This is a genomic window from Streptomyces sp. H27-C3 (genome assembly GCF_030063415.1).
In the GTDB taxonomy this organism is placed as follows: Bacteria; Actinomycetota; Actinomycetes; order Streptomycetales; family Streptomycetaceae; genus Streptomyces.
Genome location: NZ_JASITA010000038.1, coordinates 1 through 56262, shown reverse-complemented (window position 1 = coordinate 56262; position 56262 = coordinate 1). Strand labels below are relative to the sequence as shown.

Here is a 56262-nt window from a genome sequence, read left to right as displayed (position 1 = left end):
CGCGGCGAAGCCGGGCATCGGCCCGATCGGCGCCACCTCACTCGGCGACGGGCAGGCGATCGTGGCGTACGACGCGCTGGCCCTGGCCGTGCACGGCATCAGGCAGGCGACGGGCGAAGGCCAACAGGTGCCGGACGCGGCCGAGGTGGCCGGGCAGTGGACGAGAGTGAAGGGCTCGCTGCGGGTCGAGGGGGCGAGCGGCTGGATCTGCCTGGACAATCACGGCAACCCGTACAACAAGGCGGTGCCGGTGGTGGAGCTGGCCCGCGACGGCACCCAGCGCTTCGTGGAGGTGGCCTGGCCGGAGGGCAGGCCACCGCCGAGGACGTGCCTGCCGCCGGGCGGAGCGGGGTCCTAGCGGACGGCCGGGGGGTGCAGCCGCCGGCCGAGACGTACCTCGCCCAGCTGCGGGCCCTCTTCGACCGCTCAGCACGAGTGGGGCCGTGGGGACGCTCGCCCCCTCACGGCAAAGGCCGGTCCCCCACGACCCAGGTCGCAGGAAACCGGCCTCCGCAGCCGTACGGCAATGGCCGAATATCCGCGTCAGACGCCCGCGTACGAGTGCTTGCCGTTCAGGAAGATGTTCACGCCGTAGTAGTTGAACAGCCAGCAGCCGAAGGCGAAGAGCGCCAGGTAGGCCGCCTTGCGGCCCTTCCAGCCCGCCGTCGCGCGGGCGTGCAGGTAGCAGGCGTACGCGACCCACGTGATGAAGGACCAGACCTCCTTGGGGTCCCAGCCCCAGTAGCGGCCCCACGCGTCGCCCGCCCAGATCGCGCCCGCGATGATCGTGAACGTCCACAGCGGGAAGACGGCCGCGTTCACGCGGTACGAGAACTTGTCGAGCGTCGCCGCCGACGGCAGCCGCTCCAGGACCGACGTGGCGAAGATGCCGGGCTTGCGGCCGGCGGCGAGCTTCGCCTCGTACGAGTCGCGGAAGAGGTAGAGCAGGGTGCCGACCGCGCCGAGGTAGAAGACCGCGCCGCAGAAGATCGCGGTGGAGACGTGGATCCACAGCCAGTACGAGTCGAGCGCCGGGACCAGCTGGTCGCTGTCGGTGTAGAGCCACTTGGTGGCGATACCGAGGTCCAGGAGGACCGTGGTGACCAGCGGCAGGCCAGCCCAGCGGACGTTCTTCTTCGCGGCCAGGAAGACCAGGTAGACCGCCACGAGCACCGTGGAGAAGGTGATCGAGAACTCGTACATGTTGCCCCACGGCGCGCGCTGCACCGACATCGCGCGGGACACGACGCCGGCTGCCTCGATGAGGAACGCCAGGGCGGTCAGCGAGATGGCGACGCGTCCGTAGAGGTCGCCCTTCTCCGTGCCGCCGGCCGCGCCGGGGCCGTCCGGGACGTCACGGGAGCCGGCCGGGGCGCGGGTGACGACCTGGGGCTTGTCGAGTACGGCGACGGAGCCTGCGGCCGGGGCGGCGGCCTGCTCCGATGCCTTGCCCGTCAGCGCGGCGGCGGTGCGGCCCACCTTGCTGCGGCTGCCGAGGACCCACTCGGCGATGTGGGCGAAGAAGGCCAGCAGGTAGATGGCCATCGACGAATAGATCAGCACATTGCTGATGTTGGCGAGGTTCTCGTTGGTCTCGGCCGCGAGATTCACGCGCGGGCTCCTTCGGCGGGTTCAGCAGGATCTGCGGGGTCGGGCGCTGAGGGCGCGGGTGGCGCGGTCGGCGCCTCGGTGTTCAGCTTGGCGGCCAGGTCGGCCAGTTCCTCGGGGAGCTTCGTGGACTCACTGCGGCCGAGCCCCGCCATCTCGACGACGGTGACACCGTCCTCGCCGCGTGCGGCCCGGATCCAGATCCGGCGCCGCTGGATGAACAGCGAGCCCGACAGGCCCGCGATGGCCGCGACGGCTCCGATCAGCGCGAGCTGGGTGCCCGGCTGCTGGGAGATCTGGAACGTCGCCCACTCCTTCACGTCCTTCTCGAACGTGACGGTGCCCGCGCCGCCGGGAAGCTGCATGGTCTCGCCGGGCGCGAGGCGCTGCTTGAGGTCCGCGCCCTTCGCGTCCTTGAACGGCTTCATCTTGCGCTTGTCGAGCTGGTACACGTTCTGCGCCAGGCCCGCGTCGACGCCCAGGCTGCCGTGGAAGGCGTTGAGTGCGAGCCGCGGGTCGTCGAGGCCGGGGTACTGGGAGAGCATCGTGCCCTGGCCCGCGCCCGCGAACGTCGGTACGAAGAAGGCCTGGAAGCCGAGCTGGTCCTTCTTGCCGTTCTTGTCGCGGTAACCGTCCATGACCTTGACCGCGCCGGACGAGGTGACGTTGGAGTCCATCGGCAGCATGGGGACCGCGCCCGAGAAGACCTTCTTGCCCTTGCCGTCCCTGACGGTGACCACCGGCGCGTAGCCGTGCCCGATGAGGTGGACCTTGGAGCCGTCGACCGTCAGCGGTTCGTTCACCTCGATGACGGCCTTCTTCTCCGGGCCGTCCGAGCCCTTCGCGTACCGCACGTGCGCCTCGTAGACGCGGGGCGTGCCGCGCTGGGGGCCACTGCGCTCGTACGTCCCGACGAACTTCTCCAGCCCGAAGCTGAAGGGCGCCAGGTCGTGGTCCTTGTCGAAGAGCGTCCCGGACTTGAAATCGTCGTACTGCGTGAGCGTGTTGGCGAAGCCGCCGCCCTGGACGACCAGCTTGCCGCCCTCGGACTTGAAGAGCTGCCCGGTGGCGAACGACACCAGCATCACGATGAGCGCGATGTGGAAGAGGAGATTGCCGGTCTCGCGCAGATAGCCCTTCTCCGCGGCGACCGCGTCGCCCGCCGAGTGGGCCCGGTAGCGGCGCTTCTTCATCATCGCCAGCGCGGCCTCGCGCACCTGCTCGGGCTCCGCGTCGGTGCGCCACGTCGTGTACGCGGGCAGCCGCGTCAGGCGCTTGGGGGCGCCCGGCGGGCGGCTGCGCAACTGGCCGACGAACTGCCAGGTGCGCGGCACGATGCAGCCGATGAGCGAGATGAAGAGGAGCAGGTAGATCGCGGAGAACCACACCGAGCTGTAGACGTGGAACAGGCCCAGGTCGTCATAGATCGGCGAGAGCGTCTTGTGCAGCTCGCGGAAGTCGGCGACCTTGCCCTCGTCGACGCTGGTCTGCGGGATCAGCGAGCCGGGGATGGAGCCGAGCGACAGCATGAAGAGCAGCAGCAGCGCCACCCGCATCGAGGTCAGCTGCCGCCAGAACCAGCGCGCCCAGCCGACCACGCCGAGCGTGGGCATGCTGAGGCCGGTGTCCTCGCGGGGCGCCGTGGACAGCTGGGCGCCGGCCGCGCCGAGGCCCTGGTCCTTCTGCTCTTCGGTGTCCCCGGAGGTGTCCGCGGGCCCTGTCTTGGTCTTGCTCATGGAACTAGATCCCCACCACGAAGCCGTTGGTCCAGCCTTGCATGTCCTGGACGAGGCCGTTCCAGACGCCGGTGACCAGCAGCAGGCCGGTCGTGATCATCATGAGCCCGCCGATGCGCATCACCCAGACGTAGTGCTTCTTCACCCAGCTGAACGCGCCGAGCGCCTTGCGGAACGCCACCGCGGCCAGCACGAAGGGCACACCGAGGCCGAGGCAGTACGCGACGGTCAGTATCGCCCCGCGCCCCGCGCTCGCCTGCTCGGCGGAGAGGGCGATCACCGAGGCGAGCGTCGGGCCGATGCAGGGCGTCCAGCCGATGCCGAACAGGGCGCCCAGGACGGGCGCGCCCACCAGCCCGGCCACCGGCCGCTTGTGGAAGCGAAATTCGCGCTGGGTGAGCCAGGGCATCATGCCCATGAAGAAGATGCCCATCAGGATCATCAGCCCACCGAGCACCTGGGAGAGGATCTCCTGGTGCTCCTGGAGTGTGGAGCCGAAGTAGCCGAAGAGCGCCCCGCCGGAGACGAACACGGCGGTGAATCCGATGACGAAGAGCGAGGCCCCCGCGACCATCCGGCCGCGCTTGGCCTCCGCGAGGTCGGTGCCGCTGATGCCGGTGACGTACGACAGATAGCCGGGGACGAGCGGCAGCACGCAGGGCGAGAAGAACGAGACGAGGCCGCCTGCGACGGCGATCGGTACCGCGAGAAGCAGCGCGCCGCTCAGAACCGTCGGGTTCGGATCGGAGATCACCGCGGCCAGAACACTCACAGGATCACTTCTCCGCGATCAACGGGTCGATCATCTGGCGCAGCTTCTTCTCATTGAGGGCGGTGAGCGTGCGGGCCGCGATCCGGCCCTCCCGGTCGATGACGATCGTCGACGGAATGGCCTGCGGATTCAGGCTGCCCTTGGGGAAGCGCAGAATGAGCTTGCCGATCGGGTCGTACAGGCTCGGATAAGCGACGCCGTAATCTTCCTCGAACTTGCGCGCCGGGTCCTTGGTGTCGTCGCGGGTGTTGATCCCCACGAACTCGACGCCGTCGGACTTGGTGTCTTTGGCGACCTTCGAGAAATGCGGTGCCTCGGCGCGGCAGGGCGGGCACCAGGAGCCCCAGACATTCATGACGACGACCTTGCCCTTGAAGTCGCCGATGTCGAGCTTCTTGCCTTCGAGCGTCGTGCCGTCGAGCCGGGGCGCGTCCTGCCGGTCGCCCTTGGCGACGGTGGAGATGCCGCTGTCGCCGGTGACGAACTTGGCGCCGCCGGTGCCCGACGACGTACTCCCGTCGCCGCCGCACGCCGACAGGGTCAGCGCGCCGACGACCGCGACGGCAGCTGCGGCGGCCGCGTGGCGGGTGTGGTTCGAGCGGCGGCGGGGGGCGCGTCCAAGGCTCATGTGAAAAGTTTCGCATGAGCGTTCCCGTGATCTTCCGCGCCCCCCATGGTGCCCGTAAAGCCCCTTGTCAAGAGGTGGTAAGGAAGCTCTTCCAGCCGCCGGTCGGCGCCTGGCCGACTTCGAGCGAACGCAGTTTGGCGAGCACCTGCGGGTCCTGGACGTCGAGCCAGTCGCAGAACTGCCGGAAGGAGACCAGGCGTACGTCCTTCTTCCCGGCCATGCCCTTGATCGCCTCTTCCACGGCGTCCATGTAGATGCCGCCGTTCCACTGCTCGAAGTGGTTGCCGATGTAGAAGGGCGCGCGATTGCTCTCGTACGCACGCTTGAAACCGGCGAGATACGCGCCCGCGGCCTCCTGCTTCCATCCCGGGTAACGCGCGGGCGGGCCCTTGGTCGAATTCTTCGACTGGTTCGCGAGCATGTTGTAGTCCATCGAGAGCACCTCGAAGGAATGCCCCGGGAACGGGACGGCCTGGAGCGGCAGGTCCCACAGGTCCTTGCGCTTCACAGGCCACATCTGACGGCCGCCGGGCGAGCTGGCGTCGTAGCGCCAGCCGAGCTTCTTCGCCGTCGGCAGCAGATTGTCCTGGCCGAGCAGACACGGCGTACGGCCGCCGACGAGTTCCTTCTCGTAGTCGAAGGGCAGCGGGTCGAGGTCGGTCCAGCCGCTGTTCGTCTTCCACTCGGTGACGAAGGACTTCGCCTGGGCGGTCTCGCTCTCCCACTGGGCGGGCGTCCAGTTGCCGACGGAGCCGGAGCCCGCGCAGAAGTGCCCGTTGAAGTGGGTGCCTATCTCGTGGCCGTCGAGCCAGGCCTGGCGTACGCCCTTGAGCGTGGCCTTGATGTGGTCGTCGGTGAGATAGCCGATGTCGGAGGCACCGACCGGGTTGTTCGGCGGCTTGTAGAGGTCCTTCTTCGCCTCGGGCAGCAGGTAGAGGCCGGAGAGGAAGAAGGTCATCGCCGCGTCGTGGTCCTTGGCGACCTTCAGGAAGCGCGGGAAGAGGCCGTTGCCGACCTCGCCCGCGCCGTCCCAGGAGAAGATCACGAACTGCGGCGGGGTCTCGCCGGGCTCCAGGGGGACGGGCTTCTTCGGCTGGTGCGGCTGCTTGCCGGTGTCGGCGGTGGAGCCGTCGCCTATGAGACGTATCTCGGGCTTGTCGGCCCCGCCCCCACCGCCGTCACCCTTGCCCTTGTCGGAGCCCGGCCGCCCCGAACCCGAGTCGGAGGCACCGCAGCCGGCGACCCCGACCGCGGCCGCCGCTCCAACTCCCAGTCCCAGCAGGCCCCTTCGACTGATGTCGCGCATACCGTCCCCATCCGAACTCGTCATACTCGTCGTCCATAGAAATGGACATCGAGTGAGATGACGTGACGAACACGTAGGTTCCGGTGCAGGCGCATATTTTTCCCGGTCATGGCCGAAGATTGCCGATCATTTACCAGCCATTTACCGGCGGTTACGCGCCAAAGGCCTTGGCCTGCCCCTTGACGGGCTTCGCCCCGGCCAGCAGATGCGGCGGTACGAGATCGCGGGCCGGCTCGCTGTAACCCACCGACACGATCTTGTCGCCGCGGAAGGTGAAGGTCGTGAGCGAGGCGAGCGTGCACTGCCGCCTGCGCGGATCGTGCCACAGCCGCCGACGCTCGACAAAGCTGCGTACGGTCCAGATCGGCAGCTGATGGCTCACGCACACCGCTTCGTGGCCGCGGGCCGCGTCACGCGCCGCGCTCAGCGCGGCCATCATCCGGGCGGCCTGTTCGACGTACGGCTCGCCCCAGGACGGGCGGAACGGGTTCGTCAGGTGCTTCCAGTTGGCGGGCTTGCGCAGCGCGCCGTCGCCGACGCCGAAGGTCTTGCCCTCGAAGACGTTGCCCGCTTCGAGCAGCCGGTCGTCGGTGACCAGCTCCAGGCTGTGCGACGTGGCGACCGGCGTCGCGGTCTCCTGGGCGCGCTCCAGCGGGGAGGCGACGACATGCGTGATGTCGCGGCCCTCCAGGTGCTCGGCGACCCGGTCGGCCATCTGCCGGCCCAGGTCGGAGAGGTGATAGCCGGAGCGGCGGCCGTACAGGACCCCGTCGGGGTTGTGCACTTCGCCGTGGCGCATCAGGTGGACGACGGTCAGCTCACCGGCGCCGGCTGCCGCTGCTTCGGTGAGGTCGCCGCTCATGCCGTCACCTCGGCGGCGGCGCGGGCGGCGGCCGGCAGCGCGGCGGCGATGCGCTCGATGGCGCGCTCGTCGTGCGCCGTCGAGACGAACCACGATTCGAAGGCCGAGGGCGGCAGATAGACGCCGTCGGCGAGCATCGAGTGGAAGAAGGCCGTGAAGCGGAAGGCCTCCTGCTTCTTCGCGTCGTCGTAGTCGCGGACCTCGTCGGCCGTGAAGAAGACGGAGAACATGTTGCTCGCCGCCTGAAGACGGTGGGCGACGCCCTCCTTGGTGAGGGCCCCGGTGACGAGCGCCCGGATCTCCGCGGACACCGCGTCGACCTTCGTGTACGCCGCGTCGTCGAGCAGCCGCAGCTGGGCGAGCCCGGCGGCGGTGGCGACCGGGTTACCGGACAGGGTGCCCGCCTGGTAGACCGGGCCCTCGGGCGCGAGGTGGGCCATGACGTCCCGGCGACCGCCGAACGCGGCGGCGGGGAAACCGCCGCCCATGACCTTGCCGAAGGTCATCAGGTCGGGTGCGACCCCGTCGACGCCGTACCAGCCGGCCTTGCTCGTACGGAAGCCCGTCATGACCTCGTCGGAGATGTACAACGCGCCATTTTCGGCGCACAGGTCCTTGAGCCCCTGATTGAAGCCCTCCCCCGGCGGCACAACGCCCATGTTGCCGGGCGAGGCCTCGGTGATCACGCACGCGATCTCGCCCGGGTGCGCGGCGAAGGCCGCCCGTACGGCGTCGAGATCGTTGTACGGGAGGACCACCGTGTCGCCGGTCTGGGCGCCCGTGACACCCGGGGTGTCGGGCAGGGCGAAGGTCGCGAGACCCGATCCGGCGGCGGCGAGCAGCGCGTCCACGTGGCCGTGGTAGCAGCCCGCGAACTTCACCACCTTGGCGCGGCCGGTGAAACCACGGGCGAGACGGATGGCCGACATGGTCGCTTCGGTACCGCTCGACACGAGCCGTACCTGCTCGACGGGCGCGATCCGGGCGACGATCTCCTCGGCGAGCGTGACCTCGCCCTCTCCGGGCGTACCGAAGGAGGTGCCGCGCGCGACGGCCTCCCGCACGGCCGCGACGACCTCGGGGTGGGCGTGGCCGAGGATCATCGGCCCCCACGAACACACGAGGTCGACGTACTCACGGCCGTCGGCATCGGTGAGGTACGGACCGGCACCGGACACCATGAACCGGGGCGTACCGCCCACGGCCCCGAATGCACGGACCGGAGAGTTCACGCCGCCGGGCGTCACGAGGGACGCGCGGTCGAAAAGCGTCTGCGAAACTGGGGCGTCATAGGGGAAGCTCACACAAGCCATGGTGTCAGAGGCTCGGACGGACTTGCGGACAGGTGTTTCACCGCACAGCCGTGGGGGAGGTCACTGTCACGATGATCGGGTTGCGCGGCCACGGCCGCGAGTGGTTCGGGTGGAGATATGCATCGCGGTGGCGGAGTGGGCGAGGGGACCGATGATCTGGGTCCCGAGCGGACCCGGCGCGGCCGACACCGTCGGGAGCGCGAGAAAATGACCGACGCGCATACGGGAAGCAGGAGTGGCCGGGTGGGGGTGACCTACAAGTACTTCGGCGCTCCTGACGGAGCCACGGCGGCCCGCGTGCCCATTTCGATGCGCCCCGAGGAGCTGGGCGGCGACGAGCTGGGCATGGGCGGCATGTTCACCAAGATCAAGCCGGAGACGGTGGCGGCGATGGTCCTGACCGGCATCGAGGGGATACCGCTGCACAAGGTCCCCCCGCTGGAGCTGGTCGTCCTGCACCCCGACTACGCGGTGGTCAAGCTCCCCATGACGGTCGTCGACCCGCTGCGCGGCATCGGCGAGGAGTCGGTGGGCGCGGCGGCCTTCATCTGGTCGACGGTGCCGGATCGCGGAGGGCCGCGGGACGCGTACTACGTGTACCAATTGCTGCACGAATGGCAGGACTTCAGCCATCGGCTGCATGAGGCGGGACATCAGCCTTATTGTCTGGTCTGGCCGTGATGGTCGGGTTCGATCGCGCGGCCTGACTACCCGACCTGATCGCCCGGTCCAACCGCCCTGCCTGGTCGCGGCGCGCCCTGAGCGCCGACGGCGCCGCGGGGGCAGGAACAACGCGGCGACGACGCCGGCTCGTACGGGCGCCCCCGCCTCCCCCTCCTGATTCTGATCCGCGGCGGGGCCGCGACCACGAGGCCGGTACGTACGACCTCTCGGACCGGCCGCGCCCCCGCGGAATCAAAGGATCAGCTGCCCCCTGCCGTCCGTCCCCGCAGCCGGACCGGCAGGTTTCGCACGCTGTTGCCGACGAAGCTCGCGTGCCGGGGCAGGGCCGCCTCCGTCTCCGGGACGGCGAGGTCCAGGTCCGGGAAGCGGGTGAACAGCCGTTCCAGCGCGATGGTGGCCTCCATCCGGGCCAGCGGTGCGCCCAGGCAGTAGTGCGGGCCGTGGCCGAGGGAGAGGTTGCGAGCGGCCCTGGTGACGTCGAAGCGGTCCGCGTCGGGGCCGTACGCCGCCTGGTCGCGACCCGCCGCCGAGTAACCGGCCAGCACCGGAGTGCCTTTGGGGATCACCGTGCCGGCCAGGGGCAGGTCGCGGGTGGGGTAGCGGAAAGGGAAGTAGCTGACCGGGGCGTCCCAGCGCAGCGTCTCCTCGACCACGTCCGTCCAGGAGACCGTGCCGGCCAGGGCCAGTTCGAGCTGGTCGCGGTGGGCGCAGAGCGCACGTACCGCGTTGGTGATGAGGTTCAGCGTGGTCTCGTGCCCGGCGATGATCATCAGCAGCAGGGTGCCGATCAGCTCGTGCGGGCTGAGCCGGTCCCCGTCCGCCTCGCGGGCCGCGACCAGCGCGCTGGTGAGGTCCTCGCCCGGCTTCCCGGTGCGGTCGGCGACGATCGCGCCCAGCACCTCGACGAGCTCCCGGTTGGCGGCCATCGCCTCCTTGGGGCCTATGTCGGTGGCGACCACCTGGTTCGAGAGGTGGTGCAGCCGGTCCTGGTGCCCGGCGTCCACACCGAGCAGCTCGCAGATGACGCCCATCGGCAACGGCAGTGCGAAGTGCGCGCGCAGGTCGACGGCCTCGCCGTCCGCCGGGGCCGCCTGCTCCAGGCCGTCGAGCAGCTCGGCGGTCACCTTCTCGATCCGCGGGCGCAGCTCCTCCACCCGGCGGGCGGTGAACGCCCTGCTCACCAGCGCCCGCAGCCGCCGGTGGTCCGCGTCGTCGGCGGTGGTCATGCCCTGCACGGTGGCGAAGGTCTTCAACGGCCAGCCGTCGGGGATCTGCCCCTCCTGGAGCGCGGTGAAGTGCGCCGCGCCCTTGGCGACGTCGGGGTGGGCGAGGAACTCCTTGAGCGCGTCGTGCCCGAGGACCACCATGCCCTCGACGTCACCGGGGAGCACGACCGTCGCCACGGCGCCCCGGGCGAGCAGCCGCGCGTTGTCCGCGTGCGGGCAGCCACCGGCCGGGTCCATGCGGTGGGGTGTGCCGTGTGAGGTGCTCAACTGGACTCTCCTGACGGTGGTACGGACGGCAGATGCGGTTCGGTGAAGCGCACCGGGAGCGCCGCGAGCCCCTTGCTCCACGGTGACTTGATCCAGGCCAGGTCGGCTTCGGGGACGGCCAGTTCCAGGTCGGGCAGCCGGTGCCGGATGGTGTCCACCGCGGTACGGGTGATCAGCCTGGCCGGGTCCTGCGCGGGGCAGGTGTGCGGGCCGCCGCCGAAGGCCAGGTGGGAGCGGTTGCCGACGACGGGGCTACCGTCGGCGGGCAGCACCGCCGGGTCCGCGTTGGCCGCGGCCAGGCCGAGGACCAGCATGTCTCCGGCGCGGATGTCCTGGCCGCCGAAGCTCAGGTCGCGGGTGGCGTAGCGGGCGGGGAAGTTCTGGGTCGGGGGGAAGCGCCAAAGCACCAGGTCGAGTGCGTCATCCACGGTGAGGTGGCCGCCGGTCAGCGAGGACCGGAAGGCCGGGTCGCAGAGCAGGATGCGCAGGGTGGTGGCGATCCAGTTCACGGTGGTCTGGTTCCCCGCGACGAACATCACCACCAGGTTGTGCAGCACCTCTTCGTCGGTCAGCCGGGCGGGGTGTCGCAGCAGCGCCGAGGTGATGTCACTGCCGGGACTGCTGCGCTTCTCCTCGATCAGCGCCTGCAGGATGACGCCCATGCGGTTGCTGGCGTTGGCCGAGTCCGCGTTGGCGACGACCGTGCCGGCGATGGCCTGCACCAGTTGCTGGCCGGTCCGCTGGTCCAGGCCGAGCAGCCCGGTGATGACCTGCATGGGCAGCTTGCGCGCGTAGTGCGGCACCAGATCGGCCTCCCGGCGGCCGGCGAACGAGGCAATCAGTTGCTCGGCCGTCGCCCGTACCGTGCGGCGCAGTTCGTGCCCGTTGATGCCGGCCAGCGCGTCGGACACCGCGGCCCGCATCCGGCGGTGCTGCTGCCCGTCGGCGAACAGCAACGCGGGCCGCCAGCCGACCATCGGCAGGATCGACGAGTCGGCCGGCACCCGGCCCTCGCGCATCAGGCTCCAGCGGCGCGGGTCGTGCGAGAAGTCCTGCTCGTCACGGGTGAGTTGGAGCAGCTCGCGGTGGCCGAGCACCAACCAGGCGTCGATGCCGGGCGCGACGGTCACCGGGGCCACCGGTCCGTGAGTCCTGCGGAGTTCCTCGTACAGCGCGGGCAGCCCGTCGCCGTCGAGCTGGGGCCCGTACAGCGGAGTCGCGGCCGGGCAGCGCCCGCCGAACCCACGGGGCGGGGCGGCGGGATGGCCTGGCTGGGCGGGCGGGGTGCTCATGAGGGCTCCGGGGCGGACGGGGGTGGAGGTGCGGGCGGGGATGGATGTGCGGACGGGGATGGATGTGCGGACGGGGACGGATGTGCGGACGGGGACGGAGCTGCGGACTCGGACTCGATGAGGTGGCTGACGAGGGCGATCAGCGCGCGGACCGAGGACCGGGGGTCACGCGCGTCGCAGGCCACCAGCGGAGTGTGCGGAAGCAGGTCGAGGGCGGCCCGGAGTTCGTCCTCGGGATACTGCGGGCTGCCGGGGAAGACATTGACCGCGACGGCGAAGGGCAGCCCCAGGTCCTCCAGGTTGCCCAGGGCGTCGAAGGACGCGGTCAGGTCGCGCGTGTCCACCAGGGCCAGCGCACCGAGCGCGCCCTTGGCGAGGTCCCGCCAGGCGGGCAGGAACCGCGGCTGTCCCGGCGTACCGAACAGATAGAGCACCAACTCGCCGTCGATCGTCATCCGGCCGAAGTCCAGGGCGACGGTGGTGGTCGTCTTGGTGTGCTCGACGCGGGCGTCCACCCGGGCACCCGCCTGGGTCATCGCCGCCTCGGTGAACAGTGGCTTGATCTCCGAGACCGTGCCGATCAGCGTGGTCTTGCCGACCCCGAGCGGGCCGACGACCAGGATCTTGGCCGCCCCGACGACGCTGGAGGTGAGGTACTTGCCCGAGACCTCGGCGGTCGCGGCGCCCGGGGCCCCTACCGAACCGCGCACCGGCGCCTCAGAGGCGGCTTTCGAGGCCATGGAGCACCTTTCTCAGGATGGACAGATCGGTACGTTCGGCCGCCGGGATGGGCGGGCGGCTCACGATCAGCCCCCACTCCAGGAGGTCGGAGAGCAACACCTGGACCACCGGTGCCGATTGGCCGATATGAGCGGCCACCTCGGCCACGGACAAAAGTCCCTGACAGTGCGTCAAAATCATGCGGTGCTCGGGCTGGAGGGACGGCGGTACGGCGACGTCCGCGGCCATCACCAGGGACTCCCAGGACAGCGGCTCGCCGCCCGCGTCCGCCCGGCCGCCGGTGATCACGTACGGACGTACCGCGGACGTGGTCCGTTCCTCCGGCCGGTCCGTCATGACGGCGGGGTCACCGGCTGATCATGATCATCTGGGCGGTGATCCGACTGGTCCCGCGCCTCGTCCCGCGGCCGGCTCGTCAGATGCGCACCGATCTTCGCCACCAGGAGCTGCATCTGCTGGGCCACCAGGCCCACATCGGCGGCCGTGTCGGTGGCCACTCCCAGATGCGCGCCGGTTCCGGCGTGGGTGAACAGAACGAAGCCGTGCTCCGACTCCAGCATCAGCTGACGCACCGCGCCGCCCCCGCCGAACAGCAGCGCGGCGGTGGACCGGCCCGTCATCGTCATCGCGGCGCACGCCGCGGAGAGCGATTCCGCCTCGGCCACGCTCAGTCGGGCCACCGGCCCGGAAAGGTTCTCGGCGGAGGCGTGCCCCAGCCGCAGCCCGTCCTCGGAGACGACCACGGCGTGCCTGACCCCCGGAATCTCGGTCAGCGGGCGCAGCATCCAGCCCAGGTCGGGGAGGATTCCTATGATCCCGGTCACGGCCGGCCTCCATCGTGTTGGTCACGCACTTGATCGGGGTCCCGCACTTGGTCGCGGTCCCGCACTTCGTTGTGCTCGGCCCCGTCGATGACCGCCCGCCCGCGCCGGGTGCCGGACAACACACTGGCGATCGACGCCCGTGCGGCCTCCGGGGTCCAGGGGGCCGACGGGGGCGTCGGCGCCTGTGGGGCCCGCGGGTTCCGCGGAAGCCGGTCGGCCGCCGCTTGCCCGGCGCCGCGCCGGCTGCGACGCCGGGGCAGCCCGCCGAGCCCGGCCCCCGGGGGCTGTTGCGCCGCCCCCGGCTGCTGTACGTCGTCGGACCCGGCCGGCCGGAGCTGCCGTATGTCGTCGGGCGCGGGCACCGGAGGCTGTCGTACGCCATCGGGCGCGCCGTCGCTCCTCCGGCCCGGTGGCGGCGTCTCCACGACCGGCGCGACGGTCTGGTGCAACGGCACGGGTTCGACGGTCCGCCGCGGTGGCACCGGCGCGACGGCCGGCGACCGGGTGTCCGCGGCGGCCTGGGGCGGCGTGGCGAAGTGGGACAGCGGCTCGGTCAGCAGCCGGTGCGGTACGAAGGCCACCGCGCGGGTGCCGCCGTACGCGGACGCACCCGTCAGCTCCACCTTGAAGCCGAGCTCACGGGCCCAACGCCCCACGCAGGCAAGCCCGAGGCGGGGCACCGCGCCGAGCCTGGCGAGGTCCAGCTCGGCGCGCAGCTGGCCCATCGCCTGGTTCAGGACGTCGGGCGGCATGCCGAGACCGGCGTCGTCGACCTCCACCACCGCGCCCGCACCCACCTCCCTGATGGTCACCACGACTTGAGTGCTGGAGGGCGAGAACACCGTGGCGTTCTCCAGGAGTTCGGCGATGGCGTGCATCAGCCCCTCCACCGCCGGGGCCACCACGTACAGCGTCTGCCCGCCGTGCACGTCGAGCCGGCCGAACTCCACGATCCGGGACTGCGCACCACGCACACAGTCATAGAGCGACACCGGCCGGGTCTCCCGCCGGGCCGGCCAGATGCCGCACATCACCAGCAGCGTCTGGGCCTTGCGGGTCATCTGTGACGCCGCGTGGTCGGCCTTCATCACCTCGGCCATCAGGCGCGGGTCGTCGATGGAACGCTCGACACGGTCCAGCACCTGTTGCTGCACGGTGGCCATGGCGTGCATGTTCCGGGCGACGGATTCGAAGGCGGCCTGTACGGAGTCCCGCAGGGCCCGCTCGCGGCGCACCGCCTCGTCCGAACCGAGCGCCACGACCACGTCGGCCAGCGCGCGGGCGAACTCCTCGCCGACCTCGGCCTCCAGGGCGACCGGGCCGGGAACCCCGTCCAACCGCTGTCCCGTACGCACGCGTTCGGCGATGGCGGGCACCCGCACCGCGGCCAGCTGGGTCACGGCCGCCCCCCGGGCGGCGGCCACCCGCTGATCCCCGGCCCGCCCGGCGCGCTCGGCGGTCAGCTGCCGGTACAGGGCCAGCGCCCAGAAGCCAAGCAGTACGGCGACGGCGGCGCAGCCGGCGGCCAGGATCACGACTACGACCACAAGGACAGGGCCCCTTCCAGGACACGCCGAACTCCCTTGTTCATCAGGAGTATTCAGATCCTACGATCAACAACTCGGTTTCGGACAGCTGTTGTTCGACTCCCGTTGCTTCGCACGGCCGCCCCGGTCCGGCCCGGCTCCCCCACCGTCTTCCTGAGCACACCCGTCCCCGCCCGGCGCACAGTGAACCCGGCGGTAGGCGCGCGGGGTGGTGTCGGTGAGGGCGCGGAAGTGGTGACGCAGGGCGGCCGGTGAGGTGAATCCCGTCCGGGCCGCGATGTGCTCCACGGGGATGTCCGTCTCCCGCAGCAGACGCCGGACCTCCTGGAGCCGTGCGCGGAGCAGGTACTGGAGCGGGCTGAGGGCGGTGTGGGCGAGGAAGCGGCGGGTGAGGCTGCTGGGGCTGGTCCGTGCGTGGGCGGCGATGTCGGCGAGCGTGAGGGGGCGATCGAGGTGGGTCTCCATCCACCGCAGTGTCGGTTCGAGACCCACGCTCTCGGTGACCTCGCGGTCGCTGCTGGAGCCGCCCGGGGAACTTCGCCTTCTCGATGGCGGTCGTGTCGACGACGGTGCCGAAGCCGAGAATCCGGGTGGGAGTGCCGACCGGTCCCGCCTTCTCGGCGATACGGACGGGCTTCTGGCCGACGGGCCGGTCCAGCCGGATCAGCGCCAGGTCGTTCTGGTTGGGGGCGTCCGTCTGGCTCAGGTGATAGCCGGGGTGGGTCACGATCTTGTCGATGTCGCGTACGGTGCCCCCGGTCTTTCGGTTCTTGCTGCCGATACGCACCTGTCAGCTCTCGTCCGGATCGCCCGGCCCGACCTGCCCGGCCCCCCGGGCCCGTCCACCCAGCCCGACCTGCCTGCGCGCCTCACCCAGCAGCGACCGCAACAGGTGCTCGTCGTCCGGCGAGAGCGCCGACACGAAACTCGACAGCACCGCGTCGCGGTCGTCCCGCTTGTCCAGGAGGCTGCGCATCCGCAGCGCCGTCAGCCCCGCCCCGTCGGCCACCGGCTCCCACCGGATGGGGCGGCCCTCGCTGCTGCGGGTCACGGCCTTCTTCTCGTACAGCCTGGTCAGGATCGTGATGACCGTGGTGTACGCCAGGTCGCCGTCGAGCCGGCCCTGCACCCAGGCCGCGGTGACCGGCTCCTGGGCCGTGCCCAGCACCGAGAGCACCTGGGCTTCGAGCTCGCCCTGACCGCGCCGGCGCCCGCGCGGCTCCCGCCCCCGGTCGGCCTTGCTTCCGTCTCCGCTCATGACGCGGCCTCCTTCCCGAATCCGTACGCGACTCATCCGCGACTCGTACGCGACTCAAACAACGGGGCATCGTAACCGTCCCGCAGTCGTGCCCCCCGCGCTCTCCACTTGACCTCTACACTGTTGTAGTTTTCAGAGTACGGATTCCAGGGAGGAAACGACATGGGTGTGACCCTCGCCAAGGGCGGCAACGTCTCGCTGACCAAGGAAGCTCCCGGCCTGACCGCGGTCCTGGTGGGCCTCGGCTGGGACGTCCGTACGACGACCGGCACCGACTACGACCTGGACGCCAGCGCACTGCTGTGCAACGAGTCCGGCAAGGTCGTCTCCGACCGGCACTTCATCTTCTACAACAACCTCACCAGCCCCGACGGTTCCGTCGAGCACACCGGTGACAACCTCACCGGCGAGGGTGAGGGGGACGACGAGAGCATCAAGGTCGAACTCGCCGCCGTACCCGCCGAGATCACCAAAATCGTCTTCCCGGTGTCGATCCACGACGCGGAGAGCCGCGGCCAGAGCTTCGGCCAGGTCCGCAACGCCTTCATCCGCGTGGTCAACCAGGCCGGTGGCGCGGAGATCGCCCGCTACGACCTGAGCGAGGATGCCTCCAGCGAGACCGCCATGGTCTTCGGTGAGCTCTACCGGCACGGAGCGGAGTGGAAGTTCCGGGCCGTCGGGCAGGGTTACGCTTCCGGGCTCGCCGGGATCGCCACCGACTTCGGCGTCGACGTCTGAGCAGTCCGAGCGCAACCGCACACGCCCAACAGCACAGCAGCACAGCAGCACAGTCGCACGCACAGCACACTGCCCCGCCCCTCTCATGAGAGCCGAGCCATGACTGTCAACATGTCCAAGGGCCAGCAGATCAGCCTCACCAAGTCCGGCGGCGGCGAACTCACCGTCGTACGCATGGGTCTGGGCTGGAAGTCCGTGCCCCGCAAGGGATTCCTCGCCCGGATGACCGCCAAGGAGATCGACCTCGACGCCTCGGCCGTGCTGTTCGCCGACAAGCAGCCCGCCGACGTCGTCTTCTTCCAGCACCTGACGAGCGACGACGGTTCTGTCCGGCACACCGGTGACAACCGGGTCGGCGGCGCGGGCGGCGACGACGAGTCGATCGTCGTGGACCTTCAGCGAGTGCCGGTGCACGTCGACCAAATCGTCTTCACGGTGAACTCTTTCACCGGCCAGACCTTCGAAGAGGTCGAGAACGCCTTCTGCCGCCTCGTCGACGAGACGAACGGGCAGGAGCTGGCGCGCTACACCCTGACCGGCGGAGGCCGCCACACCGCGCAGATCATGGCCAAGGTCGTGCGCGCGGGCGCCGGTTGGCAGATGGCCGCGATCGGCGAGCCCGCGCAGGGTCGCACCTTCCAGGACCTGATGCCCTCCATCGCGTCCCACCTGTAGGAGTCGAAAAGCGGCGCCGGCTGCCCTGCCCCAGCGGATTCCGACGTATTTCCGCCGGATCAGGCAGCCGGTCCCACCAGCTCCTCCAGGACGTCCTCCATCGTGACAAAGCCGAGGACCGCCTCCTTGTCGCCAACGACCGCCGCCAGATGGCTGTCGGCCGCGCGCAGCGCCGTGAGGGTTTCGTCGAGCGAGCTGTCGATCCGCACCCGCGTCACCGCGTGCAACGCCGACCGCGGGAACGGCTTGTCGCGGTCCGGCGCCCCCAGCGTGTCCTTGATGTGCAGATAGCCGAGCACCGCGCCGGTGGGCCCGGTCACCGGGAAACGGGAGTACCCGGCGCCCGCCGCGGTCCGTTCCAGCTGCGCCGGAGTGATCGCTTGATCGACCGTGGTCATCCGCTGCGCGGGTACGAGGATCTCGCCGACCGGCCTGTTCCCCAGCTCCAGCGCGTCGCGCAGCCGCTCGCTGTCGGCCGGTGACAACAGGCCCGCGTCACTGGAGTCGCGCACCATACGGGCGAGTTCGTCGTCCGTATAAACGGACTCGACCTCGTCCTTGGTCTCGACCTTCAGCAGTCGCAGCAGGGTGTTGGCGAAGGCGTTGATGGTGAAGACCAGCGGGCGCAGCGCCCGCGTGAGCCCGACCAGCGGCGGGCCGAGCAGCAGCGCGGTCTTCGCGGGCTCGGCGAGCGCGATGTTCTTCGGCACCATCTCGCCGATCAGCATGTGCAGATACGTCGCGACAGTCAGCGCGATCGCGAACGCGATCGGGTGCACCAGACCGGGCGGGACGTGTACCGCCTCGAAGGCCGGTTCCAGAAGGTGCGCGATGGCGGGTTCGGCGACCGCGCCGAGCACCAACGAGGAGGCGGTGATGCCGAGTTGGGCGGTGGCCATCATCTGGGAGATGTGTTCCAGGCCCCACAGGGTGGTTCGGGCCCGCTTCCCGCCGGCGCGGGCGTGCGGCTCGATCTGGCTGCGGCGTACGGAGACCAGGGCGAACTCGGCGCCGACGAAGAAGGCGTTGGTCAGCAGCGTCAGGAAGCCGATGGCGAGCTGGAGGACGGTCATCGGGTCACTCCTTGCGGGTGCTGCCGCGGCAACTGGGCGGGATCCGACTCGGCGGGCCCTGTGGTGTCGGGATCCGGTTCGGTGATGTGGACCCGGTCGGCCCGGTGGTGCTCCACGTCGAGCACGTCCAGCGTCCAGCCGCCGCCGAGCACGACCGAGTCGCCCTCGGCGGGGATGCGGGCAAGCTCGGTGGCGACGAGCCCGGCCACGGTCTCGAAGGGGCCCTCGGGGGCGATCAGGCCGATCCGGGCGAGCTCGTCGATGCGTACACTGCCGTCCGCCTCCCAGGTCGCCCGGCCGTCCTCGGTGGGCGGGGCGGGCAGCAGGTCCGGGGTCTCGGCCGGGTCGTGCTCGTCGCGGACCTCGCCGACGACCTCCTCCACGATGTCCTCGACCGTGGCGACCCCCGCCGTACCGCCGTACTCGTCGATCACCGCGGCCATGGTGCGGTGCGCGCGCATGCGCTCAAGGAGCCGGTCCGCGGGGAGCGAGTCGGGGACCAGCAGCGGCGCGGTCGCCAGGTCCGTGACCGGGGTCACGGCACGCTTGTCGGGCTCCAGGGCCAGGACGTCACGGATGTGGACGGTGCCGACCACCTCGTCCAGGGTGTCCCGGTAGACCGGGAAGCGGGAGAGCCCGGTCGCGTACGTCAGATTCGCCGCGTCGGCCGCGGTCGCCCGTGCGTCCAGCGCGCGTACGTCGACCCTCGGCGTCATCACGTTCTCCGCGGTCAGATCGCTCAGGTGCAGGGTCCGCACGAACAGCTCCGCGGAGTCCGGTTCGATGGCGCCCTCGGCGGCCGAGTGCCGGGCGAGGGAGACCAGCTCGTCCGGGGTGCGGATGGTGGCCAGCTCCTCGGCGGGCTCCAGCCCGAAGCGGCGCACGAACCGGTTCGCGGTGTTGTTGAGGTGCCGGATGAACGGCCCGAAAGCGGCTGTGAAGCCGCGCTGCGGTCCGGCCACCACCTTGGCGACGGCCAGCGGGCGGGAGATCGCCCAGTTCTTGGGGACCAGCTCACCGATGACCATCAGCACGACCGTGGACACGACCACGCCGAGCACGGTGGCGACCGTGGAGGCGGCGCCCCCCAGGCCCGCCGCCTCCAGCGGCCCGAGGAGGAGCACCGCGAGCGACGGCTCGGCCAGCATGCCGATCACCAGCGAGGTGACGGTGATGCCCAGCTGGGCGCCGGACAGCTGGAAGGTCAGCCGGCGCACCGCCTTCAGCGCGCCGTCGGCGCCCCGCTCGCCCGCCTCGGCGGCACGCTCCAGCTCGCCTCTCTTGACCGTGGTCAGGGAGAACTCGGCGGCGACGAACAGCGCGCAGGCGAAGGTGAGGGCCAGCGCGAGAAGCAGCAGCAGCACTTCGGTCACCGTGCCACCGCCGCTCCCGGGCTGACGCGCTGCGGACGGGTTGTGGCACGGCTCGTACTCGGAGGTTCACCCATTGCGGGACCGCTGCTCCTTCTCTGCTCGCTCGGTTCGGGGGCCACGAAGCGCGGGCCGACGCAGAGGACGACACACGGGACGACACGGGACGACATACGGATCGCGGCTGGTTTTCCATCCTGAAACGATGGAAAACCGTACGACCGGATACCCGCCCCGCCCCGTGAGTACCCCGAGGCGACCCCAAGATTCCCCCGACGGTCTGGACAGGGCTGGACAGGGCTGGTCCGGTCCGGTCCGGTCTCACGGGAGTGTCCGGGGAGGGGCAGGCCCGGGGCGCGGGTCACGGGGTTCATGGAACCGATGGCACACTGGCCGCCGATATCCGAGGAGCCTCCCGTGCCGATGTTGCGTCACCTGCGCCGCGCAGTCCGCCTGACCCACCGCAGGACCGTGGACCTCAGCCACCCGGCCCGCTCGCCGCTGGGCAGCGCCGTGGAGAACTGCGTGGTCTTCGAGCAGGGCGTGCGCCGCGCCAGGGACTGCCCGGCGCCGGAGGCCGTGCGCCAGGTCCGTGAATACGGCGGCAAGGGCTTCGTATGGATCGGACTGCACGAGCCCGGCGCGGATGAACTCGCCGAACTCGCCGATCTGTTCGGCCTGCACCCGCTGGCCGTCAAGGACGCGCTCAGCGCCCATCCCCGCCCCAAGCTGGAGCGGTACGACGACACACTCTTCGCCGTCTTCAAGACCGTCCGCTACGTCGATCACGAGGAGCTCACCGCCACCAGCGAGGTCGTGGACACCGGCGAACTCATGGTCTTCACCGGCCCCGACTTCGTCATCACCGTCCGGCACGGCAGGGACGGCTCGCTCGGCCCGCTCCGGGAAGCCCTGGAGGCCGCGCCCGACCTGCTGGCGGAGGGACCGGCGGCGGTGCTGCACGCCGTGGCCGACCATGTCGTCGACGAGTACGCCCTGGTGACCGACGCCGTACAGCACGACATCGACACCGTCGAGAACGCCGTCTTCAGCGTGGACGCGGGCCGCAGCGACGTCGGGCGGGTCTACCAGTTCAAGCGGGAGCTGCTGGAGCTCAGGCGCGCCGTGACCCCGCTCGCGCGCCCCCTGCACGCCCTGGCGACCCGGCCCGTCCCGCCGGTCGGCCCGGACCTCCAGCCGTATTTCCGCGATGTCGCGGACCATCTGGACCGGACCATAGAGCAGATCACGTCCTTCGACGGGCTGCTCGACTCGATCCTCCAGGCCCATCTCGCGCAGGTGACCGTCGCGCAGAACGAGGACATGCGCAAGATCACGGCATGGGCCGCGATCATCGCCGTACCGACGATGATCTGCGGCGTCTACGGCATGAACTTCGAGCACATGCCGGGGCTGGAGTGGAGTTACGGCTACCACCTGACCGTCGCGGCGATGGCAGCCGCGTGCTTCACCCTGCACCGGAGCTTCCGCCGCAACGGCTGGCTCTGACCGAGGGCTCGGACCGGGGCCTGAGGGCTGCTGGGGCAGTGGGCTGGGGGCCCATTACCCCCTGCCCACTGCCTACTACCTACTACCGATCAGCTGTGCAGCGACCGGGTGTCCTCCGCGTGCCCCTCGGGCTCCAGCTGGATCGTCGAATGCGGTACATCGAAGTGGTCACCGACGCACGCCTGCAGGCGGCCGAGCAGCTGACCGGTCTCCTCCTCGCGCAGCGTCGCGTCCGAGACCACGACGTGCGCGGTCAGGACGGGCATCCCCGAGGTGACGGTCCACGCGTGCAGGTCGTGCACGGCGAGCACCCCGGGCTCCGCCAGCAGATGCCGCCGCAGCTCGCTCAGGTCCATGTCCTGGGGGGTGGCCTCCAGGAGTACGTGCAGGGAGTCACGCAGCAGCGAGTACGTGCGCGGCACAATCAGGACGCCGATGACGATCGAGGCGATGGGGTCGGCCGCCTGCCACCCGGTGAGCAGGATGACCAGGCCGCCGACGATGACCGCGACCGAGCCGAGCGCGTCGCCGAGCACTTCGAGGTAGGCCCCGCGCAGGTTGAGGCTGCGGTCCTTGGCGTCGCGCAGCAGGTAGAGACCGACGATATTGGCGGCAAGGCCGAGCAGGGCCACGCCGAACATCAGCCCGCCCTTGACCTCGACCGGCTCGCTGAAGCGCCGGATCGCGGAGTAGAGCACCCAGACGAAGATGCCGGCCAGGAGAAGGGCGTTCAGGACGGCGGAGAAGATCTCCACCCGGAAGAAGCCAAAGGTGCGGCGGGGCGTGGGTGCGCGCTGCGCGAGGGTGATGGCGCCGAGCGCGAGGGACACGCCGACCGCGTCGGTGAGGCTGTGCGCGGCGTCGGCGAGGAGCGCGAGGCTGCCCGACAGGAGCGAGCCGACGATCTGGACGACGGTGATGGTGACGCTGATCCCGATGGTCCACAGCAGCCGGCTGCGAAAGCCGCCGCTGAGGGTGCCGGCGGCGGACGGCGCGCCGTGATCGTGCCCCATGGCCGAACCTCCTCGCCCGCCAGTCGACCACTTCCAGCCCGTCCGGCGCTTGAGGACACGCCCGGATCGTCGGGGTCGAGCGTGAAGAAGGGCTCGCGGTCACCGCCGGAGAGCCACCAGCGCAGGGTCTCCGCGTGGCCGGGCGGCGTGTGCCACTCCCCGGGGAGATGCGCGAACCGCCCCGGGAGCGCCGCGACCCGGCTGGAGCGTGCTGCCCGAGTTCCAGGGCCGGGGCGTCGCGAAAGCGGCGACGGCGGCAACGGTGGAGCTCGCGCGGGCCGAGGGCCGCCACCGCCATCCGCACGCGTTCCCTTCCGTCGACAACCCCGCGTCGAACGCGCTGTGCGCGAAGGCGGGCTTCGAGTTCGTCGGCGCGTGCGACTTCGAGTTCCCGCCGGGAAACCAGATGCGGTGCAACGACTGACGCCTCGACCTCCGCGCATGACCGGAGGCCCCGGCCCCCACGGATGAGCAGGCCCAGACCGCGGCGGGCGGCCTACCCCTGACCCGTACGGTCGAGGAGCTGACCGGCCGCCCGGCCCCGCCCGTTCGCCCAGCGGGGCCCGGGAGAACGCGGCAGCCTTCAGCAAGTGACCCCGGCGGCCCGTGCCCGCCCCGCGGAATGGCGTGGCCCCCGCCGACACAACAGTGGCATGCTGACGGCGTGAACGGACCGGAGATCCACCTCGCCTTCGCCCCCGAGCTGCACCTCTTCGTCGCGGCGGAGCGGCGCGGCGGTCGCACCGCGCTGGCCACCGACGGGTCGTCGACACTCGGCCATGTCGTCGAATCGCTGGGCGTCCCACTCACCGAGGCGGGCCAACTGCTGGTCGACGGAAGCGAAGTGGCCGTCTCCCACATCCCGGCGGCGGGCGAGAGCGTCGAGGTGCGCGCGGTGGAGCGGCCTCAGCGGCTGCCCGAAGGGCCGCTGCGGTTCCTGCTGGACGTCCATCTCGGCACGCTGGCAAGGCGGTTGCGGCTGCTCGGCGTCGACGCGGCGTACTTCAGCGAGGACATCGGCGACCCCGCCCTGGCCACCTACTCCTCACGCGACCGGCGCGTCCTGCTGTCGCGGGACCGCGGACTGCTGCGGCGCCGCGAGCTGTGGGCCGGCGCGTACATCTACAGCGACCGCACCGACGACCAACTCCGCGACGTACTCAGCCGGTTCACCCCCACGCTCGCCCCCTGGACGCGCTGCACCGCCTGCAACGGCGACCTCGCGCCCGCCACCAAGGAGACCGTCCGCGATCTCCTGGAGGGCGGCACGGAGCGCTCGTACGACGTCTTCGCGCAGTGCACGGGGTGCGAGCGGGTGTACTGGCGCGGCGCGCACCACACGCGCCTGCAGACGATCGTCGATGACGCGGTGCGTGAATTCGGCGGGGCGGGCGCGCAGCAGTCCCCGCAGCCCTCCTAAGGGCTGTCCCGCAATCCCTGGCAGGCGCACGACGACAGCTACGGCACCTCGCCGCGTTGTCGGAACGCCCGAATACGTCCAGTATGCGAACGTCCCTCCGCCTTGCGATGCACCGCATCTGACGCCGTGCGCTGATCCACCAGGGATTACGGGACAGCCCTTAGGGACTGCCCGGATCCTCAGGGAGCTTCCAGCTCGCCGCTGCGCAACAGCTCGACCTGCGCGGCGCCGACCTCGACGGTCCGCCGCATATGGTCGATGATCAGGGCCAGTTGATCGTCGTCGTACGTATCGAAGACAGTCGCCCAGCGTCCGCTCAGCTTCTCCCACACCGCCCCGAAGGCCACCATCCGCTCGGGCACCGTCTCGACCAGCACCCGCCGCCGGTCCGCCGTGTCACGGCGGCGCGTGACATAGCCGGGGAGCCTCGGCAGCGGCGGCCGGTCAGAAAAAGTAACGATCCCCCGTGGCCGGGGCCAGCACCCGGTGTTCGTTGTTCTGCGGGTTCCGGTCGGACGCACCCCCGTTCCACGCCGTGTCGATCCGCGCCGTCACCTCGACAGTGCGCACCGGCACCCGGAGCGCAAGGTCGAGCCCCCGCCCCGCCCCGCCGCCCGCGCGCAGCATCCCCGCCCCACACAGCACCTCGTCGGGCCCGGTCCGCAGGCAGCCCGAGGGCAGAGCCTGCGCCCCGGCCAGAGGCACCGAGAACCTCAGCCGTACGGTCGCGTCCGCCACCCCCGAGGGCCCGTGGTTCGCCACCACCAGCCACACCCCGAGCCGCCCCTCACGCACCGTCACATGCCCGTGATACGCCACATCTGCCTCCGGGGCGATCCCCCCGCCCCCCGCACGAGCCCCCGCCCCCGAACTCACGCCCGCCACACCCACCACGGCCATGACCGCCCCGGCCACCGCCACCATCGCCCTGCGCATCGACACCATGTCCCGAACATACCGATTCATCCCGCCGGGCCCGCCCGTCTCCCCATGACACGCTGGGCGCATGCTCTTCGCGCGCTCCGCCGCCCTCTTCGTCCTGGCCGCGCTCTTCGAGATCGGCGGCGCCTGGCTCGTCTGGCAGGGCGTGCGCGAGCACAAGGGCTGGATCTGGATCGGCGCCGGGATCATCGCCCTGGGGGCGTACGGCTTCGTCGCCACGCTCCAGCCGGATGGCGAATTCGGCCGCGTCCTCGCCGCGTACGGCGGCGTTTTCGTCGCGGGCTCCCTCGCCTGGGGCATGGTCGCCGACGGCTACCGCCCCGACCGCTGGGACGTGACCGGCGCCCTGGTCTGTCTCGCCGGAATGGCCCTCATCATGTACGCACCACGGGCTCGCTAACCTGTTCCCCATGCCTACGCCCATCGCCATCATCACCGGAGCGAGCAGCGGAATCGGTGCCGCGACCGCTCGCCGACTGGCCGCCGCCGGTTACCGAGTCGTCCTCACCGCCCGCCGCAAGGACCGCATCGAGGCCCTGGAGGCGGAGCTCACCGCCGCGGGCCACCAGGCGACGGCGTACCCCCTGGACGTCACCGACCGCGCGGCCGTCGACGAGTTCGCCACCGTCTTCCGCAACCTCGCGGTCCTCGTCAACAACGCGGGCGGCGCGCTCGGCGCGGACCCGGTCGCCACCAGCGACCCCGACGACTGGCGCCAGATGTACGAGACCAACGTCATCGGCACCCTCAACCTCACCCAGGCCCTGCTTCCCGCCCTCACCGCGAGCGGCGACGGAACGGTCGTCGTGCTGTCCTCCACCGCGGGCCACGGCACGTACGAGAACGGCGGCGGCTACGTGGCCGCCAAGCACGGCGCCCACGTCCTCGCCGAGACCCTGCGCCTGGAGATCGTCGGCACTCCGGTCCGGGTCATCGAGGTCGCCCCCGGCATGGTGAAGACGGAGGAGTTCGCGACGACCCGCTTCCGCGGCGACACCGACAAGGCCGCGAAGGTCTACGCGGGCGTGGCCGAACCCCTCAGCGCCGACGACGTGGCGGAGACGATCACCTGGGCGGTCACCCGCCCGCCGCACGTCAACATCGACCTCCTGGTGGTCCGCCCCCGAGCCCAGGCCTCCAACACCAAGGTGCACAGGGAGCTGTAGGCCGACCCACGGCCCACTCCACGGCCACTCCACCGCTCCCACCACCGCACGCGCCGACTCCGGACATGCGAAAACCCCCGGCACAACCACCACCGGGGGCCCGCACACTCCACGCCGGGTCGTCAGCCCTTGACGCAAATGACCTGCTTCAGCTTCGCGACGACCTCGACCAGGTCGCGCTGCTGGTCGATGACCTTCTCGATCGACTTGTACGCACCCGGAATCTCGTCCACGACGCCGGAGTCCTTACGGCACTCCACACCCTGGGTCTGATCGGCCAGGTCCTTCGTCGAGAAGCGCTTCTTCGCGGCGGTACGGCTCATCTTCCGACCGGCGCCGTGGGAGGCCGAGTTGAACGACTTCTCGTTCCCCAGCCCCTTCACGATGTACGAACCCGTGCCCATCGAGCCCGGGATGATCCCGAACTCACCGGAGCCGGCCCGGATCGCGCCCTTACGGGTGACCAGCAGGTCCATGCCGTCGTAACGCTCTTCGCTGACGTAGTTGTGATGGCAGCTGATCACCGGCTCGAAGGCCACCTTGACCTTCTTGAACTCCTTGCGGACCACGTCCTGGAAGAGCCCCATCATGATCGACCGGTTGTACTTCGCGTACTCCTGCGCCCAGAACAGATCGTTCCGGTACGCCGCCATCTGCGGGGTGTCCGAGATGAAGACGGCGAGGTCCCGGTCGACCAGCCCCTGGTTGTGCGGCAGCTTCTGGGCCTGGCCGATATGGAAGTCGGCCAGCTCCTTGCCGATGTTCCTGGACCCGGAGTGCAGCATCAGCCAGACCGAATTTGTCTCATCGAGACAGAATTCGATGAAATGGTTGCCGGATCCAAGCGTTCCTATCTGCTTGGTCGCCCGCTCCTGACGGAATTTGACCGCTTCGGCGATGCCATCGAACCGCTTCCAGAAGTCGTCCCACCCGGCCGTCGGGAACCCGTGCAGCCGACCCGGGTCGACCGGGGAGTCGTGCATCCCGCGCCCCACCGGAATCGCCTGCTCGATCTTGGAGCGGAGGCGGGACAGGTCGCCCGGCAGATCGTTCGCCGTCAGCGAGGTCTTCACCGCCGACATTCCGCAGCCGATGTCCACACCGACCGCGGCCGGACACACCGCCCCGTGCATGGCGATCACCGAACCGACTGTCGCCCCCTTGCCGTAGTGGACGTCCGGCATTACTGCGAGACCCTTGATCCAGGGCAGCGTGGAGACGTTCTGGAGCTGCTGCATCGCGCCGCCCTCAACTGTCGCCGGGTCCGCCCACATCCTGATCGGGACCTTCGCACCCGGCACCTCTACATACGACATAACTCCTCGATCTCCCCGTAAGTGCGAAAACGCAAAACTGACGCAAATCTCAATGAAAGAGACAGTGGACCGGCATCTTGGCCGGTGCGTGCGATAGACATTGTGTCCACCGGCCGCCATCGGGCGGCAACCGTATTTCTCATCGAAGGGAGCCTGGGACCGTGCAGCGAAAGGTGTTCGTACCCGGCGTCGCGCTCCTCGCGGCGCTCGCCGCCGGCTGCACCGGCGGCTCCGGTACCGAGGACTCCACCACGGACTCCAAGGCGGGTGACCCCGCCACGTCCACCGCACCGGACGGCAAGTACCGCACGCTTCGCGAGCCCTGCGGCTCCGTCGACCGCGGCATGTTGCGCGACCTGCTGCCCGGCGCCACCAGCCTGCCGCCCGAGCAGCAGGAGAAGGCGTACGCGGGCACGGCCGACGTGACCTATGACACCGACCGTCGGGTCGGCTGCCGCTGGAAGGCCGGCTCGCCGGAGGCCACGCACCAACTGGTCGTCGACTTCGAGCGGGTCGTCTCGTACGACACCACCGTCAGCGACGACGACCGCGCCGATGAGGTGTACGCGAAGCAGGTGACCGCCGCCCAGCTGCCGTCCCCCTCGGCTTCGCCCGAGGACGAGGAGACGGAGGGTGAGGACACGGAGCGCGCGGGCGACGAGACGGACGGCACGAGCCCGTCCCCCGGCGCGGACGCCTCGCCGTCGGCCTCCTCCAAGCCCTCCGGCACACCCGACAGCGACCCCCGTGCCCCCTCGCAGACCCCCGAGGGGCTCCAGCCGCGCACGCTCGACGGTCTCGGCGACGCCGCCTTCCTGGACGACGCACTCGCCGGGTCCGACTCGACGGCGCGGCGCCGCACGGTCAGCGTGGTATTCCGCACATCGAACGTGATCGTGACCGTCCGGTACAGCGCGCAGCCGGCCCTGATGACCACGGTCCCCGACAGCAAGGAACTGCAGGAGAAGGCCCGGGCCGTGGCCCGCAGGCTCGCCGAGCAGTTCACCGAATAGGGCCGTACGCGCCGGGCCGCACGGACCGGGCAGCGCCCTGCGCGCAGCCCGGCGCGGTTCGTCTCCGGCGTACCGTGGCCGCAGGAATCAGTCCCGAGAGCGCCAGTCCCACGAGCCTCAGACCCGAGAGCGCCAGTCCCCATGAGCCTCAGACCCGTGAGCGAAGGAACCATGCACCGATCAGCCCCGCGACTCACCCGCATTCTCACCTGCGCCGCCGTACCGGTGATGCTCGTCGTCGCCGGCTGCTCGTCGGACTCCGGCGGCGGGAAGGAAGCGTCGCCGTCCGCCAGTGCCTCCTCCAAGGCGCCGGCCAAGCCGACGGTCCAGCCCGCGGCGTTCGACACGCTGCCGAAGCCGTGCGACGCGCTCACGCCGAAGACGACCGCGTCCCTCGTGCCGGAGGCGAAGGACAAGTCCGGTACCTCCGACCGGTCGAACGACGTCTCGGCGCGCGGCGGTTGCTCCTGGAACGGGCTGGACAGCGAGGGTGTGAAGGGGTCCCAGTACCGCTGGCTCTCCGTGTCGTTCATGCGCTACGACTCCGACCAGGCCCGCGGCCCCGGCGACAAGCTCGCCGGGGAGTACTACGCGAAGCAGGTCGAGGCCGCGAAGGCGACCGACGGCGCGAAGAAGGTCAAGGCGGAGCCCGCCACCGGCATCGGCGGCCAGGCCACCACGGTCACGTACGACCTGCGGAAGACCGACGCGGACTTCGGATACGCAACGATCGTGACGCGGACCGAAAACGTCGTCGCCACCGTCGTCTACAACGGGGCGGGCTATCAGGGTGCCAAGTCCCCCGACCCCGCCGACCTGGTGAAGGACGCTCAGAAGGCGACCAAGGAGGCCGTGGCTTCGGTCACTGCCGCCAACAAGAAGAGCTGAGCCCGCGCCGAGCGGCAAGTAGTACGTTGTAGCCGTTTCCGGCGCTTTGCGGAGCCCGGTCCTCCTCTTGGGGACCGGGCTTCCGCTGTACCCGCGCAACGCGACCCGCACACATGTGCCAGGCTGACCCCCGCCAAGTTGGACGTACGGGAGGGGATCGCGGGTGGCCGCGATGCAGCTGACACGCACGCACCGCATTTTGATCGGGGTCGTCGTCACCGGAGCGGTGCTCATCGCCGCGATCGGTTTCGCGGGCTCCTACGCCGCGGTCCGCGAGCTCGCGGAGGAGAAGGGGTTCGGGGACTTTTCCCTGGTCTTCCCGATCGGCATCGACGCGGGTATCTGCGTCCTGCTGGCGCTGGACCTGTTGCTGACGTGGATGCGGATCCCGTTTCCACTGCTGCGCCAGACGGCGTGGCTGCTGACCATCGCCACGATCGCCTTCAACGGCGCGGCGTCCTGGCCGGACCCGCTGGGTGTCGGCATGCACGCCGTGATCCCGGTGCTGTTCGTGGTCTCGGTGGAGGCGGCGCGGCACGCGGTCGGCCGGATCGCCGACATCACGGCCGACAAGCACATGGACGGTGTACGGCTGACGCGCTGGCTGCTGTCGCCGCTGCCGACGTTCAAGCTGTGGCGGCGCATGAAGCTGTGGGAGCTGCGTTCGTACGAGCAGGTCATCAAGCTGGAGCAGGACCGCCTGATCTACCAGGCGCGGCTGCAGGCCCGCTTCGGCCGCGCGTGGCGGCGCAAGGCGCCGGTGGAGTCGCTGATGCCGCTGCGGCTCGCGCGGTACGGCGTGCCGCTGTCGGAGACCGGGCCCGCGGGTCTGGCGGCGGCGGGCATAGAGCCGGCGCTGCTGCCGCCGGTGGCGCAGCAGGAGCCTCAGCAGGCCCAGCAGCAGGTGCAGCAACAGGAGCAGGTGCAGGTGCAGCAACAGCCACAGCAGGAGCAGCCTCAGCTGGCGGCGGCCCAGGTGCAGGAGACCCCGGCGCTCCCGGCGCAGGCTTCGCCGCAGCCCCAGCCGCAGCCCCAGCCGCTCCCTCAGGAGCACCAGCAGTCTCAGCAGTCCCAAGAACCCCAACAGTCCCAGCCGCAGCCTCTCCCGCAGCCCCAGGGCCGCCCCCAGGGCCCGCAGGCAGCCCCGGCGGAAGAGACCCGGCAGGACGCCCAGCAGGACGGCGCCCCGGCCGTGCACGCGAGCCCCAGCCCCTGGTTCGCGGCGCCGCAGGTTCCGCAGGAGGCGTACGAGGGCGCGTACGACCCGGCGTATGTCGAGCCGGCGTACGCCGAGGAGCCCGAGACCGCCCCCGTGATGGTCCCCTCGGGCCCCGGCCGCACCCGCCCGCTCGGCGGCATCCCCGGCCCGCGCAACGAGCAGGCCCCGGCGGACTACCAGGAGGCTCAGCGGCACGCGGAGGAGGTGGAGGAGGAGTACTCGGCGGAGGAGACGTACTACAACGCGTTCCGCAAGTATGTCAGCGAGAACAGCACCTTCCCGACGGCCCGTCAGCTCGGCTCGTACCTCCATGACCTGTACTCCCAGGCCCCGGTGCCCGGCGAACTGGCCGAGTACAACCGGCGGTTCGAGATCCGCTACCAGCAGGAGCTCGACGCGGAGCACATCGCGTAGAGGGTGTCCGGCCGGTCATGAGGGTCGCGGGGAAGCCCGTGGACGCGCGGCACAGTGGGTGCCGTGATCACGCGGATATCCGGGGCGCGGGAGAGGGGGCGGCGACCCCGGCACTCGACAGCGGGGCACCCTGACCGGCGGCGCGATCCTGCCAACCGGCCTCATGGTGATGCTGACGGGCGGGCTCGCGGGTCGTGGCCGTCAGGGCAGCGGCACGCCCTGGGCGACCCGCTTCCTGCGCCCGCCCTCGCCCCACGCCGCGAGGGCGGCCCCGGCGATGGCGAGGGCGGCGTAGCCCGCGGTCGGGATCTCCCACCACTGTTGCAACAGGCCCCAGGGGTTGTCGCCGAAGGTCCTGCCGAGTACACCGAGTGCGCCCTGGATGCCGACGACCCAGCCGATGATTGCGACGGTTTCTTTCATACGTCCACGATCACCCGGGTCCCGCGCCGAGACGTCCTGCGCAAGGTCGAACCCGGAGTACGTCGAAGGATGCAGCCACGCGGAGGCCGTCACACTCGCGGCCGGGTCCTGCGGAGCTTTCTCCCCACCCCGCCCCTTCCCGCAACTGGGGCGAGCCCCCAGACCCCCGGGACGCCCCACGCGCGCGTCCTCGAGCGCCGGACAGGCTGGAAGGTGCCGCTGGCGGCAACCTTCCAGCCTGTCCGGCGTTCGAGGACCGGGGTCCGGGGCGGAGCCCCCCACGCGGCGCCGGCAGCAAAATGACACAGCGGGAAGGGGCGGGAAGGGGAACAAGCCCCGCGCGGCGCTACGCCCCCAGCAGCTTCCTGACCCGCTCCGCCCCCACCGCGAGCAGCAGCGTCGGCAGCCGCGGCCCGGTGTCCCGCCCGACCAGCAGCTGGTACAGCAGCGCGAAGAACGACCGCTGCGACACCTTCAGCTCCGGCGTCGGCTTCGCGTCCGGCGCCAGCCCCGCCATCACCTTCGGCACGCCGTAGACCAGCGTCGTCAGCCCGTCCAGCGACCAGTGCGAGTCGAGGCCGTCCACCAGCCGCCGCAGCGACTCGCGCCCGGCGTCGTCCAGCGCGCCCAGGGTCTCCGTGTCCGGCTCGCCGCGCACGATCGTGCGCTGCTCGGCCGGGACCTGGGTGCTGATCCAGTTCTCGGCGCGGTCGAGCCGGGGCCTGACCTCGTCCAGGGACGAGATCGGGTTCTCCGGGTCCAGCTCGCTGAGGATGCGCAGTGTCTGGACCTCGGCCCCGGCCGTGATGTCGGCCACCGAGGCGAGCGTGCGGTACGGCAACGGCCGCGGCGTGCGCGGCAGTTCACCGGCGGCCGTGCCGATCGCCCGCGAGTGCGCCGCCGCGTCGGCCGGCAGCACCGTGCCCTCGGCGACCTTCTTCTCCAGCGAGTCCCACTCGTCGTAGAGCCGCTGGATCTCCTGGTCGAAGGCGATCTTGAAGGACTGGTTGGGCCGGCGCCGCGCGTACAGCCAGCGCAGCAGCGGCGCCTCCATGATCTGCAGGGCGTCGACGGCCGTCGGCACCCCGCCCTTCGAGGACGACATCTTCGCCATCCCGCTGATCCCGACGAAGGCGTACATCGGCCCGATCGGCTGCACACCGTCGAAGATCTCGCGCACGATCTGCCCGCCGACGACGAAGGACGACCCGGGCGAGGAGTGGTCGACGCCACTCGGCTCGAAGATCACGCCTTCGTACGCCCAGCGCATCGGCCAGTCGACCTTCCAGACCAGCTTGCCGCCGTTGAACTCGCTCAGCGGCACGGTCTCCGCGTGCCCGCAGACACAGGTGTACGAGAGTTCGGTGCTCTCCTCGTCGTACGCCGCGACCGTGGTCGTGTCCCTGCCGCAGACCGTGCAGTACGGCTTGTACGGGAAGTACCCCGCGCCGCCGCCACTGCCGTCGTCCTCGTCGGCCGCGCCGGACCCTTCGGCGGCCTCAAGCTCGGCCTCGTCGACCGGCTTCTGCCCCTGCTTCTTGCCGCCGCCGGGCTTGATCTTCGTCCGGTAGCGGTCGAGTACGGCGTCGATGTCGGCCCGGTGCTTCATCGCGTGCAGGATCTGCTCGCGGTAGACCCCGGTGGTGTACTGCTCCGTCTGGCTGATGCCGTCGTACTCGACACCGAGCTCGGCGAGCGCCTCGGTCATGGCCGCCTTGAAGTGCTCGGCCCAGTTCGGGTACGCGGAGCCGGCCGGTGCGGGCACCGCGGTCAGCGGCCTGCCGATGTGCTCGGCCCACGACTCGTCGACGCCCGGGACGCCCGCCGGTACCTTCCGGTACCGGTCGTAGTCGTCCCAGGAGATCAGGTGCCTGACCTCGTACCCGCGCCGCCGGAGCTCGTCGGCGACCAGGTGGGGGGTCATGACCTCGCGCAGGTTGCCCAGATGGATCGGACCCGAGGGCGAGAGTCCGGACGCGACGACGACCGTCGGCGCGGCAGCGCCTGAGTGTTTCGCCCCAGGGGCACGTCGCTCCGACTCGGCGATGACATCGTCCGCGAAGCGGGAGACCCAGTCGGTCTCTGTGCTGCTCTGAGCCACGATCGGCACGTCCTTCTTTCTCGTCGGCTTGCGTGAGCCATTCTCCCAGACGGTACGGCCTCGCCCGAGGTTGCCTTGAGAGCGGTCGGCACATGGGGGGCGGCGTCACGGGGTCTGGCGCGCACCCCCCATGTGCCGGCCGCTCTTATACGAGAAGACCCGCCCTCACCCCACATGAAATACTCGGTCGCACACTCCACTTTTCTTCGACAGGAACGGCAGCTCATGGCTTCGGTCCAATCCCTCGCTTCGACCGTCAATCAGCGCGTCGCGGACGCCCTCTCGGCAGCCCTGCCGGAGGCCGGCGCCGCCGACCCGCTGCTGCGACGAAGCGACCGGGCCGACTTCCAGGCGAACGGGATCCTGGCCCTCGCCAAGAAGGCCAAGGCCAACCCGCGCGAGCTGGCGACGAAGGTCGTCGAGTCCCTCCCCACCGGCGATGTCATCGCGGACATCGAGGTCTCGGGCCCCGGCTTCCTGAACATCACGATCACCGACAGAGCGATCGTCGAGACCCTCGCGGCCCGCGCCGCCGACGACCGTCTCGGCGTGCCGCTCGCCGCTGCCCCCGGCACCACGGTCGTCGACTACGCCCAGCCGAACGTGGCCAAGGAGATGCACGTCGGCCACCTGCGCTCCGCCGTGATCGGCGCCGCGATGGTCGAGATCCTGGAGTTCACCGGTGAGACGGTGATCCGGCGCCACCACATCGGCGACTGGGGCACCCAGTACGGAATGCTCATCCAGTACTTGATCGAGCACCCGCACGAGCTCGACCACAAGGACGGCCAGGAGGTCTCCGGCGAGGAGGCCATGTCGTCCCTGAACCGCATCTACAAGGCGTCACGCGTGGTCTTCGACTCCGACGAGGCGTTCAAGGAGCGGGCCAGGGACCGGGTGGTGGCCCTCCAGTCCGGAGACCCCGAGACGCGCGCCCACTGGCAGCGCTTCGTCGACGAGTCGAAGATCTACTTCTACTCGGTCTTCAACAAGCTCGACATGGACATCCGGGACGCCGACATCGTCGGCGAGTCCGGCTACAACGACATGCTCGAAGAGACCTGCCGTCTCCTGGAGGAGTCCGGCGTCGCGGTCCGCTCCGAGGGCGCGCTCTGCGTCTTCTTCGACGACGTGAAGGGCCCGGACGGCAACCCGACCCCGCTCATCGTCAAGAAGACGAACGGCGGTTACGGGTACGCGGCGACCGACCTCTCCGCGATCCGCAAGCGCGTGAGCGACCTCAAGGCGACCACGCTGCTGTACGTCGTGGACGTCCGCCAGTCCCTTCACTTCAGGATGGTCTTCGAGACGGCCCGCAGGGCGGGCTGGCTGACCGACGACATCAAGGCCCACCAGCTGGGCTTCGGCACGGTCCTGGGCAAGGACGGCAAGCCGTTCAAGACCCGTGAGGGCGAGACCGTACGCCTCGTCGACCTCTTGGACGAGGCAGTCGACCGCGCCACGACGGTCGTCCGTGAGAAGAACAACGAGAAGATCGCCCTCACCGAGGAAGAGATCGTCGTGAACGGTGCCCAGATCGGCATCGGCGCGGTGAAGTACGCCGACCTGTCGACGTCCGCCGCCCGGGACTACAAGTTCGACCTGGACCAGATGGTCTCCCTCAACGGCGACACGTCCGTCTACCTCCAGTACGCCTACGCCCGTATCCAGTCGATCCTGCGGTTGCGGGGCGAGGCCCGGCCCGCCGCTCACCCCGAGCTCGAACTGGCCCCGGCGGAGCGGGCGTTGGGTCTGCATCTGGACCAGTTCGGCGAGAACCTGGCCGAGGTGGCGTCGTCGTACGAGCCGCACAAGCTCGCGGCGTACCTCTACCAACTGGCGTCGCTCTTCACGACGTTCTACGACCAGTGCCCGGTCCTGAAGCCCGAGGTCCCCGCCGAGGTGGCCCAGAACCGCCTCTTCCTCTGCGACCTGACCGCCCGCACCCTGCACCAGGGCATGACCCTGCTCGGCATCCGCACCCCCGAGCGCCTCTGACCGCAGGCAGCAGGCAGCGCACGCACGACCCTCCGCCGGTTCGGACCGGTGGGGGGTCGTCCGCGTTCGCGCGTTCACGCGTTCACATCAGCGCGTGCGACGTCCGGCCCGAGTCCTCATCGATCTCCGCGTGGGCCTTCTGCAGCAGCAGCGAGGCGATCTCCATGAGCGCTCGCGCGCCCGCGACCTCCTCGCCGACCCGCAACTGTTCCGAATCGGTCGGGTGACGTCGGGCGATGCCGTGACCACGTATTTCCGTGCCGTCGCCGAGCCTCACCATGGCGGCCGCCCTGGTCCGGTCGCCTTCCTCGCTGAACTCCATTTCGACGTGCCAGCCGACGAGTGTCTGCATGGCGGATCACCTCCAGCGGTACCTCTCCCAGGGTGCGCCGACCGGGCGCTGATCACCAGCGGGGCGCAGACCACACTTACCTTTTGGTAAGTACACACTTCTCAGTCGGTACGTGCCGAAAAGGAAGTGCCGGGCCAGGATCAAAGGGACCCCGAAAACACCTTCCAAGGAGCCCTACATGCCCGATTCCGCCGCCACCGCCACCGCCACCGCCACCGCCACCGCCGCCCCCGCTTCCGTCATCGGCCTCGGCATGATGGGCACCGCGCTCGCCGCCGCGTTCCTCACGGCCGGTCACCCCAGCACCGTCTGGAACCGCTCGGCGGCCAGGACCGGCCCCCTGGTCGCCCAGGGCGCTCAGCCCGCGGCCACGTCCACCGCGAGACCGGTGGCCGAGGGTCACGGCGCGGACGGTTTCTCGCGGCTGGTCGAGCTGCTCAAGTCCTGATCGTGCACACTGACTTAACTTCACATTGGTCTATACCTTGACTGGATCATGTCAGAGCGCTTGAGTGTGCCCCCCCACCCCCCCCCCCACCGAGGAGTGATCGAGTGCTGAGACACCGAATCATGGCGCTGCTGATCGCGATCCTCGTCGGAAGCGGACTGGGGACAGCCCTCGCCCCCAGCGCCTCCGCCGCCCCCACGGCCGCCGCCGGCGTCTGCGACACCGCCCCCAACTGGCGGGCCGGTGCGTCGTACGTAACTGGCAACGTTGTCAAATACACCGACGGCAAGTTCTACATTGCCGAGCACGACAACCCCGGCTACGACCCCCTGATCAGCACCTGGTTCTGGGAGCCCTACAACTGCGGCGGTGGCGGCGACCCCGCCCCCACCGGCTTCCCCGTCAGCGAGTCGCAGTTCAACCAGATGTTCCCGAGCCGGAACGGCTTCTACACGTACAGCGGGCTGAAGGCCGCGCTGAGCGCGTACCCGGGCTTCGCCAACACCGGCAGCGACACGGTCAAGAAGCGGGAAGCCGCGGCGTTCCTGGCCAACGTCAGCCATGAGACGGGCGGTCTGGTCCACATCGTGGAGCAGAACCAGGCCAACTACCCGCACTACTGCGACCGCAGCCAACCCTACGGGTGCCCGGCCGGCCAGGCGGCGTACTACGGCCGCGGTCCGATCCAGCTCAGCTGGAACTTCAACTACAAGGCCGCGGGCGAAGCACTCGGCATCGACCTGCTGAACAACCCGTGGCTCGTCCAGAACGACGCGGCCGTCGCCTGGAAGACCGGCCTCTGGTACTGGAACACCCAGACCGGCCCCGGCACGATGACCGCGCACAACGCCATGGTCAACCAACGCGGCTTCGGCGAAACGATCCGCAGCATCAACGGCAGCCTGGAATGCAACGGCGGCAACCCCGGCCAGGTTCAGAGCCGTATCAACAACTACCAGCGCTTCGTAGGGATCCTCGGCACGACGGCAGGCTCGAACCTGAGCTGCTGACGCAGCACAGCCCCACAGACAGGGCGGCGGTCCGGGAGAACACACCCCGGCCCGCCGCCCCACCACATTTCAGCGCAGCCCGCGCGCGACCTCCGTCGCCCAGTACGTAAGGATCATGTTCGCGCCTGCCCGCTTGATCCCGGTGAGGCTCTCCAGAATCGCCTTCTCCCGGTCGATCCAGCCCCGCTCGGCCGCCGCCTCGATCATCGCGTACTCACCACTGATCTGGTACGCCGCGACCGGCACGTCCACGGACTCCGCGACCTTGGCCAGGATGTCGAGGTAGGGACCGGCGGGCTTGACCATCACCATGTCGGCGCCCTCGTCCAGGTCCAGCGCCAACTCCCGCAGGGACTCGCGCGCGTTGGCGGGGTCCTGCTGGTAGGTCTTACGGTCGCCGGTCAGCGAGGACCCGACGGCCTCGCGGAAGGGCCCGTAGAAGGCGGACGAGTACTTGGCGGTATAGGCAAGCACCGCCACATCGTCCCTCCCGATACTGTCCAACGCGTCACGAATGACGCCGACTTGGCCGTCCATCATGCCGCTGGGACCCACCACGTGCGCGCCCGCGTCGGCCTGGACCTGCGCCATCTCGGCGTACCGCTCAAGCGTGGCGTCGTTGTCGACGCGCCCCAGCTCGTCGAGCACGCCGCAGTGCCCATGATCGGTGTACTCGTCAAGACACAGGTCGGACATCACCACAAGGTCGTCGCCCACCTCGGCCCGCACCTCACGCAGCGCGACCTGAAGAATCCCGTCCGGATCGGTCCCCGCGGTCCCCGCGGCGTCCTTGTTCTCGTCCGTGGGTACGCCGAAGAGCATGATCCCGGCGACACCCGCCTCGACGGCTTCGACGGCCGCCTTCCGCAGGCTGTCCAGAGTGTGCTGGTGGACGCCGGGCATGGCGGAGATGGCCACGGGCTCGCTGATGCCTTCGCGTACGAACGCGGGAAGGATCAGATCGGCGGGATGCAGCCGAGTCTCGGCGACCATGCGCCGCATGGCAGGAGTGGTCCGCAGCCGCCGGGGCCGGGCTCCGGGAAAGGATCCGTACACAGTCATACGGCCAACGCTACGCCGCCCCGGGCCACGCTCTTGCCGACACCGTGCCGGACCGCACCCGGTCCGCTTCGACCCGCCCGGCCTGAGGACCGGGGCAGGGCGCAGTGGCAACCGGGAGGGGGTGCGCGCAGTGGCACAACCGCGATTCGACCGAGACGGTGACGTCGAGGTGCCCAGCGCCCTGGTCCCGGTGCACTGCGACACCAGGCATGACCACGCGGCCCACGTCGAACCCAATGTATGGATCCGACACAGCGCGCACCCTCACGTCGCCGAAGGGCTGCTGCCATCCATCGGTTAAATGCCAAGGTCAGGGGGGGCAAAGACGGGTTCTCGCCGAGCGGATCAATATGCGTCCAGGCTGGTCCGGTGCCATGCTGGAAGTGAGACACGGAGGCCGCGATGGGGTTCTACACCGACCAAGTGGTGCCGCGGATCATCAATGTCGCCTGCGGGGTGAAGGCAGCCGAACCACTGCGGCGCCGGGTCTGCGAGGGGCTGAAAGGCGAAGTCGTCGAGCTCGGTTTCGGCACGGGGCACAACGTCCCCTTCTACCCGCCCACCGTCACCGGCGTAGCCGCGGTCGAGCCTTCCGATGTCGGATGGAGACTTGCCGACGACCGCATCAGGGCGGGACGGGTCCCGGTGCGGCGGGCCGGCCTGGACGGGCAGTCGTTGCCCTTCGAAGACGACAGTTTTGACGCCGCTCTGTCCACTTGGACGCTGTGCACCATCCCCGATGCCGATACCGCTCTGCGTGAAGTGCGGCGTGTCCTGAAACCCGGAGGGACTCTGCACTTCCTCGAACACGGACTGGCCCCGGAAGAGGACGAGCGGGTACGTCGCTGGCAACGACGGCTCGAGCCGGTGAACAAGCGGCTCTTCGGCGGATGCCACCTCACCCGGCCGACCGTCGACCTGCTGACGAACGCAGGGTTCACGATCACGGCACTCGACGCCTTCTACGAGCAGGGCGTACCGAAGGCTATGGGCGCGGACTCCCTCGGTACCGCCGTGTCGGCCTTCTAGGTCGTCCGCCTCCGGCGAGACCCCGGCCGCCGCTCACTCGGCCGGGCGACATGCTCTCCCGCCTCAAGCGCCGCAACCCGCCGCTGCGCCCCGAACTCCGCGAGCGCCTCGGCCAGCTTGTGCACGGACGGCTCCGGCGAGAGCACATCGACCCGGAGCCCGTGCTCCTCCGCGGTCTTGGCCGTAGCAGGCCCGATACATGCGATCACGGTCACATTGTGCGGCTTACCCGCAATACCAACGAGATTCCGCACGGTGCTGGACGACGTGAACAGCACCGCGTCGAACCCGCCCCCCTTGATCGCCTCGCGCGTGTCCGCCGGCGGCGGCGAAGCCCGAACCGTCCGGTACGCGGTGACGTCGTCGACCTCCCACCCGAGCTCGATCAGCCCGGCGACCAGCGTCTCGGTCGCGATGTCGGCCCGCGGCAGGAAGACGCGGTCGATCGGGTCGAAGACCGGGTCGTACGGCGGCCAGTCCTCCAGCAACCCCGCCGCGGACTGCTCACCGCTCGGCACGAGATCCGGCTTCACACCGAACTCGACCAGCGAGGCGGCGGTCTGCTCGCCGACCGCCGCGACCTTGATCCCGGCGAAGGCACGCGCGTCGAGCCCGTACTCCTCGAACTTCTCCCGGACGGCCTTCACCGCGTTCACCGACGTGAAGGCGATCCACTCGTACCGCCCCGTGACGAGCCCCTTGACCGCCCGCTCCATCTGCTGGGGCGTGCGCGGCGGCTCGACCGCGATGGTCGGGACCTCGTGCGGCACGGCCCCGTAGGAGCGCAGTTGGTCGGAGAGCGAGGCCGCCTGCTCCTTCGTCCGCGGTACGAGCACCCGCCAGCCGAAGAGCGGCTTGGACTCGAACCACGAGAGCTGGTCGCGCTGCGCGGCGGCACTGCGCTCACCGACCACGGCTATGACGGGCTGGTGGCCGTCCGGTGACGGCAGCACCTTCGCCTGCTTGAGGATCTGGGCGACCGTGCCGAGCGTCGTGTTCCAGGTCCGCTGGCGGGTCGTCGTACCGGCGATGGTGACGGTCATCGGGGTGTCCGGCTTGCGGCCGGCCGAGACCAGTTCGCCGGCCGCGGCGGCGACCGAGTCGAGCGTGGTGGAGACCACGGTCGTCGCGTCGCTGGCGCCGATCTCCGCCCAGCAGCGCGCGTCGGCGGTGCGGGCGTCCACGAAGCGGACGTCGGCACCCTGCCGGTCGCGCAGCGGCACACCGGCGTACGCGGGCACGCCGACCAGCGTCGCGACACCCGGGACGACCTCGAAGGGGATGCCCTCGGCGGCGCAGGCGAGCATTTCCTCGCCCGCGTTGCCGTCGAGACCCGGGTCGCCCGATACCGCACGGACCACCCGCCTGCCGCCCCTCGCGGCCTCCATGACAAGATTCACCACGGAGCTGGAAGTAAGCGGCGTCTTGATGGCGGGGATGCCGGCGGCCTTTGACGCATCGTCAACTGCCGTCAGCTGAGGTGTGCTTACACCTGCCCGGAGATGGGCGCGTACGACATCGAGAACATGCGGCTCGGCGATCAGTACGTCGGCGCTCGAAAGCGCTTCGACTGCGCGCAGCGTCAGCAGCCCCGGATCTCCGGGGCCGGCACCGAGGAAGGTGACATGCCCGGGTGCGGAGGCGGCCGAAAGTGCAGAGGTGGGGCTCATTGTGCTCGCTCCCCCATAAGACCGGCCGCACCCTTCGCGAGCATTTCGGACGCGAGTTCGCGCCCGAGTGTCATCGCGTCGTTGTGCGACGTGGGTACGGGACCGGTGATGGACAGCTGCACCAGCTCGGAGCCGTCGGGCGTACCGACAGCACCGCGCAGGCGCATTTCGTTGACAACCTGCCCGTCGGCCAACAGGTCGGCCAGCGCACCCACAGGTGCACTGCAACCGGCCTCCAGGGCGGCGAGCAGGGATCGCTCGGCGGTCACGGCGACCCGGGTGTACGGGTCGTCGAGCTCGGCGAGCGCGGCGGCGAGGTCGACGCTTGTCGCGGCGCACTCGACTGCCAGGGCCCCCTGGCCGGGGGCGGGCAGGACGACATCGACCGAGAGGAACTCGGTCACCTCGTCGATCCTGCCGATGCGGTGGAGACCCGCGGCGGCCAGAACCACCGCGTCCAGTTCCCCACTTCGTACAAATCCGACACGAGTGTCGATGTTCCCGCGGATCGGCACGGTCTCAATGGTGAGTCCGTGGACACGCGCGTACGAGTTGAGCTGCGACATGCGTCGCGGCGATCCGGTGCCGATGCGCGCACCGGGCGGCAGCTGCTCAAAGGTCAACCCGTCCCGGGCGACGAGGACATCACGTGCGTCCTCGCGCTGCGGCACGGCGGCGAGCAGCAGGTTGTCCGGCTGAGCCGTCGGCAGATCCTTGAGCGAGTGCACCGCGAAGTCCACCTCACCGCTGAGCAGCGCGTCGCGCAGGGCGGTGACGAAAACGCCGGTACCGCCGATCTGCGCGAGGTGCTCCCGCGAGATGTCCCCGTACGTGGTGATCTCCACCAGCTCGACGGGGCGCCCCGTGATCTGGCGCACCGCCTCGGCGATCTGTCCGGACTGAGCCATGGCGAGCTTGCTGCGCCTGGTTCCAAGCTTCAAGGCATTGGTCATGCCCGGCCTCGATTTCCACCGTTGGTGTCGTTCAGGTCGGCCCGGCTGACGGCGGCGACCGTCTGCGGGTCGAGGTCGAAGAGTTCACGCAGCGCGTCCGCGTACCCGGCGCCGCCGGGCTCGCTCGCGAGCTGCTTGACCCGCACCGTGGGCGCGTGCAGGAGTTTGTCGACGACACGGCGCACGGTCTGGGTGATCTCCGAGCGCTCCTTGTCGTCCAGGTCGGGCAGCCGGCCTTCCAGCCGCGCGACCTCGTTCGCGACGACGTCGGCGGCCATGCTGCGCAGGGCGACGACGGTCGGCGTGATCTGGGCGGCGCGCTGGGCTGCGCCGAAGGCGGCGACCTCGTCGGAGACGAGGGAGCGCACCTGGTCAACGTCGGCGGCCATCGGCGCGTCCGCGGAGGCTTCCGCGAGCGACTCGATGTCCACCAGGTGTACGCCGTCGAGCCCGTGCACCGCCACGTCGATGTCACGCGGCATGGCCAGGTCGAGCAGCGCGAGGCGCACCGGCGCACCGGCGTCGGCCCCGAGCCGGGCCCTGCGGGGCCGCGCGACGGCCGTGCCCTTGTCGGCCCAGGCGCCGTGCTGCTCCAGCGGGTCGACGCCACCGCCGTGCCGGGCGCCGGGCAACGGGACGGCCCTCTCACCGGGCGAGGCCACGGCTTCGGCGGCCTCCGCCAGGGCGGGGTCGGCAGCGGGGTCGGTCAGATTCAGGGTGGCCGCGCCGGCGGACACCGGGCAGCCGGGGGCCGCGCTCTCGCCCTGGTCGACGGCGGTGGAGCCGCTAGTGGCGAGGGCGGGCACGGCGGACAGGCCGAGCGCGGTGGCGATGTCGTCGGCCGTCAGGACCAGGCCGGTCGCGCCGGTGCACGAGACGACCACGTCGACTCGTGTCAGCTCCCGTGCCACGCCGTCCATGGGTACGGCGTGGACGACCACATCGGGGCCACCGGTCTCGGCCAGGATCTCCGCCAGCCTCTCGGCGCGCGCGTGCGTCCGGTTGGCGACGACGATCTCGCTCACTCCGGTGCGTACGAGCGTCGCCGCGGCCAGCGAGGACATCGAGCCCGCGCCGATCACCAGCGCCCGCTTGCCCCCGGCCCACTCGGCGACCGGGGCCGCGGTGGGCACGCCGGCCGCGAGCTGTTCGAGGCCAAAGGTGACGAGCGACTGCCCGGCCCGGTCGATGCCGGTCTCGGAGTGCGCCCGCTTGCCGACGCGCAGCGCCTGCTGGAAAAGGTCGTTGATCAGCCGGCCCGCGGTGTGCAGCTCCTGGCCGCGCGCGAGCGCGTCCTTGATCTGCCCGAGGATCTGGCCCTCGCCGACCACCATCGAGTCGAGACCGCAGGCCACCGAGAAGAGATGGTGGACGGCCCGGTCCTCGTAGTGCACGTACAGATAGGGAGTGAGCTCTTCGAGCCCCACTCCGCTGTGCTGGGCGAGCAGCGTGGACAGCTCGGCGACGCCCGCGTGAAACTTGTCCACGTCGGCGTACAGCTCGATGCGGTTGCACGTGGCGAGCACGGCGGCCTCGACGGCCGGCTCCGAGGCGAGCGTGTCCTGGAGCAGCTTGGCCTGCGTGTCCGCGGCCAGCGACACCCGCTCCAGCACGCTCACCGGTGCGCTGCGGTGACTCAGCCCTACGACCAGAAGACTCATGTCGGCATCACGGCGGGAACGTCCCCGTCGGGTCCCTTCCGGCTCGCCGCGGAGGCGCGCGCGACGGGCTGCGCGGCGGCAGCGGCGGCTGCCTCTGCGGCGGCACCCTCGCCTGCCTTGCGCTGCTCGTGGAACGCGAGGATCTGCAGCTCGATGGAGAGGTCCACCTTGCGTACGTCGACACCGTCGGGGACGGTCAGCACGGTGGGCGCGAAGTTCAGGATGGAGGTCACGCCGGCGGCGATGAGCCGCTCGCTGACCTGCTGGGCGGCGCCGGCCGGGGTGGCGATCACGCCGATGGAGACGCCGTTGTCCTCGATGATCTTCTCAAGTTCGTCGGTGTGCTGGACGGGCATCCCGGCGACGGGCCTGCCCGCCATCTCGGGGTCCGCGTCTATGAGCGCGGCGACCCGGAAGCCGCGGGAGGCGAACCCGCCGTAATTGGCGAGCGCGGCGCCGAGGTTACCGATGCCGACGATGACTACCGGCCAGTCCTGGGTCAGGCCGAGCTCGCGGGAGATCTGATAGACGAGGTACTCCACGTCGTATCCGACCCCGCGCGTCCCGTAGGAGCCCAGGTACGAGAAGTCCTTGCGCAGCTTCGCGGAGTTGACCCCCGCGGCCGCGGCCAGCTCCTCGGAGGAGACCGTGGGGACCGAGCGCTCGGAGAGAGCGGTCAGGGCGCGCAAGTACAACGGAAGTCGGGCGACGGTGGCCTCGGGAATGCCTCGGCTACGGGTCGCCGGTCGGTGAGTTCGGCCAGTTGCCACGGTGCTCCTGCGGGATGAGCGGGGCTGCAGGCGGCCGTATGTCCCAGGACCGCCCCGTCGACTGCAGGCTATGCCTTTGTGAACGCGTGCACAAAGATGATGTCTGATTTGTCCAAGCAAAGTGACCGGGGTCACGCAGCGCGCTCGCCCGGTCCCGGAACCACGGACCACGCGGCCTCGCTGAAGACCCGAAGGGGGCAAAGCCGTACACACTCCTCACGTCCACGCCCCCGGGACCGCTCAAATCGCCCACGATGGTAGCCGGGTTTCGGTCAGCCCCCCAGCGCCTTGCGCAGTCTGGCCGCATCCACCCGCCAGAAGGTGTGCTGCTCACCGTCGACCAGCACCACCGGAATCTGCTCCCAGTACGCCCGGTGCAGCTCCTCGTCCCGCGTGATGTCCTTCTCCTCCCAGGCCGCGCCCACCTCCTCGCACACCGCGGCGACCACGGCGCGCGCGTCGTCACAGAGATGACAGCCGGGCTTGCCGACCAACGTGACCAATCGCTCGTCGGGCCTCTTCTTCGTACGCCTCAGCAGGGGGCTCATACCGCCATTGTGGCCCTGTGCTGCCGCATCGCGTTCGGCCGTGTAACGCCGTGGTTCCAGAGAGTTCACGTCACCGCATCCCCGCTCGTCCGGAACTACCGAACAGACTGGCTATGCTCACGACATGGCCGCACTGGGATGGCTCACCCCCCGTAGGCGCTCCGCCACCGCGCGGAGTGTGCTGGCGGGAGAGGCAGCAGCCGAGGCAGCACGCAAGACGTCGCAGGAACTCGACGCGCTGGAAGGACTCGGCGCGTACGGGTCGACCTCGTCCGTCACCCCACCGGAACCCGAGTTCCCCGTCGCCGGCGATGTACACGCCGCCGCGTTCTTCGATCTCGACAACACCGTGATGCAGGGCGCCGCGATCTTCCACTTCGGTCGCGGTCTGTACAAGCGGAAGTTCTTCGAGCGCCAGGAGCTGGCCCGCTTCGCCTGGCAGCAGGCCTGGTTCAGGCTGGCCGGCGTCGAGGACCCCGAGCACATGCAGGACGCCCGTGACAGCGCTCTGTCCATCGTCAAGGGCCATCGCGTCTCCGAGCTGATGTCCATCGGCGAGGAGATCTACGACGAGTACATGGCCGAGCGCATCTGGCCGGGCACCCGCGCGCTGGCCCAGGCGCACCTCGACGCGGGCCAGAAGGTCTGGCTCGTCACCGCCGCCCCCGTCGAGACCGCCACGATCATCGCCCGCCGCCTGGGCCTGACCGGCGCGCTCGGCACGGTCGCCGAGTCCGTCGACGGCGTTTATACGGGCAGGCTGGTGGGCGAGCCGCTGCACGGCCCCGCGAAGGCCGAGGCCGTCCGCGCCCTGGCCGCCGCCGAAGGCCTGGAGCTGGCCCGCTGCGCGGCGTACAGCGACTCGCACAACGACATCCCGATGCTCTCGCTCGTCGGACATCCGTACGCCATCAATCCGGACTCCAAGCTGCGCAGGTACGCCCGCGACCGCGAATGGCGGCTGCGCGACTACCGGACCGGGCGCAAGGCGGCCAAGGTCGGCATCCCGGCGGCCGCCGGCCTCGGCGCCATCGCGGGCGGCACCGCCGCCGCCATGGCCCTGCACCGCCGCCGCCGCTAGGGTCTGTCCGGCCCCGATCGCCGGACAGACCCGGCCCGCACGGCGGCCGGGGCCGGCGCCCCGCAGGGCGGGAGCGCGCGCGTACCGATGGGCAATCCGGGTCTCTACCCCCTGCGCCCCCCGCCAGTCCCAGCACTTCCACTCGGGCACAACAGATCCAGCAAACACTCAGCTACCGAAGCGAAATGATCAATAAACGGTCACAATCCGCGACTTGATCCGCCACTTAGACGCTACAGAAGCGACTGAACCGGTGATTTCCGCAACTGGGTGTAGCACTGCCTGTACGAAGCGTTATTCTCCTCAGACGCATACGGGAACCTGCTCATCAATACGATGAGCGAACGGACCCGCACTGCACGTGATGGAAGCTCTGCCTCTGGGAGTCCCGTGTACCCACACGTCGGGGTTGACGCCTCGGGCCTGGCTACGCTGCGCGCAACGGTCGGCGACCGCTTGCGCGGCTTCGTCCCCACCGCGTACGCCGTCCCCGCCCTTGCCACCCCTGCACTTGTCGGCCCTTGCTACGCCCTGGCCGACGGCGGTGCGGCGGTCGGCAGACGCAGCCGTGGCGCCGGTTCGGGCACCGGCACGTCCACCGCCCGTCGGCCCAGTGCCGACAGCGACAGCGCCCGCATGATGGACCTCGTAGAACGCGCTCAGGCCGGCGAGGCCGACGCGTTCGGTCGCCTCTACGACCAGTACAGCGACACGGTCTACCGCTACATCTATTACCGCGTCGGCGGAAAGGCGACCGCGGAAGACCTCACCAGCGAGACGTTCCTGCGCGCCCTGCGCAGGATCTCCACCTTCACCTGGCAGGGCCGTGACTTCGGCGCCTGGCTGGTCACAATCGCCCGCAACCTGGTCGCCGACCACTTCAAATCGAGCCGATTCCGCCTCGAAGTGACCACCGGCGAAATGCTCGACGCGAACGAGGTCGAGCGCAGCCCGGAGGACTCCGTCCTCGAATCCCTTTCGAACGCGGCGCTGCTGGAAGCAGTCCGCAAGCTCAACCCGCAACAGCAGGAATGCGTGACCCTGCGCTTCCTGCAGGGCCTCTCGGTCGCCGAGACGGCCCGCGTGATGGGCAAGAACGAGGGGGCGATCAAGACGCTGCAGTACCGGGCCGTCCGCACCCTCGCCCGTCTCCTGCCCGCTGACGCCCGCTGACGCCCGCCGCCATCCGCCGACCGGTCGACCACAACTCACAGTTGGTGACGCCTCGATGACGCTGTGGTCCGATCATCCTTCGCGCGTAACCCAAGTGCCACGGCGCTCGTTGTGCGGGATGCAGGCTCCCTGCGGTCACGCCATGTCCGCAGCCACTCACTCAATCGAGTGGATGTGCTCATGGCGTGCAATCTTCCGGACCCCCAGGGGAGTCGATCGTCATGACGAGAGGAGGTGCCGCCAGTGATCGCGAATGTCTCGGCACACCGGCGGGCGAACGCCTTCGCCCAGGCCCTGGAGGATCAGAATCCCCAGGGCGCGGCGGCAGATCAGCCCGAGGCCACGGCCGAAGGGCCGGCTCAAGGACGGCTGTTGACCCTGGCGAACGGTCTCGGCGAACTGCCGTCACCGCAGCTGGATCCAGAGGTCAAAGTGGTGCAACGGGCGCAGCTCATTGCCGCCATGGAAGCCATGGTCGCCGAAGGTGGTGCGCCGGCGGGCCCGCAAGTGCCCGAACAGCGCACAGGGCGCGGCGCCCATCGGGCCACGCTCCGGAAATTGCGCCCCCGCTCCCGCTGGTCGAAGGGCATTGCCGCGGGCGGACTCACCGTCGGTGTGGCCGCAGGAGCCTTCAGCGGAGTAGCCGCTGCAAGCTCCGACGCCCTGCCAGGTGATTCGCTGTACGGGCTGAAGCGCGGCATGGAAGACGTCAAGCTCGGCCTGGCGGGTGACGACGCCGACCGGGGTGAGATCTACCTCGACCAGGCGTCCACCCGTCTCCAGGAGGCACGTCGCCTCATGGAGCGTGGCCGGGTATCGGATCTGGACCATGAGCAACTGGGCGAAGTAAGACACACGCTACGCGGAATGACACACGACGCCGGTGAAGGCCATCGCCTGCTCCACCGGGCGTACGAGCGTGACGGCTCGATCGGCGCCATACAGACGCTGTCGTCCTTCACCAAGTCCCACCGGGACGCCTGGAGCAGCCTCCGCGACCGGCTGCCGGTGCAGCTGGCCGATGTGGGCAACCAGGTGAGTTCGGTCTTCGCCGCCATAGACGAAGACGTCGCACCGCTGCAGTCACTGCTGCCCCGCACCCCGGAGTCGGGCCGCAGCCCCGAGCGCCCGAGCTCCACCCAGGACCGCACCGGCTCGTCCGGTACGGACCGCCCGGCACCCTCCACGCCCGCCTCTTCCGGCGGCCGCACAGGTGACAACAGCAAGCCGCAGCCGCCGTCCGCACCGGACAGCTCCAAGGACGACGGCCTGCTGGGCGGCGGGACGGGCGGCCTGCTCGACCCCCCGAAGAGCGAACCCACCACCCAGTCACCACCCCCGGGCAGGGGCACCAACAAGCCCCCCACCCCGGAAGTGACCCTCCCCCCGCTGCTCCCGGGCATCCTCCCGGGCTTGGGCATCGAAGGCGAGGACGTGCCGTAGAACGACGGATGTGCGTGTGGGGCCCACTCTTCCTGAGAAGAGTGGGCCCCACACGCAGTTCGAGACCCACCGCAGGGCCGACCATGTCACCCGACCCGGCGCTTGAGGACGGGGACCGGCAGGTAGCCCGACCACTTCGCCCCACCCCACCCGCCTCGACCCCGCCCACTCCAGCCGTCCGGCGCCTGAGGACCGGGACCAACCCGTGGGACCGCCCCCGCGTTCCCCCACCCCGCCCACTCCAGCCCATCCGGCGCCTGAGGACCGGGAGCGGGGCGTGAACCGGCTACTCCCACCCCACCCCGGCCCACCTCAGCCGTCCGGCGCTTGAGGACCGGGGTCTGAGGGCGGAGCCCCAGTTGCGGGGAGGGGCGGGTAGGGGAAAGCCCCGCGCAGCGGCCCACCCGCACCAACACCCAGCCCGCACCGCCCGCACCCACTCAGAAAAACACGGACCGCCGCTGCACCAGCAACTTGTACAGCGTGTGCTGAATCTGCTCCCGGACCTGATCCGTCAGATTGAACATCAGCATGGGATCCTCCGCCGCCTCCGCCGGATACCCCGCAGTAGGAATCGGCTCCCCGAACTGAATCGTCCACTTGGTGGGCAACGGCACCGCCCCCAACGGCCCCAGCCAAGGAAACGTGGGCGTGATCGGGAAGTACGGAATCCCCAGCACCCGCGCCAGTGTCCGCGAGTTGCCGATCATCGGATAGATCTCCTCCGCCCCCACGATCGAACACGGCACAATCGGCGCCCCCGCCCGCAGCGCGGTCGAAACGAACCCGCCCCGCCCGAACCGCTGCAGCTTGTACCGGTCGCTGAACGGCTTCCCAATCCCCTTGAAGCCCTCCGGCATCACCCCGACGACCTCACCCCGCCGCAGCAGCTCCTCCGCGTCCTCCGCACAGGCCAGCGTGTGCCCGGCCTTGCGGGCCAGCTCGTTCACGACGGGCAGCATAAAAACAAGATCTGCCGCGAGTAGCCGCAGGTGCCGCCCCGCCGGATGGTTGTCGTGCACCGCGGCCTGAAGCATCAGCCCGTCGAGCGGCAACGTCCCCGAGTGGTTGGCGACGATGAGCGCCCCGCCCTCCGACGGGATGTTCTCGACGCCCTTCACCTCCACCCGGAAGTACTTCTCGTAGATGGGCCTGATCATCGACATCAGGACCTTGTCGGTGAGCTCCTCGTCGTAACCGAACTCATCGACCTCGTAGTCACCGGTGAGCCGCCGCCTCAGGAACGCGAGCCCGCCCGCGATCCGCCGGTCCCAGCCGCCGGCACCCGGCTCGCCCGCCGATCCCGCCGGGCCGGCCAAGTCCACCGAGCCCGTGGCCCCGCGCCCACCGCCCTCGGGCTCCGCGCCGAGCACCGCGTCGTCCGGCGCCGTCTGCTGCTCCGGTACGGGCGCGAGCGCCCCGCCCTTGCGCCCGGAGGCCCGCTTCGCCTTGGGGTCCTTCGCGGCGGCGTCCTTGGCCTTGGGCCTGGCTGCTCGCCTCGTCCTCGGTTCATCACCGAAGGGGATGACCTTGGCATCGGCCATGTCAGGTGCGCTCCTTGTTGACGAGAGTGGAGAGCCGGTCCACGCCACGGGCCACTGCCTCCGGCGGCAGCAGCCCCGCGCCCCGGCTGCGCGCGAAGTCCGCGAAGGTCTCCGCCGTCGTGTACTTGGGGGCAAATCCCAGTGTCTCCCGCATCTGGGTCGTCCGGACCACCCTGCCGTGCGTGAGCAAACGAATCTGCTCGGGAGAGAAGTCCGTGATCCCGATGGTCCGCAGCGCGGACCCGACCCATGTGACGGCGGGCAGCAGCACCGGCACGGTCGGCCGGCCGAGCCGCCGCGAGCACTGCGACAGCAGCAGCACCCCGTCGCCCGCGACATTGAAGGTGCCGCTGTTCAGCGTCCCGCGCTGCGGGTCGTGCGATGCGATACGCAGGACATCCATCACGTCGTCCTCGTGGACGAACTGGAGCCGCGGGTCGTAGCCGAAGACCGTCGGCAGCACCGGCAGCGAGAAGTACTCGGCCAGCGGGGAGTCGGCGCAGGGCCCCAGGATGTTCGCGAAGCGCAGCACGCACACGGCCACATCGGGCCGGCGCCGCGCGAAGCCCCGCACATACCCCTCGACCTCGACCGCGTCCTTCGCGAAGCCGCCGCTCGGCAGCGACTTGGGAGACGTGGTCTCGGTGAAGACGGCGGGGTCACGGGGCGCCGATCCGTACACGCTCGTACTGGACTTGACCACGAGCCGCTTCACCGTGGGCGACTTCTGACACGCGCCGAGCAGCTGCATGGTGCCGATGACGTTGGTCTCCTTGACCGACGTGCGGCTGCCCGCGCTCAGCGGCATACCTGTGACATCCATGTGCACGACGGTGTCCACGTGGTGCTCGGCGAGAACACGCGCGATGCCGGCCTGGCGGATGTCCGCCTGCACGAAATCGGCGCCGCCCAAGTGGTGCTCGGGATAAACGGCGTCGATACCGATCACCCGGTCCACGTCGGCATCACGCTGGATACGCCGCACAAAACGGCCCCCCAGCTGCCGGGCCACACCTGTGACGAGCACGACCTTGCCCAAGATCAGCGCCTTCCCTAGGTCCCCTAGCGCCACCGTAGCGGTTGGTTGTCGCGCTGTGATGACCGCACCGCACCCGAGGTGACCGCAGCCACCCCGTGCGTCACACCGTAAACGCACCGCAGCCCCTCCACCAGGACGGTGGAGGGGCTGCGGTTCACGTACAGCTGTCGCTTACTTCTTGTTACGACGCTGAACACGGGTGCGCTTGAGCAGCTTGCGGTGCTTCTTCTTGGCCATCCGCTTGCGCCGCTTCTTGATAACAGAGCCCACGACTACCCTCGCTCACTTCTCTTCACTCGGTGCGGGGCGTCTGGGCCCACACGACCTACGAGGGCCTAGCCTACCCGCCACCGGGTGAGGGAGGTAATCCGAGGTGGACGTCAGCCCGCTTCCACCCCCACGAAGGACTCGCGGAGGTACTCGTGAACCGCTTGCTCCGGAACCCGGAAGGACCTGCCCACCCGGATCGCCGGCAGATGACCACTGTGCACCAAGCGGTACACGGTCATCTTCGACACTCGCATTACCGAAGCGACTTCCGCGACGGTCAGAAACTTGACCTCATTGAGAGGCCTCTCGCTGCCAGCAGCCATGACCCACCTGTACCTTCCGCACCCGACGCGCACCGGCTTCCCCTCCGGTGACTCTTCGTCGTTGTGCGCTCACTCCCCAGACTAGGGGCGGGTGATGCGAGTGGGGAAGAGGAGCAGCCATCGGCCGCCTACTGTGACAGACACGCTCGATTGAGTACATAGCGAGTAAGCGGTCGGTAGTAATCAGACCGCACAGCGTCATCAAGCGGAACGGCGACGGACACCCGCCCCTCGGCCTCTCCGACGAACAGCGCGGGGTCGTCCGTATCCGCCAGGCCGATGGCCTCAATGCCGAGCTGACCTGCGCCGCAGACCCATCCGTGGTCTCCGACGACCAGCTCGGGGAGGGGTCCGTCACCCTCGGCCGCAGCGGCCAGCGCGACCCGAATCGGGAGGGGGGAATGGGAGTGTGCGCCGGTCTCACTCGCGGGCCCACGCGCGCCGGGTTCGCGCATCAGCGCGACTCCCCGTACGTAGTCAAGGTTGTACGTGCGTACGCCGAACCGGGTCGTTATGTCGATACATCGCCCCTGCGCGGAGGTGAGCACGACGCACCCCGCCGCCGACAAAGCGTCTGCCAACGCGGCGTAGAACCCGAGCAGTCGGTGCGGATGCCCGGTCCCGAAGAGCACCGTCGATCTCCGCGCGGCGGCCTCTCCCAGCCGCCCGGCGAACGCACCCAGCGCCGCCAATGTCCGTTCGGGGTCAATCACATCAGGCCCCACCGTATGCGCGGGATCGTCCGACACCCCGCACTTCTCGGCCATCAGAGCCATCACATCACGCGCACCCCAGGGCAGTTCGGGCTCCAGCCCGAGCAGTACACGGGGATCGCGGGCGGCAAAGGCCCGGTAACTCCGCAGGCTCACCTCCCGAGAGGTGGCCACGGGCCCGGCCAACCGAGCCGCCAACAGATGCGCACGCAACGCGCCGGTACTCAACACCCGCCACATGCTCCCTCAATCCCCCGCGCCCCGTACCAAAACCCCGGATACACCGCACAGTTGGCGTAACAGCCCGTACGCTCCCGGGGCCCAAGGGGCGTACGGCACCACAGAGACCCACCCCACCCAACAACTCCCAGCCCGTCCGACGCCTGGGACCGGGCCCCGTCCTGCCGTCCTGCCCACTCCCACCCCACCCCGCCCATTTCAGCCCCGTCCGGCGTTTGAGGACCGGGGTCTGGGGCGGAGCCCCAGTTTCGGGAAGGGGCGGGTAGGGGAAAGCCCCGCGCAGCGGCCCACCCGCACCAACACCCAGCCCGCACCTACCCTCGAGCCCACACCCCGACCAAGCCCCACCCACGCATCCCCCGCTACGGCAACATCCCCCGCAACGGAAACACCGCTCGCCGCGCCGCCAACACCGCCTGATCCAGCCGATCCGCAGGGTCGTACCCCGTATCCCACCCCCGCCAGGCCGGCGTCCGGCCGTCGGTCATCCTCCCCGGCCCCAACTGCCGCGTCCGCGCGTACACCTCGTCCTGCCAGGACGCCGGAATCACCGACTCCGGCTCGATCGGCCGGTGCGCCGCAATCGCCACCAGATGCGTCCAGGACCGCGGTACGACGTCCACCACCGCGTACCCGCCCCCACCGAGCGCGACCCACAACCCGCCCTCCACGTACTCGTGCGCGAGGTCATGACACGCCGCCTGCACCGCCCGCTGCGCATCGAGCGAAACCGCCAGGTGCGCCAATGGGTCGTCGAAATGTGTGTCCGCGCCGTGCTGAGTCACCAGCACCTGAGGACGGAAATCCGCCAAAAGCTCCGGCACCACCGAATGGAACGCCCGAAGCCACCCCTCATCCCCCGTCCCCGCCGGGAGCGCCACATTCACCGCGCCGCCCTCCCCCGCGCCGCCGCCCGTCTCCTCGGGCCACCCGGTCTGCGGGAAGAGTGTCCGGGGATGCTCGTGCAGCGAGATCGTGAGCACCCGAGGGTCCTCCCAGAACGCTGCCTGGACCCCGTCGCCGTGATGAACGTCAACATCCACATAGGCGACCCGCTCGGCCCCCAGCTCCAGCAGCCTGGCGATCGCCAGGGCCGCGTCGTTGTAGATGCAGAAGCCCGCCGCACTCCACGGCATCGCATGGTGCAGCCCGCCCGCGAAATTCACCGCGTGCGCGGCCTCCCCCCGCCAGACAGCCTCCGCCGCCCCCACCGACTGCCCGGCGATCAGCGCCGCCGCCTGGTGCATCCCGGCGAAGGCCGGATCGTCGACGGTCCCGAGCCCGTACGATCCGTCCGCACCCCGCGGATCCGCCGACGCGGCCCGTACCGCCGCCACATAGTCCTCGCGGTGCACGAGCCGCAGCGTCGAATCGCCGGCCGCCGGCGCGGCCACCACGTCCACCGCCCGGTCGAGCCCGTACGCCCGCACCAACCCCATGGTCAGGTCGAGTCTCACCGGGTCCATCGGGTGGCTCGCCCCGAAGTTGTATCCCGTTACCGCGTCATCCCACATCAACAGTGCGCGCCCGCTCATGCCCGCCACCGTATCGGTCGCCCTCAGTGGCGAACGACCGGGCGTACACCAGCGTCACCAGCACCAGAACCATCGGTACGAGCATCGCGCCCCGATAGCTCCACGCGTCCCCGAGCGCCCCCACCAAGGGCGCCCCGACCAGGAATCCCACGTAGTTGAAGACATTGATCCGAGCAATGGCCGCGTCGCTCGCCCCGGGGAACATCCGCCCCGCCGCCGCGAACGTCTGCGGCACGATCACACACAGCCCGAGCCCCAGCATCGTGAACCCGACCATCCCCACGCCGACCCCGGGCGCCAGCGCCACCACCCCGAACCCCGCCGCGGCCAGCACAGTCCCGCACCGCACCACGGCCACCGCCCCGAAGCGCCGCACCCCCAAGTCCCCGACGGCCCGGCCCAGCAGCGTCGTGACCATGTAGATGTTGTACGGAAGGGTCGCCGTCTGCTCGGACGAACCGAGCACGTCCTGGAGGTACTTGGCACTCCAGTTGGAGACCGTCGAGTCCCCGATGTACGCGAAGGTCATCACCAGGCACAGCGGCAGCAGAAGCTTGAACCCGACCTCGGGCGCACTCTTCTCGCCCGCCCGCACGGGTTCCACCGGCGACGCGGCCACCCCGTCGACGTACCACCGACTACCGATGAGCGCGGCCGGCAACAACACGGCCACCACCGGCAGATACGAGACGAACAGCGCCAACTCCGCACGCGCGCCGACCCAGGCGAGCGAAGCACCCACGATCCCACCCAGGCTGTACGTCGCGTGGAAGCCGAGCATGATGCTACGCCCGTACATCCGCTGAAGACTCACCCCCAGCATGTTCATCGACGCGTCCAGCGCCCCCACGGCCAGCCCGAACGCCCCCAGCGCGACAGCGACTTGCCATACCTCACGGCCGGACCCGACCCCGAGCAGCGCCAGCAGCACCACCGGTTGCGACCACCTCAGCACCACACTGGGCGGGATCCGCTTCACCAACTGCTCGGTGGCGACGCTGCCGACGCCCGCCAGAATCGGCACGGCGGCCAGGAAGACGGGCAGCAGCCCGTCGGATATCCCGTACCGGTCCTGGATGGCGGGCAGCCTGGTCACCAGAAGCGCGAAGGCCACGCCCTGCGTGAAGAAGCTCAAACCCAAGGAGGCCCTGCCGTGCCGCAGGCGCGTGTCTGTCATGGCCGCACAGCGTAGGCCTGTCACTTACCCATGGGTAGATGGATCACACAAGCAATCCTCGGAGCTCCCCCAAGTCGGAGAAGAACCCGGTCGCCCCGGTCAACCGCTCGGCAGGAGTCATGGCCGTGAACCCGTACACGTCCATGCCCGCCGCCTTGGCCGCCGCCACCCCCAGTGGGCTGTCCTCGACCACCGCGCAGCGGTCCGCGGGTACGCCCATCTGTTCCGCGGCGTAGAGGAACAGGTCCGGTGCGGGCTTTCCGCGCCCGACGTCCTGCGCGCTGAAGATCCAGCTGTCCTCGAACCACTCGTCGAGCCCGGTCACCATCTGCCCGACCCGGATCCGCTCGTGGGTGCCGGAGGAGGCGACACAGTAGGGCACCCCGTCCGCGACGAGTTTGCCCAGCACTTCCGCCACCCCGGCCACCGGGGTCAGCTCGCGCTCGAAAGCGGCGAAGATGCGGGCGTGCAGGGTCTCGTCGAAGTTCTCCGGCAGCTGCCGCCCGGTCCGTTCCAGCACAAGGTCGTGCACCCGGTGCACGGCGGCCCCCATGTAGTCGCGCAGTGAGTCGTCGTACGAGGTGGGGTGCCCGAGCTCGGTCAGATAGCCGGCCAGGATGTTGTTGGAGATCGGCTCGCTGTCCACGAGCACGCCGTCGTTGTCGAAGATGATGAGGTCGTATCGCATGCTCCGACCCTAAACGCAAAAAAGCCCCGGCTCCTGGACATAAGTCCAGGAGCCGGGGCATAAAAATTGTTCGGCGGCGTCCTACTCTCCCACAGGGTCCCCCCTGCAGTACCATCGGCGCTGAAAGGCTTAGCTTCCGGGTTCGAAATGTAACCGGGCGTTTCCCTAACGCTATGACCACCGAAACACTA

General features: G+C 70.0%; 55 protein-coding genes, 1 rRNA gene and 3 pseudogenes (1 of these 59 only partly in view). 19 read left to right on the top strand and 40 right to left on the bottom strand.

Annotation, left to right across the window (positions count from 1 at the left end; genetic code table 11):
• Positions 1–358 carry the final stretch of an ABC transporter substrate-binding protein gene (locus QMK30_RS29935; RefSeq protein ID WP_283521453.1) on the top strand. It extends 1199 nt beyond the left edge of the window, so 358 of the gene's 1557 nt are visible here — the last part of the coding sequence; its start codon lies off the left edge, out of view; it ends in the stop codon at positions 356–358.
• Positions 359–543: 185 nt separating this feature from the next.
• Here the strand turns inward: QMK30_RS29935 and ccsB are convergent, their stop codons facing one another.
• From ccsB to hemL, 7 genes are all read right to left on the bottom strand, one after another.
• On the bottom strand, positions 544–1611 hold the full coding sequence (ccsB, locus tag QMK30_RS29930; protein WP_283521452.1) for a c-type cytochrome biogenesis protein CcsB: 1068 nt from the start codon (positions 1609–1611) through the stop codon (positions 544–546).
• On the bottom strand, positions 1608–3344 hold the full coding sequence (gene resB / locus QMK30_RS29925; protein ID WP_283521451.1) for a cytochrome c biogenesis protein ResB: 1737 nt from the start codon (positions 3342–3344) through the stop codon (positions 1608–1610). Before resB ends, ccsB begins: the two co-directional genes overlap by 4 nt.
• A gap of 4 nt (positions 3345–3348) precedes the next feature.
• Positions 3349–4116, bottom strand: a complete 768-nt coding sequence (locus QMK30_RS29920; RefSeq protein ID WP_283521450.1) for a cytochrome c biogenesis CcdA family protein — start codon at positions 4114–4116, stop codon at positions 3349–3351.
• A 4-nt stretch (positions 4117–4120) separates the two neighbouring features.
• A complete protein-coding gene (locus QMK30_RS29915; protein WP_283521449.1) occupies positions 4121–4744 on the bottom strand; it encodes a TlpA family protein disulfide reductase in 624 nt (207 codons plus the stop codon).
• Positions 4745–4811: 67 nt separating this feature from the next.
• Positions 4812–6050 (bottom strand): polysaccharide deacetylase family protein, encoded by a 1239-nt coding sequence (locus QMK30_RS29910; RefSeq protein ID WP_283521448.1) that lies wholly within the window; start codon positions 6048–6050, stop codon positions 4812–4814.
• 151 nt (positions 6051–6201) lie between these two features.
• Positions 6202–6912 (bottom strand): histidine phosphatase family protein, encoded by a 711-nt coding sequence (locus tag QMK30_RS29905; RefSeq protein ID WP_283521447.1) that lies wholly within the window; start codon positions 6910–6912, stop codon positions 6202–6204.
• Positions 6909–8225: a glutamate-1-semialdehyde 2,1-aminomutase gene (gene hemL, locus QMK30_RS29900; protein ID WP_283521446.1), complete on the bottom strand. Its 1317-nt coding sequence runs from the start codon at positions 8223–8225 to the stop codon at positions 6909–6911. Before hemL ends, QMK30_RS29905 begins: the two co-directional genes overlap by 4 nt.
• Before the next feature lie 117 nt (positions 8226–8342).
• Here hemL and QMK30_RS29895 point away from each other — a divergent pair, with 117 nt between their 5' ends.
• A complete protein-coding gene (locus QMK30_RS29895; protein ID WP_283521445.1) occupies positions 8343–8906 on the top strand; it encodes a hypothetical protein in 564 nt (187 codons plus the stop codon).
• 242 nt (positions 8907–9148) lie between these two features.
• Here QMK30_RS29895 and QMK30_RS29890 read toward each other — a convergent pair whose 3' ends face one another.
• The 9 genes and pseudogenes from QMK30_RS29890 to QMK30_RS29850 form a co-directional block, all read right to left on the bottom strand.
• On the bottom strand, positions 9149–10372 hold the full coding sequence (locus tag QMK30_RS29890; protein ID WP_283521472.1) for a cytochrome P450 family protein: 1224 nt from the start codon (positions 10370–10372) through the stop codon (positions 9149–9151).
• Positions 10373–10398: 26 nt separating this feature from the next.
• Complete coding sequence (locus tag QMK30_RS29885; protein ID WP_283521444.1) at positions 10399–11694, bottom strand: cytochrome P450; 1296 nt, start codon at positions 11692–11694, stop codon at positions 10399–10401.
• Positions 11691–12434 (bottom strand): GTP-binding protein, encoded by a 744-nt coding sequence (locus QMK30_RS29880; RefSeq protein WP_283521443.1) that lies wholly within the window; start codon positions 12432–12434, stop codon positions 11691–11693. The genes QMK30_RS29885 and QMK30_RS29880 overlap by 4 nt, the downstream gene beginning before the upstream one ends.
• Positions 12412–12771: a DUF742 domain-containing protein gene (locus QMK30_RS29875; RefSeq protein WP_283521442.1), complete on the bottom strand. Its 360-nt coding sequence runs from the start codon at positions 12769–12771 to the stop codon at positions 12412–12414. The genes QMK30_RS29880 and QMK30_RS29875 overlap by 23 nt, the downstream gene beginning before the upstream one ends.
• The gene (locus QMK30_RS29870; RefSeq protein ID WP_283521441.1) at positions 12768–13259 is read right to left on the bottom strand and encodes a roadblock/LC7 domain-containing protein; all 492 of its coding nucleotides are present in this window, start codon (positions 13257–13259) and stop codon (positions 12768–12770) included. Before QMK30_RS29870 ends, QMK30_RS29875 begins: the two co-directional genes overlap by 4 nt.
• Positions 13256–14806, bottom strand: a complete 1551-nt coding sequence (locus tag QMK30_RS29865; protein WP_283521440.1) for an ATP-binding protein — start codon at positions 14804–14806, stop codon at positions 13256–13258. Before QMK30_RS29865 ends, QMK30_RS29870 begins: the two co-directional genes overlap by 4 nt.
• A gap of 66 nt (positions 14807–14872) precedes the next feature.
• On the bottom strand, positions 14873–15271 hold the full coding sequence (locus QMK30_RS29860) for a helix-turn-helix domain-containing protein (protein ID WP_283521439.1): 399 nt from the start codon (positions 15269–15271) through the stop codon (positions 14873–14875).
• 106 nt (positions 15272–15377) lie between these two features.
• Positions 15378–15593: pseudogene (locus QMK30_RS29855) on the bottom strand (trypsin-like serine protease); the annotation flags it as partial.
• 3 nt (positions 15594–15596) lie between these two features.
• Positions 15597–16064, bottom strand: coding sequence for a BlaI/MecI/CopY family transcriptional regulator (locus QMK30_RS29850; RefSeq protein WP_283521438.1), 468 nt, complete (start codon positions 16062–16064; stop codon positions 15597–15599).
• A 162-nt stretch (positions 16065–16226) separates the two neighbouring features.
• On the opposite strand from QMK30_RS29850, the gene QMK30_RS29845 reads away from it, so the two are divergent.
• Positions 16227–16802, top strand: a complete 576-nt coding sequence (locus tag QMK30_RS29845; RefSeq protein WP_283521437.1) for a TerD family protein — start codon at positions 16227–16229, stop codon at positions 16800–16802.
• 99 nt (positions 16803–16901) lie between these two features.
• Positions 16902–17477, top strand: coding sequence for a TerD family protein (locus QMK30_RS29840; RefSeq protein ID WP_283521436.1), 576 nt, complete (start codon positions 16902–16904; stop codon positions 17475–17477).
• Between the two features lie 59 nt (positions 17478–17536).
• On the opposite strand, the gene QMK30_RS29835 is transcribed toward QMK30_RS29840, so the two are convergent.
• The gene (locus tag QMK30_RS29835) at positions 17537–18550 is read right to left on the bottom strand and encodes a hemolysin family protein (RefSeq protein ID WP_283521435.1); all 1014 of its coding nucleotides are present in this window, start codon (positions 18548–18550) and stop codon (positions 17537–17539) included.
• Positions 18547–19923: a hemolysin family protein gene (locus tag QMK30_RS29830; RefSeq protein ID WP_283521434.1), complete on the bottom strand. Its 1377-nt coding sequence runs from the start codon at positions 19921–19923 to the stop codon at positions 18547–18549. The genes QMK30_RS29835 and QMK30_RS29830 overlap by 4 nt, the downstream gene beginning before the upstream one ends.
• Positions 19924–20343: 420 nt before the next feature.
• Between QMK30_RS29830 and QMK30_RS29825 the strand changes: the two genes are divergently transcribed.
• Complete coding sequence (locus QMK30_RS29825) at positions 20344–21429, top strand: magnesium and cobalt transport protein CorA (RefSeq protein ID WP_283521471.1); 1086 nt, start codon at positions 20344–20346, stop codon at positions 21427–21429.
• An 89-nt stretch (positions 21430–21518) separates the two neighbouring features.
• Here QMK30_RS29825 and QMK30_RS29820 read toward each other — a convergent pair whose 3' ends face one another.
• Positions 21519–22442, bottom strand: a complete 924-nt coding sequence (locus tag QMK30_RS29820; protein WP_283521433.1) for a cation diffusion facilitator family transporter — start codon at positions 22440–22442, stop codon at positions 21519–21521.
• Positions 22443–22629: 187 nt separating this feature from the next.
• On the opposite strand from QMK30_RS29820, the pseudogene QMK30_RS29815 reads away from it, so the two are divergent.
• Positions 22630–22866: pseudogene (locus tag QMK30_RS29815) on the top strand (GNAT family N-acetyltransferase); the annotation flags it as partial.
• A gap of 240 nt (positions 22867–23106) precedes the next feature.
• Positions 23107–23862 (top strand): Mut7-C RNAse domain-containing protein, encoded by a 756-nt coding sequence (locus tag QMK30_RS29810; protein ID WP_283521432.1) that lies wholly within the window; start codon positions 23107–23109, stop codon positions 23860–23862.
• Between the two features lie 179 nt (positions 23863–24041).
• Here the strand turns inward: QMK30_RS29810 and QMK30_RS29805 are convergent, their stop codons facing one another.
• Positions 24042–24239, bottom strand: coding sequence for a hypothetical protein (locus tag QMK30_RS29805; protein WP_283521431.1), 198 nt, complete (start codon positions 24237–24239; stop codon positions 24042–24044).
• 67 nt (positions 24240–24306) lie between these two features.
• A complete protein-coding gene (locus QMK30_RS29800; protein ID WP_283521430.1) occupies positions 24307–24807 on the bottom strand; it encodes a hypothetical protein in 501 nt (166 codons plus the stop codon).
• 61 nt (positions 24808–24868) lie between these two features.
• On the opposite strand from QMK30_RS29800, the gene QMK30_RS29795 reads away from it, so the two are divergent.
• Positions 24869–25204, top strand: coding sequence for a YnfA family protein (locus QMK30_RS29795; protein WP_283521429.1), 336 nt, complete (start codon positions 24869–24871; stop codon positions 25202–25204).
• A 10-nt stretch (positions 25205–25214) separates the two neighbouring features.
• Entirely contained in the window at positions 25215–25970 is a 756-nt protein-coding gene (locus QMK30_RS29790) for an SDR family NAD(P)-dependent oxidoreductase (RefSeq protein WP_283521428.1), read from the top strand.
• A 122-nt stretch (positions 25971–26092) separates the two neighbouring features.
• Here QMK30_RS29790 and QMK30_RS29785 read toward each other — a convergent pair whose 3' ends face one another.
• Entirely contained in the window at positions 26093–27286 is a 1194-nt protein-coding gene (locus QMK30_RS29785; RefSeq protein WP_283521427.1) for an RtcB family protein, read from the bottom strand.
• A 161-nt stretch (positions 27287–27447) separates the two neighbouring features.
• Here QMK30_RS29785 and QMK30_RS29780 point away from each other — a divergent pair, with 161 nt between their 5' ends.
• From QMK30_RS29780 to QMK30_RS29770, 3 genes are all read left to right on the top strand, one after another.
• Positions 27448–28299 carry a DUF3558 domain-containing protein gene (locus tag QMK30_RS29780; protein WP_283521426.1) on the top strand — a complete coding sequence of 284 codons (852 nt, stop codon included), beginning with the start codon at positions 27448–27450 and terminating at the stop codon, positions 28297–28299.
• Positions 28300–28470: 171 nt separating this feature from the next.
• Positions 28471–29187 carry a DUF3558 family protein gene (locus QMK30_RS29775; RefSeq protein ID WP_283521470.1) on the top strand — a complete coding sequence of 239 codons (717 nt, stop codon included), beginning with the start codon at positions 28471–28473 and terminating at the stop codon, positions 29185–29187.
• A gap of 163 nt (positions 29188–29350) precedes the next feature.
• Complete coding sequence (locus QMK30_RS29770; RefSeq protein ID WP_283521425.1) at positions 29351–30820, top strand: DUF2637 domain-containing protein; 1470 nt, start codon at positions 29351–29353, stop codon at positions 30818–30820.
• A gap of 201 nt (positions 30821–31021) precedes the next feature.
• On the opposite strand, the gene QMK30_RS29765 is transcribed toward QMK30_RS29770, so the two are convergent.
• Positions 31022–31243 carry a hypothetical protein gene (locus QMK30_RS29765; RefSeq protein ID WP_283521424.1) on the bottom strand — a complete coding sequence of 74 codons (222 nt, stop codon included), beginning with the start codon at positions 31241–31243 and terminating at the stop codon, positions 31022–31024.
• Between the two features lie 346 nt (positions 31244–31589).
• Positions 31590–33353 (bottom strand): lysine--tRNA ligase, encoded by a 1764-nt coding sequence (lysS, locus tag QMK30_RS29760; protein ID WP_283521423.1) that lies wholly within the window; start codon positions 33351–33353, stop codon positions 31590–31592.
• Positions 33354–33569: 216 nt separating this feature from the next.
• Between lysS and argS the strand changes: the two genes are divergently transcribed.
• On the top strand, positions 33570–35342 hold the full coding sequence (gene argS, locus QMK30_RS29755) for an arginine--tRNA ligase (protein WP_283521422.1): 1773 nt from the start codon (positions 33570–33572) through the stop codon (positions 35340–35342).
• 82 nt (positions 35343–35424) lie between these two features.
• On the opposite strand, the gene QMK30_RS29750 is transcribed toward argS, so the two are convergent.
• Complete coding sequence (locus QMK30_RS29750; RefSeq protein WP_283521421.1) at positions 35425–35694, bottom strand: DUF1876 domain-containing protein; 270 nt, start codon at positions 35692–35694, stop codon at positions 35425–35427.
• A gap of 178 nt (positions 35695–35872) precedes the next feature.
• Here QMK30_RS29750 and QMK30_RS29745 point away from each other — a divergent pair.
• Positions 35873–36067, top strand: a pseudogene (locus QMK30_RS29745) (NAD(P)-binding domain-containing protein); the annotation flags it as partial.
• A gap of 179 nt (positions 36068–36246) precedes the next feature.
• Positions 36247–37152: a chitinase gene (locus QMK30_RS29740; protein ID WP_283521420.1), complete on the top strand. Its 906-nt coding sequence runs from the start codon at positions 36247–36249 to the stop codon at positions 37150–37152.
• Between the two features lie 69 nt (positions 37153–37221).
• Here QMK30_RS29740 and hemB read toward each other — a convergent pair whose 3' ends face one another.
• Positions 37222–38214: a porphobilinogen synthase gene (gene hemB, locus QMK30_RS29735; RefSeq protein ID WP_283521419.1), complete on the bottom strand. Its 993-nt coding sequence runs from the start codon at positions 38212–38214 to the stop codon at positions 37222–37224.
• A gap of 402 nt (positions 38215–38616) precedes the next feature.
• Here hemB and QMK30_RS29730 point away from each other — a divergent pair, with 402 nt between their 5' ends.
• Complete coding sequence (locus tag QMK30_RS29730) at positions 38617–39243, top strand: class I SAM-dependent methyltransferase (RefSeq protein ID WP_283521418.1); 627 nt, start codon at positions 38617–38619, stop codon at positions 39241–39243.
• Here QMK30_RS29730 and QMK30_RS29725 read toward each other — a convergent pair.
• The 5 genes from QMK30_RS29725 to QMK30_RS29705 form a co-directional block, all read right to left on the bottom strand.
• The gene (locus QMK30_RS29725) at positions 39240–40913 is read right to left on the bottom strand and encodes a bifunctional uroporphyrinogen-III C-methyltransferase/uroporphyrinogen-III synthase (RefSeq protein ID WP_283521417.1); all 1674 of its coding nucleotides are present in this window, start codon (positions 40911–40913) and stop codon (positions 39240–39242) included. The genes QMK30_RS29730 and QMK30_RS29725 overlap by 4 nt on opposite strands.
• Positions 40910–41866 (bottom strand): hydroxymethylbilane synthase, encoded by a 957-nt coding sequence (hemC, locus tag QMK30_RS29720; protein WP_283521416.1) that lies wholly within the window; start codon positions 41864–41866, stop codon positions 40910–40912. Before hemC ends, QMK30_RS29725 begins: the two co-directional genes overlap by 4 nt.
• Positions 41863–43527 carry a glutamyl-tRNA reductase gene (locus QMK30_RS29715; protein WP_283521415.1) on the bottom strand — a complete coding sequence of 555 codons (1665 nt, stop codon included), beginning with the start codon at positions 43525–43527 and terminating at the stop codon, positions 41863–41865. The genes hemC and QMK30_RS29715 overlap by 4 nt, the downstream gene beginning before the upstream one ends.
• Entirely contained in the window at positions 43524–44297 is a 774-nt protein-coding gene (locus tag QMK30_RS29710) for a redox-sensing transcriptional repressor Rex (protein ID WP_283521414.1), read from the bottom strand. The genes QMK30_RS29715 and QMK30_RS29710 overlap by 4 nt, the downstream gene beginning before the upstream one ends.
• A 272-nt stretch (positions 44298–44569) precedes the next feature.
• Positions 44570–44845, bottom strand: a complete 276-nt coding sequence (locus tag QMK30_RS29705) for a glutaredoxin family protein (protein WP_283521413.1) — start codon at positions 44843–44845, stop codon at positions 44570–44572.
• Between the two features lie 124 nt (positions 44846–44969).
• On the opposite strand from QMK30_RS29705, the gene QMK30_RS29700 reads away from it, so the two are divergent.
• The 3 genes from QMK30_RS29700 to QMK30_RS29690 all read left to right on the top strand — a co-directional run bounded on the left by QMK30_RS29700 (position 44970) and on the right by QMK30_RS29690 (position 48542).
• Positions 44970–45926 carry an HAD family hydrolase gene (locus QMK30_RS29700; protein ID WP_283521412.1) on the top strand — a complete coding sequence of 319 codons (957 nt, stop codon included), beginning with the start codon at positions 44970–44972 and terminating at the stop codon, positions 45924–45926.
• A 390-nt stretch (positions 45927–46316) separates the two neighbouring features.
• A complete protein-coding gene (locus QMK30_RS29695; RefSeq protein WP_283521411.1) occupies positions 46317–47099 on the top strand; it encodes an ECF subfamily RNA polymerase sigma factor, BldN family in 783 nt (260 codons plus the stop codon).
• A 243-nt stretch (positions 47100–47342) separates the two neighbouring features.
• On the top strand, positions 47343–48542 hold the full coding sequence (locus tag QMK30_RS29690) for a DUF5667 domain-containing protein (protein ID WP_283521410.1): 1200 nt from the start codon (positions 47343–47345) through the stop codon (positions 48540–48542).
• Between the two features lie 440 nt (positions 48543–48982).
• Here QMK30_RS29690 and QMK30_RS29685 read toward each other — a convergent pair whose 3' ends face one another.
• The 9 genes from QMK30_RS29685 to rrf form a co-directional block, all read right to left on the bottom strand.
• Positions 48983–50086 (bottom strand): lysophospholipid acyltransferase family protein, encoded by a 1104-nt coding sequence (locus QMK30_RS29685; protein ID WP_283521409.1) that lies wholly within the window; start codon positions 50084–50086, stop codon positions 48983–48985.
• A gap of 1 nt (position 50087) precedes the next feature.
• Positions 50088–51125: an NAD-dependent epimerase/dehydratase family protein gene (locus QMK30_RS29680; RefSeq protein WP_283521408.1), complete on the bottom strand. Its 1038-nt coding sequence runs from the start codon at positions 51123–51125 to the stop codon at positions 50088–50090.
• A gap of 171 nt (positions 51126–51296) precedes the next feature.
• Positions 51297–51395, bottom strand: a complete 99-nt coding sequence (locus QMK30_RS29675) for a 30S ribosomal protein bS22 (RefSeq protein ID WP_003948845.1) — start codon at positions 51393–51395, stop codon at positions 51297–51299.
• Positions 51396–51505: 110 nt separating this feature from the next.
• A complete protein-coding gene (locus QMK30_RS29670) occupies positions 51506–51718 on the bottom strand; it encodes a helix-turn-helix domain-containing protein (protein ID WP_283521407.1) in 213 nt (70 codons plus the stop codon).
• 128 nt (positions 51719–51846) lie between these two features.
• Complete coding sequence (locus QMK30_RS29665; RefSeq protein ID WP_283521406.1) at positions 51847–52662, bottom strand: phosphatase; 816 nt, start codon at positions 52660–52662, stop codon at positions 51847–51849.
• Between the two features lie 371 nt (positions 52663–53033).
• Positions 53034–54206, bottom strand: coding sequence for an acetoin utilization protein AcuC (locus QMK30_RS29660; RefSeq protein WP_283521469.1), 1173 nt, complete (start codon positions 54204–54206; stop codon positions 53034–53036).
• On the bottom strand, positions 54175–55383 hold the full coding sequence (locus QMK30_RS29655) for an MFS transporter (RefSeq protein WP_283521405.1): 1209 nt from the start codon (positions 55381–55383) through the stop codon (positions 54175–54177). The genes QMK30_RS29660 and QMK30_RS29655 overlap by 32 nt, the downstream gene beginning before the upstream one ends.
• 43 nt (positions 55384–55426) lie before the next feature.
• Positions 55427–56071, bottom strand: coding sequence for an HAD family hydrolase (locus QMK30_RS29650; RefSeq protein ID WP_283521404.1), 645 nt, complete (start codon positions 56069–56071; stop codon positions 55427–55429).
• Positions 56072–56139: 68 nt separating this feature from the next.
• A 5S ribosomal RNA gene (rrf, locus tag QMK30_RS29645) occupies positions 56140–56256 on the bottom strand.
• Positions 56257–56262: the final 6 nt, after the last annotated feature.

Bases quoted from the DNA above. Each gene is read 5' to 3' on its own strand.
- QMK30_RS29880 (WP_283521443.1), bottom strand. From the start codon at position 12,434: ATGGCCTCGAAAGCCGCCTCTGAGGCGCCGGTGCGCGGTTCGGTAGGG.
- QMK30_RS29890 (WP_283521472.1), bottom strand. From the start codon at position 10,372: ATGGACCCGGCCGGTGGCTGCCCGCACGCGGACAACGCGCGGCTGCTC.
- QMK30_RS29895 (WP_283521445.1), top strand. From the start codon at position 8,343: ATGCATCGCGGTGGCGGAGTGGGCGAGGGGACCGATGATCTGGGTCCC.
- QMK30_RS29670 (WP_283521407.1), bottom strand. From the start codon at position 51,718: ATGGCTGCTGGCAGCGAGAGGCCTCTCAATGAGGTCAAGTTTCTGACC.
- QMK30_RS29730 (WP_283521418.1), top strand. From the start codon at position 38,617: ATGGGGTTCTACACCGACCAAGTGGTGCCGCGGATCATCAATGTCGCC.
- QMK30_RS29725 (WP_283521417.1), bottom strand. From the start codon at position 40,913: ATGAGCCCCACCTCTGCACTTTCGGCCGCCTCCGCACCCGGGCATGTC.
- QMK30_RS29775 (WP_283521470.1), top strand. From the start codon at position 28,471: ATGCACCGATCAGCCCCGCGACTCACCCGCATTCTCACCTGCGCCGCC.
- QMK30_RS29845 (WP_283521437.1), top strand. From the start codon at position 16,227: ATGGGTGTGACCCTCGCCAAGGGCGGCAACGTCTCGCTGACCAAGGAA.
- QMK30_RS29785 (WP_283521427.1), bottom strand. From the start codon at position 27,286: ATGTCGTATGTAGAGGTGCCGGGTGCGAAGGTCCCGATCAGGATGTGG.
- QMK30_RS29650 (WP_283521404.1), bottom strand. From the start codon at position 56,071: ATGCGATACGACCTCATCATCTTCGACAACGACGGCGTGCTCGTGGAC.
- resB (WP_283521451.1), bottom strand. From the start codon at position 3,344: ATGAGCAAGACCAAGACAGGGCCCGCGGACACCTCCGGGGACACCGAA.
- hemL (WP_283521446.1), bottom strand. From the start codon at position 8,225: ATGGCTTGTGTGAGCTTCCCCTATGACGCCCCAGTTTCGCAGACGCTT.
- QMK30_RS29905 (WP_283521447.1), bottom strand. From the start codon at position 6,912: ATGAGCGGCGACCTCACCGAAGCAGCGGCAGCCGGCGCCGGTGAGCTG.
- QMK30_RS29825 (WP_283521471.1), top strand. From the start codon at position 20,344: ATGTTGCGTCACCTGCGCCGCGCAGTCCGCCTGACCCACCGCAGGACC.
- QMK30_RS29685 (WP_283521409.1), bottom strand. From the start codon at position 50,086: ATGGCCGATGCCAAGGTCATCCCCTTCGGTGATGAACCGAGGACGAGG.
- QMK30_RS29655 (WP_283521405.1), bottom strand. From the start codon at position 55,383: ATGACAGACACGCGCCTGCGGCACGGCAGGGCCTCCTTGGGTTTGAGC.
- QMK30_RS29885 (WP_283521444.1), bottom strand. From the start codon at position 11,694: ATGAGCACCCCGCCCGCCCAGCCAGGCCATCCCGCCGCCCCGCCCCGT.
- QMK30_RS29700 (WP_283521412.1), top strand. From the start codon at position 44,970: ATGGCCGCACTGGGATGGCTCACCCCCCGTAGGCGCTCCGCCACCGCG.
- QMK30_RS29835 (WP_283521435.1), bottom strand. From the start codon at position 18,550: ATGACCGTCCTCCAGCTCGCCATCGGCTTCCTGACGCTGCTGACCAAC.
- QMK30_RS29820 (WP_283521433.1), bottom strand. From the start codon at position 22,442: ATGGGGCACGATCACGGCGCGCCGTCCGCCGCCGGCACCCTCAGCGGC.
- QMK30_RS29840 (WP_283521436.1), top strand. From the start codon at position 16,902: ATGACTGTCAACATGTCCAAGGGCCAGCAGATCAGCCTCACCAAGTCC.
- hemB (WP_283521419.1), bottom strand. From the start codon at position 38,214: ATGACTGTGTACGGATCCTTTCCCGGAGCCCGGCCCCGGCGGCTGCGG.
- QMK30_RS29705 (WP_283521413.1), bottom strand. From the start codon at position 44,845: ATGAGCCCCCTGCTGAGGCGTACGAAGAAGAGGCCCGACGAGCGATTG.
- QMK30_RS29765 (WP_283521424.1), bottom strand. From the start codon at position 31,243: ATGAAAGAAACCGTCGCAATCATCGGCTGGGTCGTCGGCATCCAGGGC.
- QMK30_RS29915 (WP_283521449.1), bottom strand. From the start codon at position 4,744: ATGAGCCTTGGACGCGCCCCCCGCCGCCGCTCGAACCACACCCGCCAC.
- QMK30_RS29850 (WP_283521438.1), bottom strand. From the start codon at position 16,064: ATGAGCGGAGACGGAAGCAAGGCCGACCGGGGGCGGGAGCCGCGCGGG.
- QMK30_RS29795 (WP_283521429.1), top strand. From the start codon at position 24,869: ATGCTCTTCGCGCGCTCCGCCGCCCTCTTCGTCCTGGCCGCGCTCTTC.
- hemC (WP_283521416.1), bottom strand. From the start codon at position 41,866: ATGACCAATGCCTTGAAGCTTGGAACCAGGCGCAGCAAGCTCGCCATG.
- argS (WP_283521422.1), top strand. From the start codon at position 33,570: ATGGCTTCGGTCCAATCCCTCGCTTCGACCGTCAATCAGCGCGTCGCG.
- QMK30_RS29875 (WP_283521442.1), bottom strand. From the start codon at position 12,771: ATGACGGACCGGCCGGAGGAACGGACCACGTCCGCGGTACGTCCGTAC.
- QMK30_RS29715 (WP_283521415.1), bottom strand. From the start codon at position 43,527: ATGAGTCTTCTGGTCGTAGGGCTGAGTCACCGCAGCGCACCGGTGAGC.
- QMK30_RS29750 (WP_283521421.1), bottom strand. From the start codon at position 35,694: ATGCAGACACTCGTCGGCTGGCACGTCGAAATGGAGTTCAGCGAGGAA.
- QMK30_RS29790 (WP_283521428.1), top strand. From the start codon at position 25,215: ATGCCTACGCCCATCGCCATCATCACCGGAGCGAGCAGCGGAATCGGT.
- QMK30_RS29860 (WP_283521439.1), bottom strand. From the start codon at position 15,271: ATGGAGACCCACCTCGATCGCCCCCTCACGCTCGCCGACATCGCCGCC.
- QMK30_RS29800 (WP_283521430.1), bottom strand. From the start codon at position 24,807: ATGGTGTCGATGCGCAGGGCGATGGTGGCGGTGGCCGGGGCGGTCATG.
- QMK30_RS29660 (WP_283521469.1), bottom strand. From the start codon at position 54,206: ATGAGCGGGCGCGCACTGTTGATGTGGGATGACGCGGTAACGGGATAC.
- QMK30_RS29910 (WP_283521448.1), bottom strand. From the start codon at position 6,050: ATGCGCGACATCAGTCGAAGGGGCCTGCTGGGACTGGGAGTTGGAGCG.